This window comes from Bradyrhizobium sp. SZCCT0153, assembly GCF_018129995.1.
Lineage (GTDB): Bacteria > Pseudomonadota > Alphaproteobacteria > Rhizobiales > Xanthobacteraceae > Bradyrhizobium > Bradyrhizobium japonicum_G.
Genome location: NZ_JAFCKS010000005.1, coordinates 560023 through 615210 on the forward strand (window position 1 = coordinate 560023; position 55188 = coordinate 615210).

The following is a 55188-nucleotide window of genomic DNA, read 5'->3' on the forward strand; positions in this document are numbered from 1 at the left end:
GATTTCGCCCGCGGCTTCATTTGCGGCAAGGACGAGGTGAAGATCGTCGGCGCAAGCGGCCGCGCCGTCGAGCTGGCAACGATGCGCTGAGCTCTCGGCGCTAAGCCCTCGCCGTGGCCCGCCGATAGCGCGCCAGAAGCCGCTCGCCCTTCGCGGCGATCCGCCGCGCCGCCGCCACCGTCGTCGGAACGGGCTCGCCCCAGGCATGCGCCGACAACGCGTGCCGGGTCGGCCGTCCGTTTGCGTCCACGAGCGGCGGCAATTTCGCGCGGCCATAGAAGCGCACCGCCCAGCTTCCCTTCCGCCGCATCTCCTGCGGTGTCATCTCGGACTGTTTCTTGGTGACGCCCGGTCGCAGGCGGGCACCCTGATTGCGCGCAAAGGCCTTGCGGCCTGCCGCTGTCAGACCTCCGCGCGGATCCTTTTCGCGCGCCGAGGTGCTACGCTTGCGCGCGCTCTTCGCTGTCTTCTTCGCGGTGCGCCTGCGAGCCTTTTTCGCCGATGTCTTCCCGGCTGATGTCTTGGCTGATGTCTTCTTGGCTGACTTTTTCGCCTTCGAGGTCTTCTTCGCTGCCATGCGCATGTTGTCAACGAGGTTGGGATAGCGGCGCCCGGCGCGGCGCGCGCCTGCCTTCGCGGCCGATTTCTGCGCGGGGCTGAGATGCCTGGATGCCTTGCCGGCGCGCTTGCGCGGGTTCTGGCGTTTCCAGGGGGCACGGGGTGATCTTGCCATGCAGCCTCAACGCCCGACGATGGCGGGAGTTGCGTTCGGCCGGATGGATCAGGGACCGGGCAGCTTTCCCGTGATCGGCGCCATCAGCATCGCCTCGAGCAGCCGTTCGGGCGTCGTGCCCTCGGGCAGGCGCCCCAGAATATCCTCCAGCCGCCCGTCGAGCAGCAGCATGGTGAAACCGTGCACCATCGACCAGGCGCGCGCGATGGCGGCGCCCTGGTTCAGCGTCAGCGCATCGCCACTGATCTGCTCCTGCCGCATCATGCCGATGGCATTGGCGAGCCCGGCGAAGGAGGCTTCGGCCGCCTCGTGCAGCGACGGCCTGGAATAGTCGAGGCGCTCGGTGCGGAACATGATGCCGTACATGCCGGGGTGGGCTTGCGCATAGGCGACATAGGCTTTCGGCCGCGCCAGCGCGCGCGCGAGCGGCGTGGTGGCAGCATCGCAGGACGACGCCATCGCCGCGTTGAACTGGCGAAACCCGACGGCCGCAAGCTCGCTGAGCAGACCGGTGAGATCACCGAAATGATGGGTCGGCGCTGCATGCGAAACGCCCGCCTCACGCGCCACCGCGCGCAATGTCAGGCCGGAAAGCCCGTCTCGCTCCAGCACCCTTTCGGCGGCCTGGAGCAGCGCCTCGCGCAGGGCGCCGTGATGGTAGGGCGTCTCGGTCTTCGCACTCGTCGCGCGAGGCGCCGGACGCGATGCCGCGGTCGAAGTCGTTTTTCTGGGTGCACGCGAGCTTCGCGCCGTTTCGCCGTTGGTGTCGGTCTTGGCCATTTGCAAGCTATATGACGCAATATTGACAGTGTAAAGATTTCACTTGACGCTCGCAGCGATCGGCCCTAATTCATCTTTACGATGTAAAGATAAGGGAGGGAATGCGCCGTGCACCAGGACGCCGTCACTGAGCGCCGCAACAACATCGCGCCGATTCCCTTCGAGGCCGACGCGCCCTTCCTGAAGATCGTCGGCGAATTGCCGCGCGACCTGAACGGCACGCTCTACCGCAACGGCCCCAATCCGCAGTTCGAGGCGCCGGGCGCGCACTGGTTCGTCGGCGACGGCATGCTGCACGCCTTCCAGCTCGAGAACGGCCGCGCCAGCTATCGCAACCGCTGGGTCCGCACGCCGAAATGGCTGGCCGAGCACGATGCCGGCCGCGCCCTGTTCGGCGGCTTCGGCCGCAAGCTGCCGGATGCGCCCGCAAACCTCACCGACGGCGGCGTCGCCAACACCAACATCATCTTCCACGCCGGCAAGCTGCTGGCACTCGAAGAAGCGCATCTGCCGACCGAGATCGAGCCGGGCACGCTGGCAACGCGCGGCTATCACAATTACCAGGGCCGCGTCGCCGGCAGTTTCACCGCGCATCCGAAGCTCGATCCCGTCAGCGGCGAGCTGGTGTTCTTCGGCAACAACGCCGCAGGTCCGCTGACCTCCGCCCTCTCCTACGGGTCGATCGATGCCTCCGGCAAGGCGACGCGCTTCGAACGCTTCGAGGCACCCTATGCCAGCATGGTGCACGACTTCATCGTCACCAAGAACCATGTGCTGTTTCCGATCCTGCCCATCACGGGCAGCATGGAGCGCGCGATGAACGGACGGCCGCCCTATGCCTGGGAGCCGGACAAGGGCGCCTATGTCGGCGTGATGAAGCGCAGCGGCACTGCGAAGGACATGGTCTGGTTTCGATCTGATGCCTGCTACGTCTTCCACGTCATGAACGCGTGGGAGGACGGCAACCGCATCATCGCCGATGTCATGCAGTTCGAGGAAGCGCCGCTGTTTCCGCATCCCGACGGACGACCGACGGATCCGGAAAAGTCGCGCGCCCGCCACTGCCGCTGGACGTTCGATCTCTCCGGCAATACCGACCGCTTCCAGCAGACTTATCTGGACGATCTCACCGGCGAATTCCCACGCATCGACGATCGCCGCGCGGGGCTGAAAAACCGACACGGCTGGTACGCCTGTGCCAATCCGCGGCTGCCGATGTTCGGTGCGCTCTCAGGCATCGTCCATGTCGACGGCACGGGAAAGCGGCTCGGCCATTATCTGCTGCCGGCCGGCGACACCATTTCCGAGCCGGTGTTCGTCGAGCGATCGAGCGATGCAGCCGAAGGCGATGGCTGGCTGCTCGCGGTGGTCTGGCGTGCGCGGGAGAACCGCAGCGATCTCGCCGTGTTCAACGCCACCGACATCGAGGCCGGTCCCGTCGCGCTGGTGCAGCTCGGCCACCGTGTGCCGGACGGCTTTCACGGCAATTGGGTCGGGGCACAGTAGTTCTCGTCATTCCGGGCCGCAACGAAGTCGCGTCGCTCCGGAATGACCTCGTGGACACAGGGAGGTCTCGCATGCACATGCCCTCGATCATCACCGGCTGCCTCGCCGTCCTCGCCTGCGCCGTGCTCGCCGCCCAGATGACCCGGCTGCGGCGGAACAGCCATGCCATCTTCAACGGCGGCATCTTGCTCTTCATCGGCCTCCTGATCGCTTCCGCGATGCCGATCCTGTCGCGCCTGCCCTGGGCCGAATTCGCCGACGAGACAGCCGACCAAGCCATTGCGGCACTTCATTTTTTGGAGATCACTTACGTCATTTTGACACTGTAAAGATTTTGCTTGACCCGAGATCGTCGCTGCACTACTTATCTTTACACCGTAAAGATCGGCCTGACCGAGGCGCCCATGACGATTTTCCTGATCCTTGCGCCCTACGGCGCTTACACGCTCCTGATGCTGGTGACATCGGCCACGATGAGCGTGTTCGTGGCCTCGGCGATCTGTCTCGCCACCGTCGCGCTCGACGTCGTGCGCGGCCGCTCGGTGAAGACCCTGGCCGCGGGCTCGGCGATCGTGTTCGCCGCAATCGGCCTCTACCTCGCGCTGCGCGATCCGGCGCTCGGCCCGCTCGGCGTCAAGCTGTCGGTCGACATCGGCATCTTCGTCATCTCGCTCGGCTCGATGCTGGTCCGCCGTCCTTTCACGCTGCAATATGCGGTTGAATCGGTGCCGCCCGAGACCGCGGCGATGCCCGGCTTTCTCCATGCCAATTACGTCATCACCGGCGCATGGACCGCGGCCGCGCTGTTGATGGCGGCCGCCAATCTCGTGCTGCTCTATGTTCCCGGCCTGCCGCTCTGGTCGAGCCTTGCGGTCGCCTTCGCCGCCCGCAACAGCGCCATCTACTTCACAAAATGGTATCCCGAGTATCGGCAGATCAAGTACGGTGCGCCGGCCAGCGCAATGCCCAACGCCCGCTGAACAGGATCGACGATGAAAGACGTGTTCGCCCGCCTCGCCTCCGACTTCCTCTCCGCCATCGTCTTCCTGGTCGTCTACCTCATTACCGACAGCGTCGTCCTGGCAACGTCGGTCGCGATTGCCGGCGCGATCGCGCAGGTGATCTACGCGCAGGTCAAGGGGCAGCAGCTCAATTACATGACCTATGCGAGCCTCGCGCTCGTCGTCGTACTGGGCACGGTCACGCTGCTGACCAATGATCCTCGCTTCATGCTGGCAAAGCCCTCGATCGCGCATTTCGCGATCGGCGCCATCATGCTCAAGCGCGGCTGGATGCTGCGCTACATGCCGCCGATCGTCGTCGAGACCGTTCCGGAATATGTGACGGCTGCGGGCTATGCCTGGGCTGCGCTGATGTTCGTGATCGGCGCCGGCATGATCGCCGTCGCCGCCACGGGCGATCTGAAACTGTGGGCATTCTATATTACGGTGGTCGCGGGCGGCGCCAAGATCATCGCCTTTGCCGTGCAGTACGTCGTGCTTCGCCTCATCGTCACCAGCCGCCGGCGCGCCGCCGCCCGCGCCTAAATGCCTCCAAGGCAGCGTTAGGCAGGCGCGCCGAGTTGCGCTATAGGCTCGGCCCGGGACTGGCCGCGGATTGTCGCGGTCCGCCGGCATTTTTGGGAGACGCGAATGGCCGTCGACGGCAACTGGACTCTGACCCTGACGACGCCCATGGGCGAACGCAAGGCCACGCTGAGCCTGACCGCCGCAGGCGGCACGCTCACGGGCACGCAGGGTGCGGAAGGCGATACTGCCGAGATCTTCGACGGCGCCATCAGCGGTGACGCCGTCAACTGGAAAGTCTCGATCGACAAGCCAATGCCGTTGACGCTCGAGTTCATCGGAAAGGTCTCCGGCGACAGCATGAGCGGCGAAATGGGCATCGGCCCGATGGGCAGCTTCCCGTTCACGGGCACGCGAGCGTAAGGCCGCGCTGCACCCATGCGCGCGCTCCGTCTCATCGCGGCAACGATCCTGTGTGTCGCGACACAAGCGGCGCGCGCCGACGACACCGAACCGGCGTGGCGCGCAAGCGCGCTTGCCATGGTGCCGGCGGGCTATGTCGCCGGCACAGCCTACCGCACCGAAGCCGTGAGGGGATATCTCGCCGTCTATCCGGCGGCCTCGAACGATCCGAAGACACCGGCAAGCGTGTTCGCTGCGCGTCAGGTCCTCGTCGTCGCACTGACGGCGGATGCAGCGCGCGCGGTCTCAGCCGAATTGAAGCCGCGCACCGGACCGGATCCCGACAACGACGACACCGACTTCGCAAAGCTGCACGCCGATCTCGCCGCCAGGCGCGCGGCGCTCCCTGCGGGCACCGAGCCCTGCGATCTCGGTGCGTGGTCGATCGACAAGGACCCTGAGGGCCTCAACGCGCGCGCCGAGCCATCGGTGAAGGCGCGCGTGCTCGGCACATTGCCACCACCCTACCGACTGAAGCTCGGCGGCGCCGAGAACACACCGGACGGCGGCTGGCTCACCGAATTCCGCATCATCGGCTTCAAGGACGGCTGGTTTCTGATCGAGGGCGCCAAGCCGCCGGGCAAGGATTACGAGGACGAGAAACGATATCCGCGCAGCGCGCCAAAACCCTATGCGGGGCGCGGCTGGGTTGCGTCCAACAAGATCGGCACGGCCTATGCCAATGGCGGCACGCGCATGGGCGGACTGTTCCAGGCCCCCTTCGTCGATGCCAAATGGATGCCGGCCCAGCGCGAGCTAGGCCGCGCGATCGACACCGACGGCGGCCCCAAGCGCCTGCTCGCTTGCAGCGGTCTCTGGGGCCTCGTCGAGAGCCATGACGGCGTTCGCGGCTGGTGGCGCGGACTGTGTTCCAACCAGGTCACGAATTGTAGTTAGCCTGCGGCCCATCCTTCGAGACGCCCGCCTTTGGCGGGCCCTCAGGATGAGGTCGTGTTTCGCGGCGAGATATCAGACCCTCATGGTGAGGAGCCCGCCAAAGCGGGCGTCTCGAACCATGCAGGCCAGTTCTTCGGAACTCCAGGCGAGGTGAAGAGCTAGCCCAGATTCAACTCCTTGAAGAAGTCATTGCCCTTGTCGTCGATGATGATGAAGGCCGGGAAGTCGACGACTTCGATGCGCCAGATCGCTTCCATGCCGAGCTCGGGATATTCGAGCACCTCGACCTTCTTGATGCAGTGCTCGGCGAGGTTCGCCGCAGCACCGCCGATCGAGCCGAGATAGAAACCGCCGTACTTCTTGCAGGCCTCGCGCACCGCAGGCGCGCGGTTGCCCTTGGCGACCATCACCATCGAGCCGCCGGCGGCCTGGAACTGGTCGACGAAGGAATCCATGCGGCCCGCCGTGGTCGGGCCGAACGCGCCGGAGGCATAGCCTTCGGGGGTCTTGGCCGGGCCGGCATAATAGACCGGGTGGTTCTTGAAATAGTCCGGCAGCGGCTCGCCCTTCTCCAGCCGCTCGCGCAGCTTGGCATGCGCGGAGTCCCGCGCCACGATCATGGTGCCGGTCATCGAAACCCGCGTCTTGGTCGGGTATTTCGAGAACGTCGCCAGAATGTCCTTCATCGGCTGGTTGAGGTCGATCTTGACGACCTCGCCGCCGAGCGACTGCTCGACCTGCGGCAGGTACTGCGCCGGATTGTGCTCGAGCTCCTCGAGATAGACGCCGTCCTTGGTGATCTTGCCGAGCACCTGGCGGTCGGCCGAGCACGACACGCCGAGCCCGATCGGCAGCGAAGCGCCGTGACGCGGCATGCGGATCACGCGCACGTCGTGGCAGAAATATTTGCCGCCGAACTGCGCGCCCACTCCCAGGCTTTGCGTCATCTTGTGGATTTCCTGCTCCATCTCGATGTCGCGGAAGGCGTTGCCGTCTGGCGAGCCGTGGGTGGGGAGCGCATCGAGATAACGCGCGGAGGCGAGCTTCACTGTCTTCATGCAGAGCTCGGCCGAGGTGCCGCCGATCACGATGGCGAGGTGATAGGGCGGGCACGCCGCGGTGCCGAGCGTGAGGATTTTTTCCTTGAGGAAGGCGAGCAGCCGGTCCTTGGTCAGCACCGAGGGCGTGGCCTGGAACAGAAAGCTCTTGTTGGCGGAACCGCCACCCTTCGCCATGAACATGAACTTGTAGGCGTCATCACCCTCGGCGTAGATCTCGCACTGCGCCGGCATGTTGTTGGCGGTGTTCTTCTCCTCGTACATCGAGAGCGGGGCGACCTGCGAGTAGCGCAGATTGCGGCGCAGGTAAGCATCGCGCGCGCCTTCCGACAGCGCAGCCTCGTCGTCACCGTCGGTGATGACGTTGCAGCCCTTCTTGCCCATGATGATCGCGGTGCCGGTGTCCTGGCACATCGGCAGCACGCCGCCGGCCGCGATGTTGGCGTTCTTCAAAAAGTCGAGCGCGACGAACTTGTCGTTGGGGCTCGCCTCGCCGTCCTCCAGGATCGCGCGGAGCTGCTTCAGATGGCCGGGCCGCAGATAGTGGTTGATGTCGCCGAAAGCCGCCTCCGACAGCGCCCGCAGCGCCGCACGCGACACCACCAGCATGTCCTTGCCCAAAACCTTCTCGACCCGGACGCCCTCCGACGAAATCTTCTTATAGGGCGTCTCGTCCTTGCCCAGCGGGAACAGCGGGGTGTGCTTGTACGGCGGAACGGGTTTTGCGGGGTCGGGGAAGGCGGTGGGAGCGTTCATGGGCGGATCTCGGGGTTTTGCAGCCCTGCCGGGCCTCTCAGCATGGAAGCGTTCTAAGCTTTTTTGCCACAAAGGGAAGGGAGCGAATCGCCCGGCACTGGTGCCGGCTGCGCATAAGGGACGCCTCGATCGGCGGGACCTAAGCGTCCCGTTCCTGTGCGCCGTGAAAGACCGCGGCTATCACAACCCGACGGTGCAATTCATCGACTAGGTGGACCACGATATAAGGCAATCGCGGCACGACCCACTCATAGGTGCCAACGCTATGGCCCACATGCCCCATGAATGGAAAGGAAGTCAGTAACTGGATGCTCTCGAATAATCGATCCGTGACTTTCCTTGCGGCAGCGGGACTATCCTTCGCGATCCAATTGAAAATGCCTTCGAGATCAGCGATAGCCTGAACATCGAAGACAAGTTCCACGGGCGTTCACGAACCAAAGCCGTCGACGCGAGCCCGTGCCTCGTCGAGGGAGAGCAGCTTACGATTAGGATCAGCGATCCGGCGGCGCACTTCGGCAATCTGCTCATCCGTCAACCGGATCTTATGCATGTGCTCGACGTAGTCGAGTAACGCCCCGGCCGCGGCGTCCTGCTCGCCTTCGGGAAGCTGCTCGACCCGGCGAATGGCCTCTTCTAGGAGCTTTGTCATGAGCGGCAGCATAGCACGCCGAACGGGATGGGACAGCCGCCCTACTCGTGGAAATGCCGCCACCCACCCTTGCGCTTCGCCTCCACCGACGCTTGAATGCGCCATCCAAGGGGCTTTTCATCATGATTTTCAAACTGCACGTCCGCGACGCGATTCTGGTCGCCGCCGCCATCACCGGCCTTGTGACCCTCACCTCGCCCGCGCGCGCAGACCGCTGCGACGACAGCGCCAAGGAGCTGGCGAACCAGGTCGATCGCCTCAAGGTGAATTTCCGGGCCGCCAACGTCGTCTACCTGACGCACCCTGCGGCCAAGGAGCTGTCCGTGGCTTGCCGCGGCGACAAATATTCCATCGAGCTCTATGCCAAGGGCGATCGCAAGCCGACGCCGGAGTTCTTTGCGCTGGTCGGGTCGATGGCGGCGATCGTCTTCACCGTGACGAAGGACGACACCACGACGGGCGCGACACGCTGCCTGAAGCGGATGGGACTTCTGCGCGGCGACAAGATCAGCATGCGCTACCGACGCCTCAACATGGAATGCACCCGCACCAAGACGGACGCCTCCATCGCGATCACGCGCGGCAAGGACGAATAGGCAGCGCCCGCGCGATGTGCGTCTGTCAGCACACCGCCCACCACACACTCCGTCATTGCGAGGAGAGGTCTGTCCGCTTGCGGAAACAGCGCTTGTGGCGGCACGAAGGAGGCCTCCCTTACCGCACCGGATCCCTCGCATTTTAACGATTGCCTTGAAGGAAATTTCGCTCCTCGCGGCGCAGGGTCAATTGTTTCCATGTGTGAGGATTTGTGGATGAGCGTTTCTACCGTTGCGCCGCCGCCAATCGCGATCGTGGTGCCGAGCTACGACACGACCAGGCAGCAGGACGACCAGACCAAGACCAAGGACAACGACCCGACCTACAAGCCGCCGCCGCCCGCGCCGCTGCCGCCGGGTCAGGGCACGCGGATCGATCAGCTCGCCTGATCCGCCGCGTCGAAGATGAAATGCCCGATCCGGTCGATCGGGCTTTTCGCGTGTCCGGCCTCATCTTCGCCGGATAGCGAGACCAACATCGTGCGCAACTGCTCCGGAACCTGCGCATGATCGTCAAGCTGCTCCTGCAGAACACGATCACCACCGTCGCGATGGGCGCGCTGCTGTTCGCCTGCGCCGGGACCTTGCACTGGCCTTCGGCCTGGGTCTTCCTCGCCACCTGCGCCCTGCTCGGCCCGCTCTGCGGCTGGTGGCTCTATCGGGTGGATCCCGCACTGCTCGCCGAACGTCTGCGGCCGGTCCTGCAAAAGAACCAGCCCACCGCCGACAAGGTCTTCATGACCGTGTTCATCGCCGCGATGCTGGCCTGGCTTGGCGCGATGGGGATCGACCGGCGCATGCTCTCGTCCAACATGCCCGTTGCAATCCAGCTCCTGGGCCTCGTGCTGTACCTCGCTTCGACGCTGTTCATCCTCTGGGTATTCCGCGAGAACTCGTTCGCCGCGCCCGTGGTGAAGCTGCAGGCCGAGCGCGCGCAGCGCGTCATCTCGACCGGGCCTTACGCCCATGTGCGCCATCCCATGTATAGCGGCATGATCCTGTTCTTCGCCGGCGTGCCGCTGCTGCTGGGCTCGTGGTGGGGGCTTGGGATGGTGCCGGTCATCCTCGCATTGCTTGCGATCCGCATCGGCATCGAGGAGCGCACGCTGCGCGAGGGCCTGCCTGGCTATTCAGATTATGCGACGCGCGTGCGTTATCGGCTGCTGCCCGGTGTGTGGTGAGGGCGCATCACTCTGCTGTGCACGGAAAAACGTTTCCTCTCCTCCGATCGACTGACGTCGCGGGAAGCGAACCTCGCTAGAGGAAACCGCACCCGCGGGAGACGCGCACGATGTTCTGCAAGCCCCCCTGCCCCGACGAGCATGACCTGTCTCCGGCATCCGAGTCTGAAGACGATCGACTGGCCTCGAAGTCTGCACGAGCACTCGGAAGTCACGACGATTTCGGGCGATTGATCGTGCCCGAAACGGCCGGTCCGGAGCGGGGGCTGCCGCCAGCCGCCGTCCGGACCGGCTAATAATCAAGTTCCTTGTAGCGGCGAAAGATACCCTGCTCGTTGAAGGGAATGCGGCGCTCGCTCGCCAGGTAAGCCTTGATGTTCGGCCGCCCGGCAATTCGGTCGTGCAGGCCGACGAGGCCCGGGATATTTTTCTCGAATGCCTTCATCCGCCTGGGGAACGCATAGCGCAGCCCCGCGACGATCTGGAACAGCGATAGATCGACATAGGTCAGCCTGCGGCCGGTGACGTAGCTGCCGCCATTGCCGGCGAGAAGCCCTTCGAAATAGCCGAGATATTTCGGCACGCGCTCGTCCCAGAAGTCGGCGGTGCGCTTCTTCGCCGGCGACTTCTGGTCCTCGTAATAGAGCGAGGGCCCGAGCGGATGATGGGTGTCGTGGATCTCGATCACGAGGTCGGTGATGGTGAGCTGAAGCTGGTGCACCGAGAGCTTGCCGGCTTCCGTCTTCGGCGCAAGGCCGTGGCGGGCGCCGAGATAGAGCAGGATGTTCGCGGTCTGGCCGATGACGAGTTTGCCGGCTTTGAGGAACGGCGGCGCAAAGGGCGGCGTGCCCTGATGCGCGCCCATCATCTTCATCATCGCGGCGGTGCCGCGCGGGCCACGTGCGACGTCGGCGTAAGTCGCGCCCGCCTCCTCCAGCGCTAGCCGCACATATTCGCCGCGGCCCTGGATTTCAGGCCAATAGTAGAGTTCGTATTTCATGGGAGGGTCCGTGCGCATTGAGGCGACGGGATTAATGTAGCACGCCGGCCAAGGTTCCGTCAGTGAAGGGAAGACGCTCAGCAGACTCCGTCGTTGCAAGCGCAGCGAAGCGATGACGCGGGGAGAGAGCGGCGCGCCAAACGAAAAGGGCGCCGTGCAAGAAGCACGACGCCCTCTTCTTCAGATCAGTTCGCGATCAGTTGGTCTGCTGGATCGCCGACAATTCCCAACTGCCGTTCGGACGGCGGGCGAAGGTCCAGACTTCGGTGGCCTCACCCGGCTGTTCGCTGCCGGCGACAACCGCGCCGGTAGTGCGGTCGAGCGTCTTGTCGGTGAGCGCAAAGCGCAGTGCCACCGTGGCGTAGTCGGTCTCGCCTTCACGCCAGGCTTCCGCGAGGTCGCCCTGCAGCAGCTTCACGTCGGTGACCTTGTTGACGACGTTGCGCGAGCGGTTCTGGCCGAGATCCTGCTCGAAATAGGAGACCATCTCCGGCGTCGCCAGCGTGTGCAGCTTGGCCACGTCCTCGTTCGACCAGGCGGCCTGGACATCGCCTAGCAGACGCTCGAACGCCTCATAGTCGCCGGGCTTGATCTCGAGCGGCGCGTTGTTGGCGGCGCCGAAGCCGAAGCCACCTAGTCCGCCGCCACCGAGGCCGCTGCGATAGTTCGGCTGCGGTCCCGGACCGGTACCGGCATCAGCGTTGGCATAGGCCGCCTGCGGCGTGTGGCGGCGCTGCCACCACGACATCGCCAGCCGCACCACGACCACCACCAGCACGATCTGAATGATCAGGCCGAGGATCGACGACAGGCCGCCGAGACCGCCGAACAGGCCGCCACCGAACAGCATGCCGAGCAGGCCTGCACCGAGGAAGCCGGCCGCAAGGCCGCCCAGGAAACCGCCGCCGCGGCCGAACAGGCCGCCGCGTGCGGGCGCGGTCGCAGCCGAGTTCATGCCTGCACCCGGCTGGGTGTAGGTGCGGTTGAACTGCGAGGTCGAGCCCGGCGCGGTCGTGGTCGACGGGGGCGCCGAATAGGTGCGCGAGCCGCGCGAACCCGACGACATGCCGCCACCGACGCGCGCGTCAGCAGACGAGATCGCCAGCGCAGTCGGCAGCGCAAGCGCCAGCACGACGGCAATCGTCTTGAAGAGACTGCGGGAGCGTTGCGAGAAATTCATGTTCGTTTCCCAAATCCCCGGCATGGGGACGTGTCCTTAACATGGGCAGACTTCCCGAAAAAGGAAGACGGTTTCGGAACCTATGGCTGCGGCCCTCAGTCGCGGGGATGTGGCAAAAGCCCATATTTGACGGGGGGTTGGCCGGGTGTCTCGGGGAACCACGGTCGCGGGGTACCGGCGGGTATTAGGGCCGATTTTCCGCGTTTTGCTCGTCGTTGCGAGGAGCCATTGCAATGACGGAGAACGTGGAGAGCACGCGCCCTCACCCCACCTTCGCCATCGTCTCCTTCACCGCCGCCACGAGCTGGCTCAGCGTGAACGGTTTTGGCAGGAAGTCGAACTGCTGGCCTTCGGGCAGGCTCTTCTCGAACGCGTCCTCGGCGTAGCCGGAGACGAAGATGAACTTGATGTCGGGATTCTTCTCGCGCATCGCCTTGAGCAGCGTCGGGCCGTCCATCTCCGGCATCACGACGTCGGAGACGACGAGATCGATTCCGCCGCTCTGCTCTTCCAGCATCTCCATGGCCTCGACGCCGTTCTCGGCCTCGACCACGGTGTAGCCGCGCGAGCGCAGGCCGCGTGCGTTGAGGGCGCGAAGACCCTCTTCGTCCTCGACCAGCAGGATGGTGCCCTGTCCGGTGAGATCGGTGCGGGGCTTGGCTTCCGCAGGCGCGGTTTCCTTCGCGGCACCATTGCCGGCACTGGCGACAGCGGCGGGCTGCTCGACCTGCACGTCAGGCTCGGCGTGATGGCGCGGCAGGAAGATGTGGAACGAGGTGCCCTGCCCGGGCTCTGAATCGACGTAGATGAAGCCGCCGGTCTGCTTGACGATGCCGTAGACGGTCGAGAGCCCGAGGCCGGTGCCCTTGCCGACTTCCTTGGTCGAGAAGAACGGCTCGAATATCTTGTCGCGGATGTCGGCGGGGATGCCGGTGCCGGTGTCGGCGACCTCGATCCGCACGTAGTCGGCGGCCGGCATGCCCTTGTAGGCGAGCCTGGCGGCTTCTTCGGCGGTGACGTTGGCGGTGCGGATGATCAGCTTGCCGCCGTCGGGCATGGCGTCGCGCGCGTTGACCGCGAGGTTGACGATCACCTGCTCGAACTGGGAGACGTCGACCTTCACCGGCCAGAGATCGCGGCCATGGATGGTCTCGTGCTTGACTTTCTCGCCGATCAGCCGGCGCAGCAGCATGGCGAGATCGGACAGCGCGTCGCCGAGGTCGAGCACCTGCGGCCGCAGCGTCTGCCGCCGCGAGAACGCGAGCAGCTGCCGCACCAGCGTGGCGGCGCGCGTCGCGTTCTGCTTGATCTGCATGATGTCCTGGAAGGACGGATCGGTCGGCTTGTGCGCGTTCAGCAGGAAGTCGTTCGCCATCATGATGGCGGAGAGCACGTTGTTGAAGTCGTGAGCGATGCCGCCGGCGAGCTGACCGACCGTCTCCATCTTCTGCGACTGGTTGATCTGGTTCTCCAGCGCGCGCCGCTCGGTGGTCTCGAGCATGTGCACGATGGCGGCTTCCGCCTCGTTCTCTGCCGCATCGACCGGCGTGACGAAGAATTGGCCCCAGCGCTCCTTGGTCCCTTCGAGCGCCACTTCGACCGGCGCGACGTCGGCCTGGCCCTCGGCGGCCTGGTTGATCGCCGCGATCAAGAGATGCCGGTCGCGCGAGCTGACCGCGCGGAAGATGGACTTGCCGGCGCTGTCGAGGCCCAGCGCCTGTCCGAGCTTGGCGTAGCGCGCATTGGCGCGCACGACATTGCCGCCGCGGTCGACGGTCGCGATCGCCATCGGCGTGTGGTCGAAGAAGCGCATGAAGCGCACTTCGGCAGCGCGGTCCGGATCGCTGCGCTCGTCGCGGGCACGGCTGATGACGAGCGTGCGCGACGGCCCCGGCGCGCCGTCGGCGCCGAAGGCGAGCTTGTGATAGAGCCGCACCGGCATGGTCTTGCCGGTGCGCATGCGCAAGTCGATGTCGAAGACCTCGGTCTTTACCTCGCCCGGCACCGCCACGATCGAGGTGAGCAGCGAGGCGCCGTCGCCGGAGACGATGTCGGTGAGCTTGAGCCCGCCCGAGCCGATCTCGGCGAGGTCGTAGTCGAGCCAGTTCGCCAGCGTCGCGTTGACATAGGCGAGCTCCCCGGCCGGATTGACCGAGAAGAAACCGCAAGGCGCGTGATCGAGATATTCGATCGCGTGCTGGAGCTCCTGGAACACGTCCTCCTGGCGCTCGCGGTCGCGGGTGATGTCGGCGATCGACCACACCGCGTATTTCGCCTCGCGCTTGCCGGTGCCGAGCGGGCGCACGCGCATGCGCAGCCAGCGGCCCTGGCTGCCGTCCTGGCCTGAGATGCGCACCTCTTCCTGCTGCCGCTTGCCTTCGCGCGCAGCTTTCAGCAGGCGAAACACCGCTTCGGAGACGTCGGGATTGCCGATGAAGACGCGCTCCACGGGGCGCACGTCCTGCGGGCCCGTGGCGCCGGTCAGCGTCAGATAGGCCGCATTGGAATAGACCACATGGCCGCGCGGATCGGTCACGGCCAGGCCGTCGAAGGCGTGGTCGGCGATGCGCCCCATCACGGGATCGTCGAGATTGCGGTCGACGAAGCGGATGATGCCGGCGGCGAAGGCGAACAGGTTGAACAGGCCGACCATCGCGAGCACGGCGAGGATGCCCAGGATGTAGGGCTGCGCCTGCGCGCGCCCGAGCGTCATCAGCCCGACGGCGACGGCGACGAGGCCGGCGGCCACCAGCAGCACCAGCGCAATGCTGCCCGAGCGCGGCGACGGCTCGTGCGCCGCAACGGGGTCTCGCGTGAGGTCGTGGTCGGTCTCGGCAGTCATCTCAAGCTGGCGCAGCCTGTCGGCAGAGAATCAACGCGCTACGGCGCGCGCAGGGTCCTCCCTGCCTCAATCGGACCCGCAGGCGCAAGGGCAGCAGGGGCGAAACGTACGCTGATTCCCAGATTACGGCCATTTCCGGTATTTTTCGTGGGTTTTATTGTCGGCCAGCCCCGAATCCGCGCTTCAGACGCATGACGTAGCCGATGACTTCGGCAACCGCATGGTAGTGCTCGGTCGGAATTTCCTGGTCGATCTCGACGGTGGCGTAGAGCGCGCGGGCCAGCGGCACGTTCTCGACGATGGGGATGTCGTGCGCGCGCGCGATCTCCCGGATCTTGAAGGCGAGATTGTCGACGCCCTTGGCGACGCAGATCGGCGCCGACATGCCGCGCTCGTAGGACAGCGCAATCGAATAGTGGGTCGGGTTGGTGATGATCACGGCGGCCTTGGGAACCGCCGCCATCATGCGCTTCTTGGAGCGCTGCTGGCGGAGTTGCCTGAGCTTGCCCTTGATGTGGGGGTCGCCTTCGGACTGCTTGAACTCTTCCTTGATCTCCTGGAGCGACATCTTCTGCCGCTGGAACCAGCTGCGATACTGGAAGAAATAGTCGCCAATGGCGATGATCGCGAGCGCCGCGACCACGGCGCCGAGCAGGTGGATGGTCAAGCTGGTGCTGGCGCCGAGCATGGCGGCCGGATCGAGCTTGACCATCGCCTCCATGCGATGCCGCTCCGGCCACAGGATCGTGGTCATGACCGCGCCGAGCACGATCAGCTTGCCGAGACCCTTGAGGAAGTTCGCCGCCGCCTGCTTGCCGAAGATGCGCTTGAGGCCTTCGGCTGGCGACAGCTTGCTGAATTTGGGCTTCAGGGATTCGGCCGACCAGACCAGGCGGTGCTGGAGCAAGTTGCCGGCAATGGCCGCCAGCACCAGCATCAAGAGGGGCACGCCGACCGCCGCGAGCACGGCGACTTCGATCTGCTGCATCAGCGCGAGCAGGGCCCGGCCGTCGGTCTTGATCATCCAGGAATTGGCAAGCAGGTTGCGCATCGGCGTCACCAGCCCGCTGCCGACCGATCCCGAGAAGCTCGAGACCACGAGCGTGCCGCCGGCGATCATGAACCAGGTGTTGATCTCCTGGCTCTTGGCGACGTCACCGCGTTCGAGCGCGTCTTCGAGACGTTTTTGCGTCGGGTCTTCTGTTTGACTCTCGGGATCGTTGTCTTCCGCCATCGATCACCTTGTCACTTGAGCGGCATCATCTGGTGCATGACACCGATGAAATAGTCGAGATACGTGCCCATCATCGCTGTGAGCACCACCGCGAGCACCACGAAGCCCACGAAGATCGACAGCGGCACGCCGACGAAATAGACCTGCATTTGCGGCATCAGCCGCGCCAGCACGCCGAGCCCGATGTTGAAGACGAGACCGAACACCAGGAACGGTCCGGACAGCTGCAAGCCCAGGCTGAAGGCGGCGGCGAAGGCGCGCGTCGCAAGCGAAGCGACGTCGGCGCTCGAGACGGTCTCGCCCGGCGAGAAGATCGCATAGCTGTCGTTCAGCGCCGCGATCACCAGATGATGGCTGTCGGTGGCGAACAGCAGCGTCACCCCCAGCATGGTCAGGAAGTTGCCGACCAGCACGCCCTGCTGTCCCTGCGTCGGATCGACCGAGGTGACGAAGCCGAGCCCCATCTGCTGCGCGATCACGGCACCTGCCACCTGGAGCGCCGAGAGCGTTACGCGCGCGGTCGCCCCCAGCACGATGCCGATCACGATCTCGTGCAGCATCATGACCAGCAGCGCCGCGATCGAGCCCATGTCGACATGATAGGCATTGCGATGCAGCGGTAGGATGATCAGCGTGAGCATCAGCGCGATCGACAGCTTGACCCGCGTCGGGATGTTGGTTTCGCCCAGGCCCGGCAGCAGCATCACCATCGCGCCGACCCGGGCGAAGGCGAGCATGAAGGAGGCGGCGAGCGCCGGAAGCAGCGAGACGTCGATGCGCATGGTGAGCGCATAGTGCCTCAGCCGCCGATGATTCGCGACGATATCCGCAGCATGTGGGCGTGGAGCGCATCGGCCATGAACGGCAAGGCCAACAGCATCGTGGCAAAGATGGCCAGAATCTTCGGCACGTAGATCAGCGTCTGCTCCTGGATCTGCGTCAGCGCCTGGAACAGCGACACGATCACGCCGACCACGAGGCCGACCACCATCAGGGGCGACGACACGATCACAATGGTCCAGATCGCATCGCGCGCGACGTCGAGGGTTTCAGGTCCGGTCATCTGCAGAATTCCTTATTCAACTTTCGTCCCCGCCACCTCGACGAGGGACAAACGCTTGCTGCCCCGTCATTGCGAGCGTAGCGAAGCAATCCAGACCGGTGCGTGCGAAAAGACTCTGGATTGCTTCGCTGCGCTCGCAATGACGATCGGGGCGAGCGCGAAAAATCAGATCGGCATCTTCATGATGTCTTCATAGGCGGCGATCACGCGGTCGCGGACCGAGACCAGCGTGGACACCGCGACGTCGGTGTCCGCGACCGCGGTCACCACGTCCATCACGTTGGCCTTGCCGGCGGCCATCGCCACCGTCTGCGCATCGGATTTGCGGCCGGACTCCATGACGCTGCCGACGGCGTCCTTCAGGAGCGAGGCGAAGGACTGCCCGTTCGGCTCGCTGCCCTTGCCGGCGCCGCTGTTCTCCAGCACGCGGGCGAGATTGGCATAGGCATTGGCGGCAATTGACGGTGATGCCATGGCTTAATTGTCCTGTTCAGCTCTTGAGGATGTCGAGGGTGCGCTGGATCATCCGGCGCGTCGCGCTGATGATGTTGAGATTGGCCTCGTAGGACCGTTGCGCGTCGCGCATGTCGGTCATCTCGACCACCGAGTTCACGTTCGGATATTTGACGTTGCCGGTCGCATCCGCGGCCGGATTGTTCGGCTCGTACTTGATTCGGAAACTGGACTGGTCGGGCTTGATCCTGCCGAGCGTGACGACCTGGGCGTCGAGCGTGCGGTCGAGCGCGGAAGAGAAGGTCGGCACCTTGCGGCGGTAGGGATCGCCGCCGGCGGTCTGCGACGTCGAATCCGCGTTCGCGATGTTCTCCGAGATCACCCGCATGCGCCCGGCCTGCGCCCGCAGACCGGAGGTCGCGATCGCCATCGAGCGGGCAAAGTCGCTGCTGTCATTCGCCATGATCTATCTCCAGCTCTAGCCCTTGCCGATCGCGGTCTTGAGCAGATGCAGGCTCTTCGAATAGAGCGAGGTCGCCGCCGCGTAGTCCATCTGGTTGCTCGCGGCCTTCATCATCTCCTCTTCGAGATTGACGGCGTTGCCCGCGGGGCGGGTTTCGAAGCCCGCATTCTTGTTCTGGTCGAATCCGGAGGCCGCGCCGGACGGTGTCATGTGGGAACCGCTGGTGAGGGTCAGCGCCAGGGGACCCATCGAACCCGTGACGGCGCCGGCCTTGTCCAGCTTCGGCTCGACGAGGTCGCGGGGCCGGAATTTGGGCGTGTCGGAATTGGAGACGTTCTCGGACAGGACGCGCTGGCGCTCCTGGTGCCACTGCATCTTGGTGCGTAGCGCGGACAGCACCGGAAGGTCGTTGATGGACATCGTTGCGGCTCCTTCGCCCTCTCGGACCATGTCCGAAGCTAGGCAGAATTTGCCGCGTGTATGGTTAACAGCTGGTTAAGGATGCTACAGGCACATGTCCCCCGCCGGGACAAGAATGCGCGCCCCGTGATTCTACGCCTTCAAAAGTGGCATTAACCCAACCGCTTGGGGGCACGTGCACAGGCCAAGAAGTCGTTTTGGATCGAGCGATTCATGGGTTATTAAGAGTTGGGGACGGCAAAACTTGCCGTGGGACGTTAAGAGATCGCAGTTTTGGGGCATCGTATGCCGGTGGTTGGGACGCCCGACCATAGGCACGAGAAAAGCGCCATTTGTCGGGGACAAGTATGCAAGGCAGCCCTATCACCTTCATCGTCGCATTCATCGTCGTTCTGGCGTTGATCGGCGTCGCTGCATGGCTGGTTCGCCGATTCGCCACCAGCCGGCTCGGCGCCAACACCCAGCGCGGCAGGATGCCCCGGCTCGCCGTGATCGATGCCGCCGCGGTCGACGGCCGGCGCCGCCTGGTGCTGGTCCGGCGTGACAATGTCGAGCATCTCCTGATGATCGGCGGCCCCACCGACATCGTCGTCGAGCCGAACATCGTGCGCGCAGCGCCCGGCCGCGACCAGCTCCCGCAGCGTTCCAATGCCGCCGAACCGCCGCGCCTCGCCCCCATGCCCGACGCCGGCGGTTGGGCCGACGAAGCGCCGCGTCCCGAGCTGCTCGATCATCCCGAGCCGCAAATGCCGGAGCCGCCCCAACGGCCCGCGCGCCCGTCGTTCGCCGAAGAAGTGCGCCGGCCCGCTCCCGCTTTGGCCGAACGTCGCAGCGAGCCGCCATTCGCCGGCTTTCCGCCCGATCCGATCGCACCGCGCCCCGAGCGCGAGCTGCGTCCCGAACCAATTCCGCCGCGCGTCGCCCGCAGCGAGCCGCCGCTGATGCCGCGCCCGCCACGCCAGAGCGAGCCGGTGAAAGTACCGCCGGTGCGCGCCGAGCGCGCAGCCGCGCCACCTCCTCCGCCGCCCGTGCCACAGGCTCCGCCCGTTCCGCCCCCGGCGCCCGCTCAGGCACCGTCGAGCGCCGAGCAGAATCTCGCCGAGATGGCGCAGCGGCTCGAAGCTGCGCTGCGCCGCCCCGCCAGCGAGACGGTTGCCCCTCCGGTCGCGCCGGAGCCGCCAGCCGGCCCTCCGCGCGTGGCCCGCAGCGAGCCGCCGGCACCGCCGGCGCCGCCCGCAAAGCCGGCCGCGGAAAAGACCAGCTTTGAAAATCTCGAAGACGAGATGGCCTCGCTGCTCGGCCGTCCGAAGCCGTCTTCGTGAGGCTGCCGGCCCTCCCGCGTAGAGTACTTTTTCTTTCTGTCCTGATCGGCGCGGCTTCGCTCGCGATGCCGGCGCATGCGCAGGACATCAGCATCAATCTCGGCGGTCAGGGCGGCGGCGGCGTCACCGAGCGCGCGATCCAGCTGATCGCGCTGCTCACGGTGCTGTCGATCGCGCCGTCGATCCTGATCATGATGACGTCGTTCACGCGCATCGTGGTCGTGCTGTCGCTGCTGCGCACCGCGATGGGCACGGCGACCGCCCCGCCGAATTCGGTGATCATCGCGCTGGCGATGTTCCTCACCTTCTTCGTGATGGGACCGGTCCTGCAAAAATCCTACGACGAAGGCATCCGTCCGCTCGTCGCCAACCAGCTTGGCGTCGAGGACGCGCTCCAGCGCGCTTCCGTCCCCTTGCGCGGCTTCATGCAGAAGAACGTGCGCGAGAAGGACCTCAAGCTGTTCCTGGATCTGTCCGGCGACCCGCCTCCCGCGACCCCGGACGAGCTCGCACTTCGCATCCTCGTTCCCGCCTTCATGATCTCCGAACTGAAACGCGCCTTCGAGATCGGCTTTCTCCTGTTCCTCCCCTTCCTCATCATCGACCTCGTCGTCGCTTCGGTGCTGATGTCGATGGGCATGATGATGCTGCCACCGGCAACGATCTCGCTGCCGTTCAAGCTGATTTTCTTCGTGCTGGTCGACGGCTGGTCGCTGGTGGCGGGGAGTCTGGTGCAGAGTTACGGGGGGTAGCACTCTCCCCATCATTGCGAGGCGCTGGCGACGAAGCACTCCAGACTGCCGCCGCCGAAGCACTCTGGGGGGCCCAGAGGCAGCAGGATTCCTATCGAGTCATCTTGATCTGCCGCACGACGGGGATCGTGGGCAGCGAGCCGGTGTGGTCGGCTTCGTCCTTGGCCTGCGGCGAGGCCGGCGCGCGGGCGCTGGCGTCGGGGAAACGCTGCTTCATCTCGCGCAGGAAGCCGTCGAGCGTGTCGACGCTGGCAGCCAGCTTGGCGATATCGGCGAATTCGGCGCTGGAGGCTCCGGTCGGCTTGCTCGCGATGTCGAAGGCGAGCCGATCGGCGCTCTCGCTCATCAGCGGCGCGTATTTCTCGCGGAAGCGCGACAGGCCGATCGAGTCGTCGGCCAGCGCATAGCCGACGGCGGCGCGGATGATGTCGCTCTTCTCCACCGCGTTGAGCGGCTTGAAATCGCGGAAACGGTCGCCGTAATAGAGCTCGATCTGCTCGGCGGATTCGCGCCAGCGCCGCGCCGCCCAGAAGATGTCGGAACGCAGGCGCAGCACCTCGCGCCCCGAGACGTTGGAGACGATGTCGAGCGCCAGATCGTGGCGGCCGACGTCGCTCTGCGCGCGGGCTTCCAGAAGCAGGCGCTGCTGCCTGAGCTCGCCGGAGAGGTCGCTGATGCGGCTCGCGCGCAGCGCCGTGATCGCCATGTCGGGTCTGCGGTTGGCGAGATAGATCATGGAGAGGCGCGCAGCCACCTGCGCCCGGGCTGCGCCTTCGAGGCGGTGGTCGACCTGGTACTGCAGGAGCTCGGCGGCCTGGTCGAGCAGGTCGATCGAGGCGAGACGGTCGGCGAGACGGCGGATCAGCTCGTCGCCGCGGCGGCCGATCGGCGTCAACTCGCGAAACTCGTAGAACATGCCGAGCGCTTCGACCGGCGGTAGTTCGTCGCCCTTGGGCCCCAGGAATATCTGGGCGAACAGGTCGGAGGCGAGGTCCTGTGCCTGGCGCGAGGCCTCGGCGTTCGGCTGCAGCCTTGTCGCGGTACGCGCCGCGGCGAGCGCGTCGCGGTAGCGCCCGTTCTCGGCATACATCTGCGACAGCATCTGGAGCGTCTTGACCTCGATCGAGTCGCCGCGCCAGGTCATCGACAGCGTCTCGAGCTCGCGCAGCGCGTCTTCCTTGCTGATTTCGTCGCGCTTCTGCCGCAGTGCGACCTCCAGCTGCTTGGCCTCGGCCGCAGCCGGCCGGTCGCTCGAGGCGACCGCGAACTTGTAGTCGTCGAGCGCGTCCTTGTCGTGGCCGAGCGCCTCGGCAAGCCTGCCACGCAGCACGGCGAAGCCGGGCCCGGCCTCGGGCGAGACGCCGACCACCTCGAGCTCGCTGCGGCGCTTGGAGGCGCCGGCGTAGTCCTTCACCTCGAGCGAAGCGCGCATCGCCTCCATCGTCACGATGCGCTGGATGTCGAGCGGCAGCGAGGCGATGGCGAATTCGACGTTCTTGAACTTCTCGCGCGCGTCCGCCCATTTGCCCTGGCGCGCATAGGCGAGTGCCTTCCAGAGCTGGGAATCGTGGCTGTTGCCGATCACGGGATTGGCGAGGTCCTTCAGGCCCTGCGCCGGCCGGCCGACCAGGATGCTCGCGATCGCATGCATGATCAGCGCACTGCTCTCCTCCTTGTTGAGGGGATCGCTCAGCATCAGTTCGGTCACGGCCTTGGCCTCGTGGTACATGGCGCGCGACATGTAGAATTGCGCAAGGTCGAGCCGCGGCAGCGAACGCAGCCCCGGCTCGACGTTGGAAATTGCCGTGATCAGCTCGCTCTGGCGCGCGATGAAGTTTTCCGACTGGCCCTTGCGCCAGCCTTCGGGGCTGAAGATCGGCCGCACTGCGGTCGGGGCGCGCTCGGCCGAGATGTCGACCGGCGACAGCGTCAGCCCGCCCTTCTTGCCCAGGATCACCTTGTCGGCACCGACCTCGACACCGATTTCGTCGGAGTTCGGCCGGATCGCGATGCCATGCGCGGATTCCAGCAGCGCGAGATCGACGAGGTCCTGCCGCTTGATGAAGCCGCGGACCGGCCGCTGCCCTGTGACGACATAGAGCGTGTCGCCGGCGTCGGGATCGGTGAGCTTGTGCAGAAGGCCCGGATTGGCGAAGGGGATCGCGATGTTGGCGAGCGCTGGGTCGGTGATGTTGCGCGACATCATCAGCGGCAGCGGCGTCGCCTGGATCTTGTCGGCGAGCGTGAGGAGCCAGTTGGTCTCCTTGCCGACCTCCTCGCTCGTCAACGAGTAGACCAGCGGCCGGGTGAGACGGATGCGCACCGCCTGTCCCTTGTCGAGCGGGATGCGGCCGACCTCGCCGATCATTGCCCCGCCCTTGGTGCGGATCGCCTCGACGTCGATCGGCTTCGGCGAGTCGAACACCAGCCAGATGGTATCGCCGCGGCGGAACGCCGCCGCAGGGGTTGAGACCTGAAGCGGGAACGTCACGCGCAGGCCGTCGCTGTCGCGGCGCGCATCGACGCTGGCCACGATCGGCTTCGGCATGGCCGGAGCCTCGGCTGGCGCCTTGGTGGCTTCCTTGGTGGCTTCCTTGACCGGTTCCGGCGTGGCTTCCTTCGCGGCCTCTTTGGGGGCTTCGACCACGGCAGGATTCATCGGCTTGACGGGAGCCATCGGCGCGGCGGCCTCTGCAGGCTTCGCGGCTTCCTTCAGGACTTCCTTGGGCGCTTCCGCAGCGGGCGCGGCCTCGGCCGCCGGAGCGGGCGCCGGCTTCGGCGCTTCAACGGACGGCATCGCAGCGGGCGCTTCCGGCTTTATCTCGGGCTTCGCTTCGACCTTGGCTTCACGCGCGATCGTCTCCGACGTCGGCGGCACGATCTCGCGATGGGCGTCCTTCGGCTTCTCGGCCGCCGGCTTTTCAGGCGCAGGCGCCGGTCCGTGGACGGCAGGCTTGGCCTGCGCGATCACCGCCTCGGGCGTCGCGGCCATTTTGCCCTTGTCCGGCTGGAAGGCGACATCGACGACGTAGTTCTTCTCGTCGCGGAAGGAGTGCACGTCGGAATCGCCGATCAGCGCGATCTCGACACTGGTCTGGTCGATGTCCGCCTTCTGCTTGATCGAGGCGACATTCGGCGGCGCCGCGACGACGGCGTCGGCCAGGTCGAAATTGAGATTGGCGTTGAAGGCGAGCGTGAGCTTCTGCTCGTTGAGCACGGAGGAGACGCCGACGCCGTCGGGCATCTCGAACACGAAGCGGACGAAGGTCGGCTGCACCGAGGCGCGCACGCGGATCTGCGGACGTTTCTTGCTCTCGGCCGCGGCGCGCTGGGCGCGCAGCGCGCGTTCGGCGACACGCGCGCGCTCGGCAAGTTCCTTGACCACGTCCATGGGCAGGCTCGGCGGCGACCCCTTCCAGCCCTCCGGCAAGAGGTCGATGAAGGTGCGCTCGCCGGCATTCATGGTGTTGACGGTGACGCGCCGCGCCAGCGACAGGCGGATGGCGCCCCCGTCGGGATCGCGGCGGGCGGAGTTGACGTAATCGGGCGCACCTTCCGGAACGCGGTCGACGGGAACATCGACCGGCCGGTCGAAGCGGATGATGAGGATGGAGCCGGCCGTCGTCACCTCGGAAGGCACATCCTCGCCGAGCTTGATCACCAGCCGGGCAAAGCCGCCGCTGGCCGAGAAACTCGCCTCACCCCGGATGGAATCGGCTGCCCGGGCAGGCGCACCGAAGCCGATCAGCAGGCAGGCCGCAAGCAGCGGCGCGCTCCGGACATGACGCGACAGCCCCCGCGCCAGGGCGCGGGCTCGCGACACAAATCCAGCGGCAGCCTCTTGCGCCATTGGCGGCATTTCTTCCGGTTCGACGGTCCATGCCGGCACTGACGCCGGCCCGTGCCGTCGATTGTAGGTTTTGCCAATTAAGGGCTTCTTAAGTATGAGCCCTCAATTCGGCTTTTGGGTCGGCTTGCCGTCGATCTTGGGCAGGTCGCTGGCCGAGGCGGACTGGTCGCCGCCATTGGCCCGGCGGGCCATTTCGACCGTCAGCCGCTCGGCAGCCTCCGGCGACATCAGCCCCATGATGTCCGACATCTTTCGCGGCGCGATCTGCGAGGCGATCTCGATCAGCACGCCCATCTCCAGACGGTCGAACACCCGCGCGGCATCCTTGGGCTTCATGCCCTCATACATGGTCACGAGGCCCTTCATGCGCTGGGCCTCGGCGGCCTTCTGCTCGGCCTGGGTCGCGGAGATGCGGGTTTCCACCGCCTTCATCTCCTCGACCTTGTTTTCGATGCGCTTCTCGGCGGATTTCAACAAGCTCTCGCGGATGTCGATCTCGCGCTGGCGGGCCTCGATCTCCTGGCGGCGCGACTGCAGGCGTTCCAGGATGGCGCGCTCGGAGGCCGAGACCTGCGGCTGGGCTTCCTCCACCTTGACCACGGTGCCTTCGGGCTTGGATTCGGGTGCGGCCGGCTTCGGCGCCTCCTTCGGCGCGCCATGGGTCGAGCCCGTGATATCGGGATCTTCGTGCCCGGTCGGGAAGTTCAGGTTTTCCTGCGCCCAGGATTTCTTGATCTGGCTCGGCTTGTAGTCGAAAACATAGCCGCCATTGATCACGAGGCCCGCGACCTTCAGCGTGGCAAGGCCCGCGACGGCAACCAGCACGACCGGAATGACACGAATGTTACGAAAGGACTTCATACCCTGACTTTATGCGGCAAGACCGTTGGATCGTCGGCGCTCGGAGAAGGCTTCGGCCGCAGCCGCCACCGCCTTCGCCGACGAAGGCTTGGCCGCGGGCGCGGCGACCGCTTCCGGGTCCGTCGCGGGGCGCGCGGCGATCGCGATCTTGGACAGGCGCCGCACCACGTTGTCGGCTTCGCCGAGCTGCTTGTAGAGCTGGTCGGACATCTGCGTCGCCGCCGCGAGCTGGCTGCCGAGGTTCTCGTTGACGTCGCGCACGGCGAGCTTCAGCCCGCCGATCGCGCGCTCGGCGATCTCGGTCGCGGTGATCAGCTCGCCGATGACGGCCTTCAGCGAATGCTCGTCCGCCTTCAGCCGCGTCAGCCGCTTGTTGAGCATGACGCAGTAGAAGATCGTCAGCATCAGCAGGATAGCCACCAGCGTCTCGATCGCCATTCCCAGGGAGTGGTTCATGGGGCCTCCATCATCTTGTTCTGCTCGTCCACCTTCTCGAACATCGCAAGTGTCGTACTTGGCTTGCGCAAGGGTTTCGTCACGCGGATGGCGACGCGGTCGCCGACCCGGCCCATCCGTCCCTCGGTCAGCGTGACGTCGCCGCAGCGCACGGTCACGTTGGCGTCCGCGCGCATGTCGAGCGGCAGCGTGTCGCCGACCTTGAGCCGCATCAGCTGCTTGAGCGGGATCTCGGCCTCGTAGAGCACGGCATCGACCGCGATCTCGGCCTGGTTGATCTCGGTGGCGAAATGGCCCTCCCAGATCGTGTCGCGGCCGAATTTTTCGCCCATGAACATCTGGAGCAGGACGCCCCGGATCGGCTCGATGGTCGCGTAAGGCAGCAGCAGCTCGATATTGCCGCCGCGATCTTCCATGTCGATGCGCAGGCGCACCAAGATCGCGGCGTTGGCAGGACGGCTGATCGCGGCGAAACGCGGGTTGGTCTCGAGCCGGTCGATCGTGAAGGTCACCGGCGAGAGCGGCCGGAACGCCTGCTCGGCGTCGGCCAGAACGACCTCGACCAGCCGCTTGACCAGCTCGGTCTCGATCGTGGTGTAGGGCCGGCCCTCGATGCGAAGCTGGCTCGCGCCGCGGCGCCCGCCGAGCAGCACGTCGATCATCGAGTAGATCAGGCTGGAATCGACCACCGCCATGCCGAAGTTTTCCCACTCCTCGGCCTTGAACACCGAGAGCACGGCCGGTAGCGGGATCGAGTTCATGTAGTCGCCGAAGCGCACCGAGGTGATGCGGTCGAGCGAGACTTCGACGTTGTCGGAGGTGAAATTGCGCAAGCTGGTCGTCAGCAACCGCACCAGGCGGTCGAAGACGATTTCGAGCATCGGCAGACGCTCGTAGGAGACCATCGCCGAATCGATGATGGCGCGAATGCCGGAATGGTCGTCCAGCGTGACGTCGCCGACCGTGAAGCCGAGGAGATTGTCGATCTCCTCCTGCGACAGCACCCGTTCGCCGGAATTCTTGCCGGCGCCGAGATCGCGGCTGCCGTCCTCGACCATGGCCGCCCATTGCAGGGCCATGGTCTCGGAGAGTTCGTTTTCGGCAGCAGCCTTCGCGGCCTCGGCGGGATCCTCGGAATCGAGCGAGGCCTCCCACTGGGCGGCAATTGCATCCTGGTCTGGTTGGTCGGTGCCTGCCATGATCCCTAGCCCGTCATGCTCACTGGATCACGACTTCCTTGAACAGCACCGCGCTGACCTGGACCGGCGCCACCGCCGCGTTGACGCGCTTGGTCAGCTCTTCCTTGAGGCGGAAGACGCCGGCGGAGCCGTTGAGGTCGGAGGAGCGCAGCTCGCGCACATAGGTCTGGAAGATGTCGGTGATGCGCGGCATCGTCGGCTTGATCGCCTCGATCTGCTTCTCTTCCTTCAGCTCCAGCACGATCTTGAGCTTGAGATATTGCACGCGCTCGCCCGGCGCGCCGGCGAGGTTGACCATGATGTCGGGAACGTCGACGAAGGCCGGCGGCTTCGGCGGAGGCGCCGCTTCGGCGTGATGCTCGTCGTCGCCGTGACGGAAGAAGAAGAACCAGGTCGCGGCACCGCCGCCGAGGACGGCGAGCAGACCGACGGCCATGATGATGAGCTTGAGCTTGTTCTTCGGCGGAGCGGCTTCCGCGCCTTCGGCGCCTGCGCCGCCTTCCGCTTCATTCTCTGCCATGGTCGCCGCGCTCGTTCATTTCTCAAAGGGATCGAAAGAGCGAAGCCTCCTGGCAGACAATGACGCGATACAAATGCCCCAGCGCAGTGCGCTCCTCTTGCCTGCAAACGCTACGGTAATAATGGTTAACGGAACCTTTCGATTGGGCCTCCGCTAGGAAAAATCTGCCGGGCAAACATGGCTAACAGACCCTTTCTGCCGCCTGCTTTCGTCCTCGAAAAATCAACAAGACATTGAAATAACGTAACTTTCCAGACTGGCACGACTTTCGCTGAGAAAGGGCCGAGACCCAAGGTTTGGGAGAACCCGAGGTCTCGTTCACGGGGTCCGCCAAGGCGCTTGGGAGAGCGAGGCGGCAGATCCCACTCAGGGGAGATTTCCGATGCAGAACGCGCTTCTGATCGGCCTGTCACGGCAGATGACGTTGGAGCGGCAGATGGATGTCATCGCCAACAACGTCGCCAATGCCAATACCAATGGCTTCAAGGCCGACCATTCGCTGTTCGAGGAGTACCTCAACTCGAACGCGCACGAGGACAATTTCGTCGGCTCCGACCGCCGGGTCTCCTATGTGCAGGACCGCGGCACCTTCCGCGACGTCGGCCAGGGACCGATGGAGCCGACCAAGAATCCGCTCGACATGGCGATCAGCGGCGACGCCTATTTCGCGGTGCAGGCCAATGGCGGCGAGCGCTACACCCGCGACGGCAAATTCTCGCTCAACAGCACCGGCCAGCTCGTCACCTCCGACGGCAACCTCGTGCTCGGCACCGCCGGCCCGATCACCTTCCAGCCGACCGACCACGACATCAACGTCGCTCCGGACGGCTCCGTCACGGTGCTCGAAGGCACGGCCAAGACCGACTCGATCCGCGGCAAGATCCGCATGGTGTCGTTCGACGATCCGGCCAGGCTGACCAAGCTCGGCGCCAATCTCTATGCCGCCGGCTCCGCGACCCAGCAGACCGACACCAAGTCCACCGTGCAGCAGGGCTACGTCGAGAAGTCGAACGTGAACTCGGTCGGCGAGATGAGCCGCATGGTCGAAGTCATGCGCAGCTACACCGCCATCGCCAACCTGCTCCAGCAGCAGAGTGACCTCCACAAATCGGCGATCGAGAAACTCGCCGATGTTCCGGCCTGATTGAGGGAGAACTGACATGCAGGCGCTTCACACCGCAGCGACCGGAATGGCGGCACAGGAACTCAACGTTCAGGTGATCTCCAACAACATCGCCAACCTGCGCACCACCGGCTTCAAGAAGCAGACCGCCTCGTTCCAGGACCTGATCTACGAACACGTGCGCCGCGTCGGCGCCCAGTCGTCCGACCAGGGCACCATCCTGCCGGTCGGCGTCGACATCGGCGGCGGCGTCAAGACCGTCGGCACGCCGCGCAGCATGACGCAAGGCACGCTGTCGCAGACCGGCAACGATCTCGACCTCGCGGTCTCGGGCGAAGGCTTCTTCAAGATCCTGATGCCCGACGGCAGCTACCAGTACACCCGCGACGGCACCTTCCAGATGGACAATCAGGGCCGCGTCGTCACCGCGCAGGGCAACCCGGTGCAGCCGACGATCACGATCCCGAACAACGCTTCGGGCCTGACCGTCAACGTGCAGGGCCAGGTCTCGGTGACGCTGCCGGGCTCGTCGACCTCGACCATCCAGGGCCAGATCGGCCTGACCCGCTTCATCAACAAGGCCGGCCTGCAGCCGGTCGGCAACAATCAATTCACCGAGACGCCCTCCTCCGGCCCGCCCCAGGACGGCACCGCGACCGCCGAAGGTTACGGCAACATCACCCAGGGCAGCCTCGAGCAGGCCAATGTCGACGTCGTCTCGGAGATGAGCGACCTGATCGCGGCCCAGCGCGCCTACGAGATGAACGCCAAGGTGATCAGCGCCGCCGACCAGATGATGCAATCGACCACGGCGCTGTTCCGCTGAGGTGATGGCAATGATCCGCACCACCCTCGCCACGATCTCGGCCCTGCTCGCGCTGGCACTGCCCGCACGGGCCGCCGACGATTTCATCGCAACGCCGACGCTGCGCGCGAGCATCACCGTGACCTCGGACGTGGTTCGGGTCGGCGATCTCATCGACAATGCCGGCTCCGCCGCCCTGATCCCGGTCTACCGCTCGCCCGATCTCGGCACCACCGGTGCGCTGTCGGTCGCCCAGGTCCTGAGCGTGCTCCGTGCCAAGCAGGTGATCGGCGTGATGACCGGCGACATCAAGGAGGTCCAGGTCACCCGTCTCGCCCGCACGCTCGCCAACAAGGACCTCGAAAACGCGGTCGCTTCGGCGCTCGAGCACCGCTTCGGCTTCGGCAGTGCCGCCAACATCACGGTCACGTTCGACCGCGGCATTGCCGACATACGGCTGGACGCCTCCAACACCGGCGCGCTCCTGCCGGTCGCAACCCGCTATGACGCCCGCAGCGGCCGTTTCGACATCGCCTTCGAGATCAACAACGACAACAATCAGGCGGCGACCAAGCTGCGCTTCAGCGGCACCGCCATCGAGACGGTGGAAGTGGCCGTGCTGACGCGCGACATCGACCGCGCCGATCTCCTGAAGTCCTCCGACGTTGCCGTGGAGCGCCGGCCGAAGGCCGAGGTCACCGGCGAGGCCGCCTCGCGCGATCGCACGCTCGGCATGCAGCTCCGCCGGCCGATGCGGGCGGGCACGCCGATCCGCGTCGCCGACATCGTCAAGCCCGACTTCGTGCAGCGCGACCAGAGCGTCACCGTGATCTACCAGGTCCCCGGGATCTATCTCACGACCCGCGGCAAGGCGCTAGAGAGCGGCGCCGAGGGCGACACCATCAGCGTGCTCAACCTGCAGACCAAGCGCACCTTAAGCGGCACCGTCACCGCCCGCGGCCAGATCACGGTCCAGGGGGCCAGCCAGTCCGCGCCGATGCCGGCTGCGGTCGAGCAGACTTCCTCGCTCAAGCGCGACGAAGCGCCCGCCCCCATCGACACTGCGGCCCTCGTCCGGAACCTGGTCCAGGCCCCCGCGTCTGCGGCCCAGATCGCCCAAGCCCAGATCCCGCAAGTTCGCGTCTCGCAAGCTCCAGCCAAGTCAGAGTAAGTCATGTCCAGTTTCAGTTCGGCTTTTCGTCCTCGCCGCATCGCGATCTCTGCCCTGCTCCTGGCAATTTGCGCGCTGGCGAGCGGCTGTTCCTCGATCGACCGCCTGTCGCAGATCGGTGAGCAACCGAAGCTGTCGTCGATCGACAATCCGACGGCGCAGCCCGGCTACAAGCCGGTGCAGATGCCGATGCCGAAGCCGGAAGTCGCCTCCTACAATCCGAACTCGTTGTGGCGCAACGGCAGCCGCGCCTTCTTCAAGGACCAGCGCGCCCACCAGATCGGCGATCTCCTCACCGTGACCGTGAACATCACCGACAAGGCCAACCTCTCCAACGAGACCCAGCGCAGCCGCACCAATTCGGAAGATTCCGGCATCACCGACTTCATCGGCGCCAAGACCCTCGGCGCGCAGGCGCAGAAGGTGCTGCCCGGCCGTATCCTCACCGCCGACTCCACCGCCTCCAGCGACGGCAAGGGCTCGGTCAACCGCCAGGAAGCGTTGCAGACCAACGTCGCCGCGGTCGTCACCCAGGTGCTGCCGAACGGCAACCTCGTGGTCGAAGGCAAGCAGGAGATCCGCGTCAACTACGAGATCCGCGAACTCGTCGTCGCCGGCATCGTCCGCCCCGAAGACATCCAGAGCGACAACACCATCGATTCCACCAAGATCGCGCAGGCCCGCATCGCCTATGGCGGCCGCGGCCAGATCATGGACGTGCAGCAACCGCGCTACGGCCAGCAAGTCATGGACGTGCTGCTGCCCTTCTAGCCTTCTCCCGAGCTCCCACATCGTGTTCGCGAACCTAGGCGCGGACGACGATGTACGACGCGGCCCTCGCTAGCTCCCCTGGCGAGGGCCGCATGTATTTTCTGGCACGCGTTGCGCTCGCAAAGACGACGGAGAGAGCTCACGTGAACTCCGCCTCCACCACGCCCAGCCCGTCCAGCTCCATCCGGACGTTGTCGCCTGCCTTCAGCCACAGCGTCTTGACCAGGCTTCCAGTGAGCACGAGCTGGCCCGCGTGAAGACCCTTGCCTTCGGCGGCGAGGTGGTTGGCGAGCCAGGCGAGGGCGTTGTGGGGATGGCCGAGCACGTCGGCGCCGGTGCCGTGGCTGACCTCCTCGCCGTTGACGATGGCGCGGCCCTTGACCGATTTCAGGTCCGGCACCGACGAGCGCTGTACGGACGGCCCCAGCACGCAGCCGGCGGCGAAGAAGTCGTCGGCGATCAGCGTCGGCGCGCCCATCGTCTCCCATTTCACGTAGCGGTCGTCGACGATCTCGATCGCGGGATGATAGGCCTCGACCGCCTCGCCGACCCATTCGGCCGTGAACGGCGCCTCGCCGGCGGCGAGGTCGCGCTTGAGCCGCACCCCGATCTCGCATTCGACGCCGACGCGGACGTAGTTGGAGGCGGCGAGCTTGACGCCGCTGTCGTGCACGCCCTTTTGGAACACGCCGCCGCCGCAGGGGTGCGGGATGCCGATATAGTCCTGCATCACCCGGCTGGTGCAGCCGATCTTGTAGCCGACCAGCGGGCCGAAATTCTTCAGCAAGAGATCATGCAGCGCGCGCTGGACCTGGTAGCCCTCGGCTTCGTCGGCGGGCGGACGGTCCAGCGCTGCAAGCGGCGCATGGTTGCGGCGCGCCAGCGCGATCGCCTTTGCGGCTTCGAGAATGTTGTCCATCGGCGCCGCCTCCCACGCATCACAATCGAGGGAGGCACTTCAGCATCCCCGCCGGGGCGTGACAAGCGCGGCCGGCGTGTGCGCTCACGCCTTGACGAGGCCGAGCCGGATCAGGCTCTCGGCCGTCGCGAGGATGGCCGCGTCGTTGGAACGGGCCTGCCAGCCCAGCAGCGACCTCGCCTTGGCACTGGTGGAGCGGCGCACCCTGCCGAGCATGGGCACGACCGCCCGCAACAGCGCAATCCGGTTCGCAGCCAGCCGCACCAGCCAGTCCGGCGCCTGGAGCCGCGGAACCCGGCGTGCGGCCGGCCCGAGTTCCCGCCGCAACACCCTGGCGATGTCGAGGATCGACATCGTCTCGCCGGAGACCGCGATGAACCGCTCGCCCTTCGCCTGCGGCGCCGTCATCGCCCGCAAATGGAGGTCGGCGACGTCGCGCACGTCGACGACGCCGAAATAGACCCGCGGCACCGCCGGCATGGCGCCGTCGAGCAGCGATTTGACGATCTCGATCGAGCCGGAGAAGTCCGGCCCGAGCACGGGACCGAAAATGCCGGCGGGATTGACGACCGACAGCTCGAGGCCTGCGCCCTCGCGCGCGACGAAATCCCAGGCCGCCTGCTCGGCCAGCGTCTTGGATTTGACGTAGGGCTGCACGTCGGCGCCGTCGAGATTGGTCCAGTCGGTCTCGTCGAACGGTTTTTCGCGCGATGGATGGCCATAGCCGATCGCGCCCAGCGACGAGGTGATGACGACCCGCCTCACGCCGGCCTCGCGCGCGGCGCGCAGCACCCGCAGCGTGCCGTCGCGGGCGGGGATGATCATCTCGTTCTCGTCCTTGGGGACACTGGTCGACAGCGGCGAGGCGACGTGGAGCACGTAGTCACAGCCGGCGACCGCCTCGCGCCAGCCCTCGTCCGCCGTGAGGTCGGCGGTGAAGAAGGACAGGCCGTCGGGCGCGACCGCCCCGCCTTCGCGCAGCATCGCCAGCACATCGGCTTGCCGGTCCGGCCGACGCACAGTCGTCCGCACATCATGGCCGGCGGCGAGAAGCTGCAGGACGACATGGACGCCGACGAAGCCGGATCCGCCGGTGACCAGAACGGTGCTCATTGCCAATTCCTCTCTTGGGCCGGCCGGCGATTGGTTCTGCCCCTGCTCAAGGCCGCATCTGGCCACTATTTCCCGAGGGAACAAGTAGAATGGATTTCGAGACCGGTATGGAAAACCTGACCAGCACTTGCGAGGGCGACTGTGATTGCAGCCCCGACCCTGCCCTGCTCGCCGACTTCAAGCGGGCCATCCGTGCCCTCGGCGGCAAATGGAAGCTGGAGATCCTGTTCGCGCTGATGAACGGCGCGGTCCGGTTCGGTGCCTTGCGCCGATCGATCGGCGGCATCACCCAGCACATGCTGACCACACAACTGCGCGAGCTCGAGCAGGATGGATTGGTGTCGCGAACCGCCTTCGCGGAGAAGCCGTTGCGGGTTGAGTACGAGCTGACGGATGCGGCTTACGGCCTGCTGCCGGCGTTTAAGGAAATATTGAGCTGGTCTAGGCTTTATGGGGATGCACGCCTTGCAGCGTCGCATGAAGCCTGATTGCAGCGACGTGTGAAGCCGCTGCATCAGTGTGTCAGCATCCGGGACGATCTCGTTGATGCGACTCGCAAAACCTCCCGCACCTGAAGTGAAGGCTGTTTCTCATCCGAACTCACGTGAGCTCGGAGGAGTTGAGTCTAGCCCATTGATCACGATTCACTTTTCGCGATTGCTGCCGCGCGTCGAAGCGCGCGGCGGCAAGCGACAGGCAACATGCTGGTCACGGCGCGAAGCGGCACCTTGGGTCCAAAAACAAAGAGCCGCATCGCTGCGGCCCGGACTCTATTCGTCGCGATAGACCTTCTCGCGTTTCTCGTGGCGCTCCTGCGCTTCCACCGAGAGCGTCGCGATGGGCCGGGCCTCGAGCCGCTTCAAAGAGATCGGCTCGCCGGTGTCCTCGCAATAGCCGTAGGTGTTGTCCTCGATGCGCTGGAGCGCGGCGTCGATCTTGGCGATCAACTTGCGCTGGCGGTCGCGGGCGCGGAGTTCGATCGCGCGGTCGGTTTCGGACGATGCCCGATCGGCGAGATCGGGGTGGTTCACGTTCTCCTCCTGCAAGGCTTGCAGGGTGAGCTTGGACTCTTTGAGGATCTCATCCTTCCAGGCAAGGAGCTTCAAACGGAAGTACTCCTTCTGCCGGTCGTTCATGAAAGGCTCTTTTTCGGTCGGTCGGTAGTTTTTCAACTTTTCCAAGGGCGGCCTATCTGTCTAAGCAACGACTCGCACACGGACCGGGGTCCGCTGAGCGGGGCCTTATATAGCGGCCTCCTGTGACAGACAATATTTCCTTAATCGCTCGGTTACCGCCCCCAAACCCTTGCACAGGAAGGTTTATCCGCAAGGGCCCGGGAGCGGCCGAGAACTCAGTAGCCGACCGTGAAACGCTGCCTCAAATGGGCCGGCCGCTCGATCTCGTCGGCAAGGGCAATGGCGTAGTCGGCGAAGCTGATCCAGCTCTTCCCGCTCGCATCTGCGAGAAGCTGGTCAGTCCCGAGCCGGAACTTGCCGGTCCGTTCCCCCTCGACGAACAAGGCGGATGGCGAGATGAAGGTCCAGTTCAGGCCCTTTTCCTGCCGCAACAGATCGAGAAAGGCCGAACCGGCCTCGGCCTCAGCCTTGTATTGGGTGGGAAAACCGGGAGTTGTGACCAACTTTACCCCCGGAGCGACCTCGAGGCTGCCAGCCCCACCGACGACGAGGTAGCGACCGATCCTGGACTCCTTCGCCGCACCGATCAGCTTGAGCGCGTCGCTGGCGAGGAAGTGCACGGAACTCACGGCGACGTCATGCCCGGCCCACAGCTTCGCGAGGCCGGCCTGATCGAGTACATCCCCCTTGGTGGGAGTGACATTCGGCAGCGCCGCGATCTTCTCGGGGTTGCGCGCGATAGCCGTGACCGCATGGCCGCGGCTGGACAGTTCCTTGGTGATCTCCGACCCGGCCCGGCCCGATGCGCCGGCGATTGCGATTTTCATGGAAGGCTCCTTTGCTTCTGTGGTAACTGTCGGTGACTAGATATCGCAAAGAATGCTGGTGTTAAGAGAGCACTTTGTGCTTACCTGATTACGCAGGAGTGACCGGCGGCGACAAAGGATCGTGAGGACCCGACGATGAAGCCAGACGTCTACGCAGCGAATTGCCCGACCCGACAGATCCTCGACCGCGTCGGCGACAAATGGGCGGTGCTGATCTTGCTGCTGCTGCGCGAGGAGCCGATGCGGTTCAATCAGTTGCGGCGCACGATTGAAGGCATTTCGCAGAAGATGCTGAGCCAGGTTCTCAAGTCGCTCGAACGCGACGGATTGATCAAGCGCCACGCCATCGCGACCGTGCCAGTGACGGTGGAATATTCGATCACGCAGCTTGGCATAACGCTCGCCGCCGCGGTCGATCCGCTGCGCGATTGGGCCGAGCGGAACCTGAAGGACGTGCTCGCCGCCCAGCGCCGCTACGACGGGCAGCAGAAGGATGAAGCAGCTTAGGCTGCGCGGAGCGACGGATAACGATTAGGCCTGACCGGCCTTCGCCAGCTCGACCTCGACGCGCAGCTCGATCTCGGACAGCACGGAATCGAGACCGGGGTCTCCGGAGGACGATTTCAGGTTCGCCGCAGCGTCACGCAGCCGCATCACGGTCGACCCATCCAGCTTGCCGGAAAGCAGGCTCATCTTGAGATCGTCGAGCACGTCGAGCGCGGTCTTGCCGCGCGCGACCGAACGCTTGCGACGCTCGACCGGATCTTCCTCGATGCCTTGCAGCGCGAGCAGCCCGTCGATGTTGGCGGCGGCCTTCGGCGCGGCAGCGCCCCGCGTCTCCTGCGCCGAGGCGGCGTCGGGCAGCACGAAGGTGCCGGAGCTCGTCCGCCTGGCCTGGCTGGCCGGCGTTCCAAGCGTGGTGCCGTTCGGTCCGTAGATGCGCATCGCAGCAATCCGGGTGATCGATGCGCCACATTCGCCGTCTTATGGTTAACGGCCCGTAAACAGCCCGGCAAAATCTGCCGACAGGCGGCAGTTTCGCTCCTCACGGCGAACGTCTGCTGACACCGGTCGAAACAGATTTATTCAACCTATTCAACCGCCTAACTCCCCTGCCCCGCGTTGGCACAGCCCTCGCAAGGAAAGCGTCGGACCAGCTCGTCATGGGAGTGTCGGGATTGGTCCGAGATTTGAGGAGCCTCGGGGAGCAGAGGATGCCAGGCGTTCGTTGGGTGAGGATTGTTGGGGTGGCCTGCGCCGCGCTGTCAGCGCTGGCGCTGTCGGTCGCGCCCGCGGCTGCGACCTCGCGCATCAAGGATCTCGCCAACATCGAAGGCGTGCGGCAGAACCAGCTCATCGGCTACGGCCTCGTCGTCGGCCTCAACGGCACCGGCGACACCCTCAACAACATCCCCTTCACCAAGCAGTCGCTGCAAGCGATGCTCGAGCGCATGGGCGTCAACATCCGCGGCGCCACCATCCGCACCGGCAACGTCGCCGCCGTGATGGTCACGGGCAATCTGCCGGCCTTCGCCACCCAGGGCACGCGCATGGACGTCACCGTGTCCGCGCTCGGCGACGCCAAGAACCTCCAGGGCGGTACCCTGCTCGTGACCCCGCTGCTTGGCGCCGACGGCAACGTCTACGCGGTGGCGCAGGGCTCACTCGCGATCTCCGGATTTCAGGCCGAAGGCGAGGCAGCCAAGATCGTGCGCGGCGTTCCGACCGTGGGGCGCATCGCCAACGGTGCCATCATCGAGCGCGAGATCGAATTCGCGCTCAACCGGCTGCCGAACGTGCGCCTGGCGCTGCGCAATGCCGACTTCACCACCGCCAAGCGCATCGCGGCGGCGATCAACGACTATCTCGGTGTCAAGAGCGCCGAGCCGATCGATCCCTCGACGGTGCAGCTATCGATCCCGCCGGAGTTCAAGGGCAACGTCGTCGCCTTCCTCACCGAGATCGAGCAGCTCCAGGTCGATCCCGATCTCGCCGCCAAGATCATCATCGACGAACGGAGCGGCATCATCGTGATGGGCCGCGACGTCCGCGTCGCGACCGTCGCGGTCGCGCAAGGAAACCTCACCGTCACGATCTCCGAGAGCCCCCAGGTCAGCCAGCCCAACCCGCTGTCGCGGGGCCGCACCGTGGTCGCGCCGCGCAGCAGCGTCACCGTCACCGAGGACGGCAAGAAGCTGGCCTTGGTCAAGGACGGCGTCTCGCTCCAGCAGCTCGTCGACGGCCTCAACGGGCTCGGCATCGGCCCGCGCGACCTCATCAGCATCCTCCAGGCGATCAAGGCCGCCGGCGCGATCGAAGCCGACATCGAGGTGATGTGATGCAGACAGGCATGATCAACACCCCGCACGTCGTCAGCTCGGCCTTCTCGGTGGAGAGCCGCAACGGCCGCCCCGACTTCGAGCTCGCCGCCGCACTCCAAAAGGTCTCGCCGAAGCAGCAGGCCAAGGCGCAGAAGACCGCCACCGATTTCGAGGCGATGTTCCTCAACAGCATGTTCTCGCAGATGACCTCGGGCCTGAAGGGCGAAGGCCCGTTCGGCGACACGCCGGGCACCGGCGTGTGGCGCTCGATGCTGACCGAGCAATATTCCAAGAACTTCGCCAACGCCGGCGGCGTCGGCATCGCCACCGAAGTCTATCGCACCCTCATCACGCAGCAGGCGAAAACGATCCGCACGGCATAAGGTCAAACGAAATGAACCATTTCAGCGCCTCGCGTCAGCCGATGCCAGCCCATCGCCCGAACACCGCGCCCGGCAGCGCCGAGGCGCGCAAGCTCGCCGAAGACCTGATGGACGCGATGAACGCCCTGCTCGGCCTGATCGAGCGCGAGACCGAGCTCGTGCGCGCCGGCAAGGTCCGCGAGGCGATGGCCTTCGAGAGCAAGAAGCAGGAGATGTCGCGCAACTATGTCGGCGCCGTCAGCCAGCTGAAGGCGAACCAGCCCCAGCTTGCGAAATCCGCGCCCGAACTGCTCGCGACGCTGCATAGGCACCACGATGCGTTCCGCGCGATGCTCCAGGTCAACCTCACCGTGCTCGCAACCGCTCACGCGGTCTCGGAGAGCGTCGTGCGCGGCGTCAATGCCGAGATCCAGAAGCGCAACGTGCCGAACACCTACACGGCTTCAGGGCGCCGCGCCGCTCCGGGCCCGCGCCACATCACGCCGCTCGCGGTCAGCCGCTCGCTCTGAGCGCGCAGGAAAAATCGACAATTTTACGAAAAACCGCGCGGCAATATCGCCGCGCGGTTAGGCACGTTTCCTTACCGGGTCTTCAATCCTGGTGTTCCATGGTTGCGTATTGAGAGGGGTTGGGATTTGACTCACGTGAGGCAACCAGGAGGCTGCCATGAGTACAGATTTCAGCATCAGGCCGGTGGGGATACCGGCCCCCGTGCAGATCGTGACGACGTCGAATGCGGCGGCGAACGAGGCCGTGCAAACTGATTTGCCGGTGAGCCAGACAGTGGCCGCCGGTGAGGCGAGCGCGCCTGCGCGCAATGATTTCCAGCGCAACGAGAACGTCTCACGCCAGGTCGTGTTCGACCAGGCGGCCGCGTCTTTCGTCTTCCAGGTGGTCAACGACAGGACCGACGCGGTGGTCAACCAGTTCCCCGACGAAGCGATGCTGCGCCGGCGGGCCTATTTCCATGCAGAAGATCTGAAGTCGCAGCCCTCGCGTCCGCTCAACACGGACCGCAGCGCCTGACCGTCAGGCGTCGAGCGTCGCGACGGCCGTATCGAGATAGGTCGAGCCGGTCGCGGGATCGGTGACGACGTTCTTGACCTGCGCCTTCCCGATATCCGTCAGCGTGAACTTGGTGTTGCCGAAGCGGAACGAGCCGTCCTTGATCAGCACCTGCTGATACTGCGAGGTATCGGCGCTCTGATAGTGGATCTGCGCGCGAAATCCGTCGACCTGCGAGACGTTGAGGGAAAACGACTTGCCGTCGGGATATTTGCCGCTCCAGCTGCCCTGATAGAGCGTGGAATCCACTGCGACGTATTTCGACGAGCCCGAGGTGCTCGACAGCACGTTCGACTTATACGCGGTCGACAGGATGCTCATGATGTCGGCCATGACGGGCTTCCATCACGGACGGCCGGACAGGCCGGCGGCGATATTGCGGTTGATCTCGATCAGCGGACGGAAGTGATCGAACTGCGGGCTCATCTGCAGCGCGGCGGTCTGGCTCAGCACGAACACGCTGATGTTGGCGATCTTCTGCCGGACGTCGAGCGGCTGCGGATTGTTGTCGCGCATGGCCTCGCTCAGGAAGATCGTCCAGAGCTTGCGATTGAACATCAGGGCCTGCGTGGTCTGCTCGCTGAAGGGGTCGGCGTTGTTCACCGCGTCCTGGAGCTTGTTCGCGGCCTTGAGCAGGGTCTGCGCCTCGATGTCGCGAGGAGATGCGGTGGTCGTTGCAACACGCGCGTAGGCCGAGGCAGCGGAATTCGACATCAATCACACCTTGGAGGTTACCTAGCCCGTTGAACGCGCTTAAGGATTTCTTTCCCGACCCTAGGCAGCACCGCTTAAGATTTGCTTACGTGTGTGCTTGGAAGCACTCCGGATTATTACGGGTTACGGAGTTCTTCTTCGACGCGAAGCTAGATGCGCATGCGCACGCTGTAAACACGTCTCGCGTGACGTACATCAATCTCAGCTAATCCTGCCTTAGCGATCTCAGTAAAAAGAACGGCGGAGCGTTAGCCCCGCCGCGTTGTCTCGAGTAGCGATCTTGCGCCGCGAGATTAGCGGAGCAGCTGCAGCACGCTCTGCTGCGACTGGTTGGCCAGCGACAGCGCTGACACCGCGATCGACTGTCGGGTCGACAGCGCCTGGCTGTTGGCCGCTTCCTCGTTGGTGTCGGCGAGCGTCAGGTTGGACGAGCCGGTCTGCAGAACATTGATCAGGTTCTTGGAGAAATCCTGACGTACCTGCACGATCGAGAGGTTCGAACCGAGCGCCGAACCTTCCGAGCGCAGCGTGCTCGAGGCCGCGTTCAGGCTGGTCAGCACCCTGTTGGTCGCGCCGTTGTCGATGAAGTCGACGCCGTTGACGAGGTTGCTGAGGCCGAGGCCGGCCGCGTTGAACACCACGCCGTTGATGCCGAGCGTGGAGCTGCCGGTTTCGTTGAAGACGAGCTTCAGCGTGTCGCCGTTGAGCAGGTTGACGCCGTTGAAGGACGAGTCCTGCGACGTCGTGTCGATTTGCGCCAGGATGTTGTTGAACTGGTTGACGAGGTTCGAGCGCGCGGTCTGCGCGACCGGATCCTGGACCGGCGGCTGCGCCGTGGTGAAGGCCAGAACACCGGTGATGGTGCCGCCGACCGTGCCGCCGGCGGTCGTCGAACCGAGCGTCGAGGAGGCGTATTCGTTCACGGTGGTCACCGTCAGCACGCCATTGGCGTCGATCGTCGCGGTCAGATGGTTCGCCTGAAGCTGCGCGTTGAGCTGGTCCAGCGTCTTGACGGTGCCGTTGGTGCCGTCGCCGAAGGTGACGTTCACCGGCGTTCCGCCATTGAAGGAGGTGAAGGTCAGTGTCTTGCCGCTGACGCCGCCAACACCGGAGGTGCGCGCCGCGGTGAAGGCTGTCGCCGTTCCCGTGTTGCCGCTGAGGCCGAATGCGTTGAGGGCATTGCCGGTGCCGGTGATCGAGAGATCGGCGTTGACGCCGGTGGAGAGCGCAAGCTGGCCGCTGCTGTTGACCGACGACGGAATCTGGCCGGACGTGGTCGAGAGGGTAGCCGCACCATTGAAGATGCTGGCGGTCTTGACGCCGGTAGCAAGGTCGATCGAGTTGAGCAGGTCCGTGAGCGTCGCGCTCTGGATGTAGACGGTCGAATTGCCGTTGCCGTCGGTGACGATATTGCCGTTGACACCACCCGACGTCACGCTGGCCGCCGACTGGGGCGTCTGGGCGTTCTTGAAGGTGATGGTGTGACCGTCGATGTTCAGCGTCGAGCCGTCCTGAACGAGAGAGCCGAGCGAGCCGGCGGTCGTCGACCGGTTCGCGGTCACGCTCGCATTGCCCGCGCCGGTCGCTGCGGTCAGACCGAGCTTGTTGAGGAAGTCAGCCTTGCCCGTCACGCTCAGATCGGCGCCGGTCGAGCTCTTCAGCGTAACCGCGCCCGCCGTGATGGACGATGCCACCTGAAGCGTGCCGACGGGACCGGCCGCACCGCTGACCGCGATTGTCGCCGCCCCCGCACTGATCGTCGCGGTTTTGACGCCGCTGGCGAGGTCGATCGCGCTGAGGACGTCGTTGACGGTCGCCCCGGGGGCAGCCGCCGTTCCCTCATAGACGATCGAATTGCCGTTGCCGTCGGTGGCGATGTGTCCGCTGGCGTCGAGGCCCCAGCCGGTCGGCTGCGTGGTCGGAGCGATGCCGGTGCGGAAGGTGATGGTCTTGCCGTTGACCGTGATGGTATCGCCGTCCGCGGGCGGCGTGCTGAAGGTGGCCGATGTCGTGGTACCGAGCAGCGTGGCAGTGCCGGACAATGCGGTGGTGCCGTCGGCAGCGGTCACTGCCGTACCGGTAAAGGTGCCTGCATTCGAGCCCAGCGAGGCGCCGAGCGCGGCAGTTCCGGTCACCGGAGTCACGCCACCGGGTGCGCCGGTGTAGAGCACGTTGCTGTTGGCGGTCGCGCTCGCATAGGAGGTCGTGCCGCGCAAATCGGCGGGCGTCGCACCGGGAATCGTGGTGGAGACGTTCGACTTAGTGGAATAGCCGACCGTGGTCTGCAGCGCCTGGTTGGCGATCGATTTCGCGCTGTCGATCAGCTTCTGCAACGAGGTGATGCCGGTGTTGGCGGCCTGGAGCACCTGCACACCGTTGTTGATGCCGTCGAGCAGGTTGCTGATGTCGCTCGCCCGGTTGTCCAGCCCCTGCGCCGTGAAGAAGTTGGTGGGGTTGTCGAGCGCCGTGTTGACCTTTTTGCCGGTCGACAGCCGTTCCTGCGTCGTGGCCAGCAAGTCGGCCGTCGACTGCAGCGACAACAGGTTCTGGCGAACTGACGCCGAGAGAACGATGTTGGACATTGGCGAGTCTTCCTCTTGAACCGGATACGAATCGGCCGCGCGGGTCTGGAAAGCGGGCTTTTGTCCAGTCTTAGAGGCTGTCCTTTAAAGTATGGTTAACGCCGGTTTAAGGGATAGGGTTAATGGCCGGTGAAAGCCCCTGCCCGCCTCCGGACACAAAAAGAGCGGCGGGGCAAATGGCCCCGCCGCTCGGATTTATTCAGTAGTTTCAGCTTCTTATTAGCGGAGCAGCTGAAGCACGCTCTGCTGCGACTGGTTGGCCAGCGACAGCGCGGAGACCGCGATCGACTGCCGGGTCGACAGTGCCTGGCTGTTCGCCGCCTCGACGTTGGTGTCGGCCAGGGTCAGGTTGGACGAACCGGTCTGCAGCACGTTGATCAGGTTCTTGTTGAAGTCCTGACGGATCTGCACCACCGAGAGGTTCGAGCCGAGGCTCGAGGCCTCCGAGCGCAGCGTGCTCGAGGCGGCGTTCAGGTTGGTCAGCACCCTGTTGGCGGCAGCGTTGTCGATGAAGTCGACGCCGACAGTCAGCGAGGCGAGGCCGAGACCCTTGGAGTTGTAGGTGACGCCGGTGATGTTCAGGCTCGACTTGCCGGTCTCGTCGAACACCAGCTTGAGCTGGTCGCCGTTCAAGAGGTTGACGCCGTTGAACGAGGAGTCCTGCGAGGTCGTGTCGATCTGGTTCAGGATGTTGTTGTACTGGGACACCAGGTTCGCGCGGGCCGTCTGCGCAACGCCATCCTGGACGGGGTTGGAAGCCGTCGAGAACGTCAGTGCCGTGGTCAGCGTACCGCCGATCGCACCGCCGGCGGTCGTCGAGCCGAGCGTCGAAGACGCGTAGTCGTTGGACGCGGTGATGGTCAGCAGGCCATTGGCGTCGATCGTTGCAGCCAGGTTGTTGGCCTGAAGCTTGGTGTTGAGCTGATCGAGCGTCTTGATCGTCCCGTTGGTGCCGTCGCCAAAGGTGACGTTGACGGCCGTGCCGCCATTGAAGGAGGAGAAGGTCAAGGTCTTGCCGGCAATGCCGCCGATGCCCGAAGTGCGGGCCGCGGTGAACGCGGTCGCGTTGCCGGTATTGCCCGCGAGGCCGAATACATTCAGCGCATTGCCGGTGCCCGTGATCGACAGATCGGCGTTGATGCCGGTCGAAAGTTTGAGCTGGCCGGACGTGTTGATTGTCGAGTTCGACTGACCGGTGGCGGTCGCAAGCGTCGCAGTGCCGTTGGCGTTGATCGTCGCGGTCTGCACGCCGGTGGCAAGGTCGATCGCCTTCAGCACGTCGGCAACCGTGCCGGCCTGCAGATAGACGGTCGAGTTGCCGTTGCCGTCGGTGAGGACGTTACCGCTTGCACCGTAACCGCTCGGAACGCTCGGAGCACCGGTCGATCCCGGGATCGGCGCGTTCTTGAAGGTTATGACGTGACCGTCGACGTTCAGCGTCGAGCCGTCGGCGATCGTCGCACCCAGCGAGGCCGCGCTCGTGGTCCGTTCGACGTTGACGGTGGCATTGCCTGCCCCCGTGGACGTCGTCAGGGCGAGAGCCTTGAGCAGGTCGGCCTTGCCGGTGACGCTCAGATCCGCACCCGTCGAGCTCTTCAGCGTGACGGCGCCACCAGCAGCGGTCGAGGCGGTCTGGCCGACGCTCGTGGCGATCGTCGCAGCGCCCGCACTGATGGACACCGTCTTGACGCCGCTGGCAAGATCGATTGCGGTCAAGAGATCGTTGACGTTCGCAGCCGGGGTGCCCGCGGTGCCGAGATACACGGTGGTGTTGCCGTTGCCGTCGGTGACGAGGTTGCCGCTGACGCCCGAGCCGGACGCAACTGCGGTCGACGCCGGAGCAGAGCCCGTACGGAAGGTGATGGTCTTGCCGTTGACGGTCAGCGTGTCGCCGTCGGCAGGCTGGGCGTTGCCGAGCAGGCCGGTCGCGGTCGTGCCGTTGGTGGCGATCAGGGTGATGGTGCCGGCCAGGGCGGTGGTGCCGTCACCGGCCGTTGCGCCGGTGCTTGCAAAAGAGCCGATGGTGGCGCCGAGCGTCGTGGTGCCGGTCGCCGCCGTCGTGCCGCCGGCCGTGCCGTTATACAGCACGTTGCTGCTCGCGGTCGCGCTGGCAAAGGAGGTCGTCCCGCGCAGGTCGGCCGCCGTCGCACCCGCGATGGTGGTGGAGACGTTGGACTTGGTGGAATAGCCGACGGTGGTCTGCAGCGCCTGGTTGGCGATCGACTTGGCGCTGTCGATCAGCTTCTGCAGCGAGGTCAGGCCGGTGTTGGCAGCCTGCAGCACCTGCACGCCGTTGGCGATACCGTCGAGCAGATTGTTGATGTCGCTGGCGCGGTTGTCGAGCGACTGTGCGGTGAAGAAGTTGGTGGGATTGTCCAGGGCCGAGTTGACGCTCTTGCCGGTCGACAGACGGTTCTGGGTCGTGGCGAGGAGGTCGGCGGTGGACTGGAGCGAGAGCAGGTTCTGGCGAACCGACGCAGAGAGAACAATACCGGACATGACTTTTACCCTTCTGGCTTACGCGTCTTCGTTCGATCGCTTCGGATCGAGTGACGGGGCCAGCGTGCCGCGACATGGCTAACAAAGGGTGAAACGGCTCTGGTTCGCATAAACGCCGGTTCACCATAAGCCGGTCGGACGCGTCGATTGGCGCCGCAATCAGCCTGAAATCACTCGCGATTTTTTCCGCTTACTCCCCATTAACCATAACCGCTGGTTACTTTTTCGATCCGCCTCCGCTCCCCGAATACCTGCAGGCGGACAAAAAAAGCGGCGGGGCCGAAGCCCCGCCGCCCTATCCTGCTAGCGATGTGCGCCGCTTGTTAGCGGAGCAGCTGGAGCACGCTCTGCTGCGACTGGTTGGCCAGCGACAGCGCGGAGACCGCGATCGACTGACGGGTCGACAGCGCCTGGCTGTTGGCCGCCTCGACGTTGGTGTCGGCCAGGGTCAGGTTGGACGAACCGGTCTGCAGCACGTTGATCAGGTTCTTGTTGAAGTCCTGACGAACCTGCACGATCGTCAGGTTCGAACCGAGGCTCGAGGCTTCCGAACGCAGCGTGCTCGACGCGGTGTTCAAGTTGGTCAGCACCTTGTTGGTGGCGGCGTTGTCGATGAAGTCGACACCGCTGGTCAGCGAGGCGAGGCCGAGACCCTTGGAGTTGTAGGTCACGCCGGTGATGCTGAGGTTCGACTTGCCGGTCTCGTCGAACACCAGCTTGAGCTGGTCGCCGTTCAGCAGGTTGACGCCGTTGAACGAGGAGTCCTGCGAGGTCGAGTCGATCTGGTTCAGGATGTTGTTGTACTGGTTGACCAGGTTCGCACGCGAGGTCTGGGCAACCGTGTCCTGGACGGGGCTGGAAGCCGTCGAGAACGTCAGTGCCGTGGTCAGCGTACCGCCGATCGCACCACCCGCGGCGCTCGAACCGATCGTCGAGGACGCGTAGTCGTTGGTGGTCGAAACCGTCAGCAAGCCGTTGGCGTCGATCGTGGCAGTCAGGTTGTTGGCCTGAAGCGCCGAGTTGAGCTGATCGAGCGTCTTGACCGTGCCGTTGGTGCCGTCGCCGAAGGTGACGTTGACCGCCGTGCCGCCGTTGAAGGCAGAGAAGGTCAAGGTCTTGCCGGTAAGGCCGCCAACGCCCGAGGTACGCGCCGCGGTGAATGCGGTCGAGGTCCCGGTGTTGCCGGCGAAGCCGAGCGCGTTCAGCGCATTGCCGGTGCCGGTGATCGACAGGTCGGCATTGACGCCGGTCGAGATCTTGAGCTGACCGGAGGCGTTGATCGACGAGTTGGTCTGGCCGGTTGCGGTCGCAAGCGTCGCGGTGCCGTTGGCGTTGACCGTCGCGGTCTGCACGCCGGTGGCAAGGTCGATCGCCTTCAGCACGTCGGCAACCGTGCCGGCCTGCAGATAAACGGTCGAGTTGCCGTTGCCGTCGGTGAGAACGTTGCCGCTCGCGCCATAGCCGCTCGGAACGCTCGGAGCACCGGTCGAGCCCGGGATCGGCGCGTTCTTGAAGGTGATGACGTGACCGTCGACGTTCAACGTCGAACCGTCAGCAATCGTCGCACCCAGCGAGGCAGCGCTCGTGGTCCGGTTGACGCTCACGGTGGCATTGCCGCCGCCCACTGCCGAGCTCAGACCGAGAGCCTTGAGCAGGTCGGCCTTGCCGGTGACGCTCAGATCCGCACCCGTCGAGCTCTTCAGCGTGACGGCACCCGCACCAACGCTCGAAGCGGTCTGGCCAACGCTCGTGGCGAGCGTCGCAGCGCCCGCACTGATGGACGCCGTCTTCACGCCGCTGGCGAGATCGACCGCGGTCAACAGATCGTTGACGGTCGCAGCCGGAGTGCCCGCGGTACCGAGATACACGGTGGTGTTTCCGCTGCCATCGGTAACGAGGTTGCCGCTGACGCCCGAACCGGACGCAACCGCGGTCGACGCCGGAGCAGAACCGCTGCGGAACGTGATGGTCTTGCCGTTCACGGTCAGCGTGTCGCCGTCGGCAGGCTGGGCGTTGCCGAGCAGGCCGGTCGCAGTCGTGCCGTTGGTGGCGATCAGGGTGATGGTGCCGCCCAGAGCGGTGGTGCCGTCGCCGGCCGTTCCCGCGGTGCCCGTGAACGTGCCGATGGTGGCGCCGAGCGTCGTGGTGCTGCTCGCCGCCGTGGTGCCGCCGGCCGTGCCGTTATACACAACGTTGCTGCTCGCGGTCGCGCTGGCGAACGAGGTCGTGCCGCGCAGGTCGGCCGCCGTCGCACCCGAGATCGTGGCGGAGACGTTCGACTTGGTGGAATAGCCGACCGTGGTCTGCAGCGCCTGGTTGGCGATCGACTTCGCGCTGTCGATCAGCTTCTGCAGCGAGGTGATGCCGGTGTTGGCGGCCTGCAGCACCTGCACGCCGTTGGCGATGCCGTCGAGCAGGTTGTTGATGTCGCTGGCGCGGTTGTCGAGCGACTGGGCGGTGAAGAAGTTGGTGGGATTGTCCAGGGCGGAGTTGACGCTCTTGCCGGTCGACAGACGGCTCTGGGTCGTGGCGAGCAGATCAGCGGTGGACTGGAGGGAAAGCAGGTTCTGACGAACCGAGGACGAGAGAACGATACCGGACATGACTCTGTTACCTTTCTGGTAAACGACGCTACTGTTACGCGTCTGCTTGGATCGAGATTGACCCAGCGACCGGCGGACCGTGGCTCCGAGAATCTAACGAAGCATGAAATGAAACCGGCAGTTTTGCCGAGTCGGCGCGTGATTCGGCCGATCCAAAGATCCGCGACGCTGCTCCGCCGGGCAATTTCGACGTTGATATGATTGATCTTTTCCGCGCTCGTGGCGAGGATTCACAAGTCGTTAACTAATCTTGATGGAGTATTGCGCCCTGATCCGCCGCAACACACGCTCGGTTACGAAAGCGTTGATGGAGAACAGGCATGGCCCTCAAGGTCGAGCTCAGACCGCACGAACGCATCATCGTTGGCAACTGCGTGATAACCAACACCGACCAGCGCGCCCGCCTTCTGATCGACGGCGACAACGTGCCGATCCTGCGCGAGCGTGACATCCTCACGCCCGAGACCGCCGACACGCCGGCCAAGCTCGTCTATCTGGCGGTGCAGCTCATGTACATCTCGCCGGATCCGCAGACCCAGCACGGCACCTATTTCAACCTGGTGCGCGACATCGTCACCGCCGTGCCGAGCTCCTGGCCGATCATCGAAGGCATCAACAACAACATCCTGAACGGCGACCTCTACCGGGCGCTGAAGGACGCCCGCAAGCTGATCGCCTATGAAGAGAAGCTGCGCGGCCAGTTCGAGGCCACGCATCCCAAGACGGAAGCGGTCAAGGACGACGTCAGCACCGCCGCCTGATCCCGCGCTCTCGCGCGGCCACGCCGCGCGAACGAGCAGGCCCCACGAACGACCAGCTCTTTCGAAAGACCAGCCTTTCGAAAGATAGCGGCCCCGGATCGCCTCCGGGGCCGTTGTCGTTTCAGGCATGCATAGTTGCTAATGCTCTGCGAGCGGTGGTGCCTCGACCTCGACCACTGCGTCGCCGCTCCGTCGTGCGCCGAACTCCAGCACGGCCGCGACCAGCGCGTCGATGTCCGACTCCTCGGTGCGATGATTGACGATCGCGGCCCGGATCGCGAACTCGCCGTTCAGCGTCGTGCTCGACGGCGCCGCGACGCCGGATTCCTGGATGTCTGCAACGATCTCGCGATTGACCTCGTCGGCGGCGCGGTAACGAAAACAGACGATGTTGAGATTGACCGGTGCCAGCAACTCCAGCCGCGGCTCGGCGAGAACGCGCGTCTCCAGATATTTCGCCAGCGCACAGCTACGCGCGATCACCGCACCCAGCCAGTCGGTGCCGAACGTCTTCAGCGTGAACCAGGTCTTCAGCGCACGGAAGCCGCGTGACAGATCGGGCCCAAGATCGCAGGGCCAGACCGCGCCCGCGGCGAGCCCCCTCGCCTCGCGGCGCAGATAGGCCGCCGGCTGCGCAAAGGCATGCCGATGCTGCTCTCCGTCGCGCACCAGCAGGAAGCCCGCATCGTAAGGCACCTGCCCCCATTTGTGGAAGTCGAGCGCGATGGAATCCGCGAGCTCGATGCCGCCGAGCAGCGGCGCGAGCTCGGGCGACAGGATCGCAAGCGCGCCGAACGCGCCGTCGACGTGAAACCAGATTCCCTCTTCGCGGCACAGCTCCGCGATCGCCTTGAGATCGTCGACCGCACCGATGTCGACCGTGCCGGCGGACGCGACGACGAGGAACGGCTTGAAACCGACCTCGCGATCGACAGCGATCTGGGCGCGCAACGCGGCAACGTCGATGCGATGGTCGGCATCGACGCCGATCTTGCGCAGCGCATCGGTGCCGAGCCCGGCAATGTCCATCGCCCGCGAGACGCAGCCATGCGCGGCCTGCGACGTATAGGCGGTGAGCAGCGCACCGTCATTGCCGATGCCGTGCTGCCGCGCCAGCGTGCCGAGCGCGCTGGCACGCGCCACCAGCACGGCCATCAGATTGGCCATCGACGTGCCCGTGACGAAGATGCCGCTCGCGCCGTCGGGAAACGCGAACAATTGCCGCATCCAGCCGACGATCTGGCGCTCGACCTCGATCGGCATGTGGTCGCGGCCGCCGAGATTTGCGTTGAGGCCCGCCGCGAGCATTTCCGCGAGCATGCCGACCGCGGTGCCGCCACCATGCACCCAGCCCATGAAACCCGGATGGACGTTACCTGTCGCATACGGCGCGACATGCTCGGCGAATTCGCGATAGACCTCGGCGAGATCGTTTGCCTCGCGCGGCACGTCGGCCTTGAATGCCGCGCGGGCGCCGTCGGGGATCGGCTGCCACACCGGGCGCGCACGAATGTTGGCAATACCGTCGATAGTTTCGTCCAGCATGCGATGGGCGAGCGCGCGAAATTCACTCCAGTCCTGAGGATCGAGCGAGCTGTGCGTGACCGAGCTATAGGTCTTGCGGACGATCTCGTTCATGCTGCACTCCCCTCGCCCGCTGTTGCATGCCGCGACAGCATCGCCGTGAATGCCGCGAATATCTTGCGCATTTGCGGCGGCTTGTACGGAAACACGATCGGCGGATCCATGTTGTGCACGACGGCGGTGTTGTCGGCCTCGAAGACAAGGAGTTCGCGGTTCTGGTTCTCGGCGCAATCGACGATGAAATAGTCGAGGCCGACGCGCCTGCTCATTTCGTCGAGCGCGACCTTGTGGCGCGCAGCGAAAGCATGATCGAAGTCGAGCATGAAGACGGCCTCCTCCGCCCGCTTCTCCTCGCTGAACGCCATGTAGGCGTTGAGATACCAGATGTCCCAGCGGTCGGCGATCGCCATGTGGCAGGCATAGGGCTTGCCGTCGACCATGGCGAGACGATATTTGCGGTAGAGCCCATCGGGACTCACATAGTCGACGAAACGCGCGACGAAGAAGTCCTGCTCTTGCCGCTCGGCAAGATAGGCCGCGAGCGCCGGCGCATTGTCGAGCTTCGCTAGGCCGACGCCGGCATGCGAGCCGCGCGGCCGCGCGATCATCGGGAAGTGCAGTTCGTCCGCGATGTCCTTGCAGGCCTTTCGTCCCTGCGAAAGATCCGACAATTGCGCGCGCGTCGCGTGGATGGTCGCGGGAATGTCGAGACCCGGGACACCGGCCAGCAATCGATAGAGCTTGTCGCGATCGAGATTGCCGATGAGATCGGGACGATTGAGCAGCGGCCGCGGCCAGCGTGGCGCGGCCTTTTCGATCAACGCGAGCGCATCCCGGCATTCCTCGGAATCGGATGCGATCACGATCGCGACGTCGTGCTCGGGCAGATTCTCCGGCAGACCGACGCCCTTGACCACGTAGAGCGTCAACAGCTCGATGTCGGAGTCTTCCAGCAGGAAGTCGATCGGCGTGTTGCCGCCCATGTCGATATCGGCCGCGAGCGCGAGCACGCGCAGACGGGGTTTCGAAACCGCACAGGGCGTGCGAAACAATTGGTGGAAGGAGAGCACTTCGGTCTGGATCACGAGCCCGGCCTCCTTCTCGCCGAGAAGCTGGGCAATCAACGACAGGTCCAGGCCTTCGCCCGCCTCTGCCGTCCCTTCCGCGATCCGCGCCAGGAGCTGTTCGCGCAACGGATGCAGATCGCCGCCCTCGAAGGCGCGGCGCGTCAGCTGCGCAAAGCCGATGCGGTCGGCATGGTTCGGCACGGTCATGCCGATCGGCGCGGAAACCGGATGTTGCATCTCACACCTCGAACGCGGGCTTGTCCAGCGCGGTTGCGGCCATGCCGCGGTCAAGCAGCAGCTCGATCTTCACCAGGACGTGGGCGATGCGATCGAGAACGTGCTGCACATTGCGTTGCGCCTGCGCCGGGTCCGACGACCATGCCTCGGTCACGAGCCGTGCGCCGACGCAGAGGCGCAACATGGCCTGCGGCGCGTCGTCCTGCCGCTCCAGCCGGACCGGCTGGCCGATCAGACAGCGCTGCGCGGCAACCTGCCGGTCTGAAGCGCTGCCGCCAATCTCCTCGTTCATGCCGCGCGCCAGCGCCCGATGGACGGCACCGGTCTCGGCGATCGAGACCGGTTTGCCGCCGCGCAGCAGCGTGAACGGAAAGATCGTGGCCTGCGCGAATTCCTCGTCGTCCGCGCCGGTGTTCTCGACCGCAACCGGCACGGGGCGAAGCGACGGCGACAGCGCGATCATGCTGTCGACGCCGGCGGCAATTTCGAACAGTGCCTTGGCGCGGAAGGCTTCGGGCACGGCGTAGTAGCTGCCGATCTCGGCCAGCGCCGCCTCCCAGCGCAGCCATTGGCCGAAATTCGGCCGGCGCTCGAAGCGCGAGCGCAGCGCCGTCCAGGCCGTCGGCCAGTCGCTGCGGCCGGCATAGTCGAACAAGCCCGGCGCGATCGCACCCATCCGGTCGAGCGAGCGCGAGCGGCCTTTCGGCACCAGCAGCGCGCCGCTGAAGGCGGGCCCGCCGAAGAATTTCGAGCCGGTGATCAGCACCATGTAGCCGCGGTCGAGATAGGAGCGCAGCCGCCGGCGGCCGAGCCGCGCCTGGCAGGCATCGACGACGACCTGAACCTTGCCGGGCCAGCGTCGCGCGATCTCGTCGAGGCAGGCTGTGGTCGGCGCGCGCCAGCCCAGTTTTGAGCAATCCATGATCTGCAACAAAACGCCTCGACCTTGCGCGAGGCTGGTCTCGATCGCGCGCAGCACTGCGTCATCGGCATCCTGGCGCATCGCGACGCCGGCCGCCATGTCGATCAGCGGCACCGCGATGCTATCGCCGGCGAGCCCCGTCACCGCGCCGTCCTTGCGCACGGCGATGCCGCTTGCCGTCATCGTGCTGAAATGGTGGCCGCGTGCGGTATGGGTGGTTCCGCTTCCGGTCTGGTCGGCGCCGACCACGATCGTCACCGGCGGTGCGCCGAGCACCGCGCGCGCCACGCACAGGGCGTGAAGCTGCGAATCCGTGCCGGACGGCGAGAACACGACATCGATGCGCGGCGAAAGCTGAAGGTGGCCGCGCAGCTCGTCGCGCATGTCCTCGCAGCGCGCGTCGAAGGCGACCTCGACCTCGTCGAACAGGCATTTGTGCATCAGCTCTTCGCGCGCCAGCGCGGCGCGATCGTAGGCCAACTGCGAGATCGTCGATGCTGTCGAGGAGGCGAAATTCCAGAGCTCCGGCTCCGGCGACGGCGCGCAGCCATAGGCGTTGACACGCTCCTTCGGATCGAGCGCCAGTCGCGGATCTCCGCCGGAGGCGAGCAGCGTGTCCAGCGGCGTGAAGAGATCCCGCAGGCGGTAGCGCGAGCCGCCGTCGGACGCGTGCTCGGTGGCCGACAGACGGGATGCGCCGGCGCTCATCCCGAAAGGCTCACGCCGCATCGGCCGCCGCCGCGGGCGCCGCTGTGAATTGCGAAGTGATGTCGCCGTGGAACACCGATGGCCCGACGTGATCGAGCGAGCTCTGGATGTCGGCCCAGATCTCGCCGCCGATGTCGGTCCAGCGCTTGCAGAAGGCGAAGTCCTCGGAGAGATAGGTGCCGGTCGCAGGATCGATCATGCATTCGAACAATGCAAACCGGTTCTGGCTCGCCGCCAACGTATCGTGCGAATGCTCGCGGAAGAATTGCAGCGCCGCGTAGTCCGGATGCCGACACATCGCCTCCAGCACGTGGCGGCGGATCATCAGGAAGCCGGTGCCGGCGTAGCGCACGCGGGTGAAGCCGTTGACCACCACGATGCGGTCGGGGTCCTCGATCTCGAGCACGTAGTCCAGCGAGGCCGCCGGAACGTCGGGGCGGCCGGCTTCGATCGCCCGCTTCGCCTTGTCCCAGTTGACCCGCTTGATCGGATAGCAGCCGGCAACGACATCCGCGCCGCACTCGATCAGCCGGAACACCTGCTCCGGCGTGAAGCCGATGTCGGCATCGATGAACAGGAAATGCGTCGCCTTCGGATCGTCCAGGAACATCGCGGCCAGGTTGGCCCGCGCGCGCGTGATCAGGGCATCGCCGTCGCGCAGGAGCACCTTGAGCTCGAGATTGGCCATGCCGTGCACGGCGCGCTGGAGCGCGAAGATCGAGCTTGCATAGATGCTCGACACCTGCCCACCGAAGCATGGCGTCGCCACCACTAGTTGCATCTTGTCCGACATCGCCCGCTCCGCCCCGCTCCAATCCTCACCAAGAGGTAAAGAGGCATGGTTAACGGCGCCTTAACGCATCCTTACAGGAACTTGACGAGCGAGAGCTGCGACAGGTTCGAGGTCACCTGGTAGGACGCCTGGAGCGCGTTCTGGAGCGCCAGAATCTCGCTCGCGACCTGATCCGGCGAGGCCGATTCCGCCTGGTCGATGATGGTCTGGAGCTGCGCCTTGGCCTGGGTCTGGCGCGTGCCGGCGTCCTTCATCGTGTTCTGGGCCATCGCAAGGTCGGTCTGGATGTCCTCGATGCGCTGCTGGCCGGGCTGCTTCGTCAGGGCCTGCGTCACCCGCAGGCTCAGCGCGGCGACCTGCCCGCCTGAATACTGCCCGGTCGGCGAGGTCGAGAACGTCCCGAACACCGCGATCGCCTGCAACTGCTGGCGGATCGCGTCCTCGTCGGCCTGCGCGCCATATTGCACCGTGACGGAATCGTCGACGCGCGCCACGGCGGTGGAGCGCGGCGAGCCGGGCCCGTCATTGCCCTGGTACCATTTCACGGTCGTGGCCGAGCCGTTGACCAGCGTTGTCGCCGAGCTCGCGGGCGAGGTGCCGACGCGCAGCGGCGGTTGCGTGGCGGTCACGGGCGTCGAGGCGAAACCGAGCGAGCCCAGCGCTCCCGTATTCGAGCTCGTGATGTTCAGGCTCGCAGCGTCGTCGGTGTTGATCGTGATCGCGCCGCCATGAACCGTCGAGGGCTTCGAAGTCCCCGTGATCTGGTCGATCTTGCCGAGCAGGGTCTGGATGCTGTCGCCGACGTTGAGCTGGTTGGCGGTCGCGCCGGAGTTGACGAAGGTGAGCGTGGTGCCGTTGACGGTGATGGTGTCGCCGGCGACGAAGCCCGGTGAAATCGAGTCCGAAGGGCTCGCGCCGGACAGCGTCGTCGCGCCGGTCACGGGCGCCGCCGTCGCCGCCTGATTGTTGACGGGCGTGCCGATCGCGGAACTTGCGGTGTTGAAGAAATTGTCGCCGGCAACGATCGCGGATGCCGCCACGAGCGAGGTGTTGGCAAGCTTCTTGATCGCGGTGTTCAGCGCGGTGTTGAGGTTCGTCGCCGTGTTGGTCGGGTTGACGGGGGTGCTCGCATCGATGGCGAAACTGCCGAGCGGCGTCGGTGTCGCCGTCGACGCGGTCAGGTCGATCTGCTCGGTCGTCCCGTCCGGCAGCGTGAACTGCACGCTCAGCTTGTCGCCGTTGTTCGGATTGACACCGTTGAGATCGACCGAGAACGACACCGGCGAGCCGCTCGGGCCGGTGACCGTCGCCCCCGTCAGCGT

At 65.3% G+C, this 55188-nt stretch carries 57 protein-coding genes (2 of these 57 cut by a window edge); 23 read left to right on the plus strand and 34 right to left on the minus strand.

All coding sequences use genetic code 11. From position 1 onward, the window contains the following. On the plus strand, positions 1-90 hold the 3' end of the coding sequence (locus JQ572_RS24140) for a hypothetical protein (RefSeq protein ID WP_211385391.1). The gene continues 516 nt to the left of window position 1, outside the view; the window shows 90 of its 606 coding nt (coding positions 517-606); its start codon lies off the left edge, out of view; the stop codon is at positions 88-90. 10 nt (positions 91-100) lie between these two features. Here the strand turns inward: JQ572_RS24140 and JQ572_RS24145 are convergent, their stop codons facing one another. Both JQ572_RS24145 and JQ572_RS24150 read right to left on the minus strand, forming a co-directional pair. Next, a complete protein-coding gene (locus tag JQ572_RS24145) occupies positions 101-733 on the minus strand; it encodes a DUF6321 domain-containing protein (RefSeq protein WP_211385305.1) in 633 nt (210 codons plus the stop codon). Positions 734-781: 48 nt separating this feature from the next. Further along, entirely contained in the window at positions 782-1513 is a 732-nt protein-coding gene (locus JQ572_RS24150) for a TetR/AcrR family transcriptional regulator (protein ID WP_211385306.1), read from the minus strand. Positions 1514-1621: 108 nt separating this feature from the next. Here JQ572_RS24150 and JQ572_RS24155 point away from each other — a divergent pair, with 108 nt between their 5' ends. The 6 genes from JQ572_RS24155 (at position 1622) to JQ572_RS24180 (ending at position 5904) form a co-directional block, all read left to right on the plus strand. Next, complete coding sequence (locus tag JQ572_RS24155; RefSeq protein ID WP_211385307.1) at positions 1622-3019, plus strand: carotenoid oxygenase family protein; 1398 nt, start codon at positions 1622-1624, stop codon at positions 3017-3019. Between the two features lie 71 nt (positions 3020-3090). Then, entirely contained in the window at positions 3091-3348 is a 258-nt protein-coding gene (locus JQ572_RS24160; protein WP_211385308.1) for a hypothetical protein, read from the plus strand. Between the two features lie 75 nt (positions 3349-3423). Beyond that, positions 3424-3999 carry a hypothetical protein gene (locus JQ572_RS24165; protein ID WP_211385309.1) on the plus strand — a complete coding sequence of 192 codons (576 nt, stop codon included), beginning with the start codon at positions 3424-3426 and terminating at the stop codon, positions 3997-3999. Positions 4000-4011: 12 nt separating this feature from the next. After that, on the plus strand, positions 4012-4566 hold the full coding sequence (locus JQ572_RS24170) for an inner membrane-spanning protein YciB (RefSeq protein WP_211385310.1): 555 nt from the start codon (positions 4012-4014) through the stop codon (positions 4564-4566). 105 nt (positions 4567-4671) lie between these two features. Beyond that, a complete protein-coding gene (locus JQ572_RS24175; protein WP_211385311.1) occupies positions 4672-4968 on the plus strand; it encodes a hypothetical protein in 297 nt (98 codons plus the stop codon). A gap of 15 nt (positions 4969-4983) precedes the next feature. Further along, the gene (locus JQ572_RS24180) at positions 4984-5904 is read left to right on the plus strand and encodes an SH3 domain-containing protein (RefSeq protein ID WP_211385312.1); all 921 of its coding nucleotides are present in this window, start codon (positions 4984-4986) and stop codon (positions 5902-5904) included. A gap of 158 nt (positions 5905-6062) precedes the next feature. Here the strand turns inward: JQ572_RS24180 and JQ572_RS24185 are convergent, their stop codons facing one another. The 3 genes from JQ572_RS24185 to JQ572_RS24195 all read right to left on the minus strand — a co-directional run bounded on the left by JQ572_RS24185 (position 6063) and on the right by JQ572_RS24195 (position 8370). Then, positions 6063-7718, minus strand: a complete 1656-nt coding sequence (locus tag JQ572_RS24185; protein WP_211385313.1) for a fumarate hydratase — start codon at positions 7716-7718, stop codon at positions 6063-6065. A gap of 139 nt (positions 7719-7857) precedes the next feature. Next, a complete protein-coding gene (locus JQ572_RS24190) occupies positions 7858-8142 on the minus strand; it encodes a type II toxin-antitoxin system RelE/ParE family toxin (RefSeq protein WP_211385314.1) in 285 nt (94 codons plus the stop codon). Positions 8143-8148: 6 nt separating this feature from the next. Then, positions 8149-8370 carry a hypothetical protein gene (locus JQ572_RS24195; RefSeq protein ID WP_211385315.1) on the minus strand — a complete coding sequence of 74 codons (222 nt, stop codon included), beginning with the start codon at positions 8368-8370 and terminating at the stop codon, positions 8149-8151. Positions 8371-8492: 122 nt separating this feature from the next. Here JQ572_RS24195 and JQ572_RS24200 point away from each other — a divergent pair, with 122 nt between their 5' ends. The 3 genes from JQ572_RS24200 to JQ572_RS24210 all read left to right on the plus strand — a co-directional run bounded on the left by JQ572_RS24200 (position 8493) and on the right by JQ572_RS24210 (position 10147). Continuing rightward, positions 8493-8966, plus strand: coding sequence for a hypothetical protein (locus JQ572_RS24200; protein WP_211385316.1), 474 nt, complete (start codon positions 8493-8495; stop codon positions 8964-8966). Between the two features lie 216 nt (positions 8967-9182). Beyond that, positions 9183-9356 (plus strand): hypothetical protein, encoded by a 174-nt coding sequence (locus JQ572_RS24205; protein ID WP_211385317.1) that lies wholly within the window; start codon positions 9183-9185, stop codon positions 9354-9356. 116 nt (positions 9357-9472) lie between these two features. Beyond that, positions 9473-10147, plus strand: coding sequence for a methyltransferase family protein (locus JQ572_RS24210; protein WP_211385318.1), 675 nt, complete (start codon positions 9473-9475; stop codon positions 10145-10147). 292 nt (positions 10148-10439) lie between these two features. Here JQ572_RS24210 and JQ572_RS24215 read toward each other — a convergent pair whose 3' ends face one another. The 9 genes from JQ572_RS24215 to flgB form a co-directional block, all read right to left on the minus strand. Continuing rightward, complete coding sequence (locus JQ572_RS24215) at positions 10440-11147, minus strand: glutathione S-transferase (RefSeq protein WP_211385319.1); 708 nt, start codon at positions 11145-11147, stop codon at positions 10440-10442. 196 nt (positions 11148-11343) lie between these two features. After that, entirely contained in the window at positions 11344-12351 is a 1008-nt protein-coding gene (locus tag JQ572_RS24220) for a Tim44 domain-containing protein (protein WP_211385320.1), read from the minus strand. A 238-nt stretch (positions 12352-12589) separates the two neighbouring features. Continuing rightward, positions 12590-15169, minus strand: coding sequence for a cell cycle histidine kinase CckA (cckA, locus tag JQ572_RS24225; RefSeq protein ID WP_211385321.1), 2580 nt, complete (start codon positions 15167-15169; stop codon positions 12590-12592). A 154-nt stretch (positions 15170-15323) separates the two neighbouring features. Then, positions 15324-16403 carry a flagellar biosynthesis protein FlhB gene (gene flhB, locus JQ572_RS24230; RefSeq protein WP_211385322.1) on the minus strand — a complete coding sequence of 360 codons (1080 nt, stop codon included), beginning with the start codon at positions 16401-16403 and terminating at the stop codon, positions 15324-15326. Positions 16404-16414: 11 nt separating this feature from the next. Further along, entirely contained in the window at positions 16415-17185 is a 771-nt protein-coding gene (gene fliR, locus JQ572_RS24235) for a flagellar biosynthetic protein FliR (RefSeq protein ID WP_211385323.1), read from the minus strand. A gap of 17 nt (positions 17186-17202) precedes the next feature. After that, complete coding sequence (fliQ, locus tag JQ572_RS24240) at positions 17203-17466, minus strand: flagellar biosynthesis protein FliQ (protein WP_018321865.1); 264 nt, start codon at positions 17464-17466, stop codon at positions 17203-17205. Positions 17467-17631: 165 nt separating this feature from the next. Beyond that, positions 17632-17940, minus strand: a complete 309-nt coding sequence (gene fliE / locus JQ572_RS24245) for a flagellar hook-basal body complex protein FliE (RefSeq protein ID WP_211385324.1) — start codon at positions 17938-17940, stop codon at positions 17632-17634. A 16-nt stretch (positions 17941-17956) separates the two neighbouring features. Next, positions 17957-18382: a flagellar basal body rod protein FlgC gene (gene flgC / locus JQ572_RS24250; protein ID WP_211385325.1), complete on the minus strand. Its 426-nt coding sequence runs from the start codon at positions 18380-18382 to the stop codon at positions 17957-17959. Between the two features lie 15 nt (positions 18383-18397). After that, positions 18398-18802: a flagellar basal body rod protein FlgB gene (flgB, locus tag JQ572_RS24255; RefSeq protein WP_211385326.1), complete on the minus strand. Its 405-nt coding sequence runs from the start codon at positions 18800-18802 to the stop codon at positions 18398-18400. A 347-nt stretch (positions 18803-19149) separates the two neighbouring features. Here flgB and JQ572_RS24260 point away from each other — a divergent pair, with 347 nt between their 5' ends. Beyond that, complete coding sequence (locus JQ572_RS24260) at positions 19150-20124, plus strand: flagellar biosynthetic protein FliO (protein WP_211385327.1); 975 nt, start codon at positions 19150-19152, stop codon at positions 20122-20124. Then, the gene (gene fliP, locus JQ572_RS24265) at positions 20121-20876 is read left to right on the plus strand and encodes a flagellar type III secretion system pore protein FliP (RefSeq protein WP_211385328.1); all 756 of its coding nucleotides are present in this window, start codon (positions 20121-20123) and stop codon (positions 20874-20876) included. Before JQ572_RS24260 ends, fliP begins: the two co-directional genes overlap by 4 nt. A 91-nt stretch (positions 20877-20967) precedes the next feature. On the opposite strand, the gene JQ572_RS24270 is transcribed toward fliP, so the two are convergent. The 5 genes from JQ572_RS24270 to fliL all read right to left on the minus strand — a co-directional run bounded on the left by JQ572_RS24270 (position 20968) and on the right by fliL (position 27762). Beyond that, positions 20968-24726, minus strand: a complete 3759-nt coding sequence (locus tag JQ572_RS24270) for a tetratricopeptide repeat protein (RefSeq protein ID WP_211385329.1) — start codon at positions 24724-24726, stop codon at positions 20968-20970. A gap of 102 nt (positions 24727-24828) precedes the next feature. Next, positions 24829-25587, minus strand: a complete 759-nt coding sequence (locus tag JQ572_RS24275) for a MotE family protein (protein ID WP_211385330.1) — start codon at positions 25585-25587, stop codon at positions 24829-24831. Positions 25588-25596: 9 nt separating this feature from the next. Then, positions 25597-26043, minus strand: coding sequence for a DUF6468 domain-containing protein (locus JQ572_RS24280; RefSeq protein WP_211385331.1), 447 nt, complete (start codon positions 26041-26043; stop codon positions 25597-25599). Continuing rightward, positions 26040-27242 carry a flagellar motor switch protein FliM gene (gene fliM / locus JQ572_RS24285; RefSeq protein WP_211385332.1) on the minus strand — a complete coding sequence of 401 codons (1203 nt, stop codon included), beginning with the start codon at positions 27240-27242 and terminating at the stop codon, positions 26040-26042. Before fliM ends, JQ572_RS24280 begins: the two co-directional genes overlap by 4 nt. Positions 27243-27261: 19 nt before the next feature. Further along, positions 27262-27762: a flagellar basal body-associated protein FliL gene (gene fliL / locus JQ572_RS24290; protein ID WP_211385333.1), complete on the minus strand. Its 501-nt coding sequence runs from the start codon at positions 27760-27762 to the stop codon at positions 27262-27264. 382 nt (positions 27763-28144) lie between these two features. Here fliL and flgF point away from each other — a divergent pair, with 382 nt between their 5' ends. The 4 genes from flgF to flgH are packed head-to-tail and all read left to right on the plus strand — an operon-like array spanning position 28145 to position 31632. Then, a complete protein-coding gene (gene flgF, locus JQ572_RS24295) occupies positions 28145-28906 on the plus strand; it encodes a flagellar basal-body rod protein FlgF (protein WP_211385334.1) in 762 nt (253 codons plus the stop codon). A 16-nt stretch (positions 28907-28922) separates the two neighbouring features. After that, positions 28923-29711: a flagellar basal-body rod protein FlgG gene (gene flgG / locus JQ572_RS24300; protein WP_211385335.1), complete on the plus strand. Its 789-nt coding sequence runs from the start codon at positions 28923-28925 to the stop codon at positions 29709-29711. 10 nt (positions 29712-29721) lie between these two features. Further along, positions 29722-30861: a flagellar basal body P-ring formation chaperone FlgA gene (gene flgA / locus JQ572_RS24305; RefSeq protein WP_211385336.1), complete on the plus strand. Its 1140-nt coding sequence runs from the start codon at positions 29722-29724 to the stop codon at positions 30859-30861. A gap of 3 nt (positions 30862-30864) precedes the next feature. Continuing rightward, positions 30865-31632, plus strand: a complete 768-nt coding sequence (gene flgH, locus JQ572_RS24310; protein ID WP_211385337.1) for a flagellar basal body L-ring protein FlgH — start codon at positions 30865-30867, stop codon at positions 31630-31632. Between the two features lie 139 nt (positions 31633-31771). Here flgH and JQ572_RS24315 read toward each other — a convergent pair whose 3' ends face one another. Both JQ572_RS24315 and JQ572_RS24320 read right to left on the minus strand, forming a co-directional pair. Beyond that, complete coding sequence (locus JQ572_RS24315) at positions 31772-32551, minus strand: 2-keto-4-pentenoate hydratase (protein WP_211385338.1); 780 nt, start codon at positions 32549-32551, stop codon at positions 31772-31774. 84 nt (positions 32552-32635) lie between these two features. Further along, complete coding sequence (locus JQ572_RS24320) at positions 32636-33664, minus strand: SDR family oxidoreductase (RefSeq protein ID WP_211385339.1); 1029 nt, start codon at positions 33662-33664, stop codon at positions 32636-32638. A gap of 89 nt (positions 33665-33753) precedes the next feature. On the opposite strand from JQ572_RS24320, the gene JQ572_RS24325 reads away from it, so the two are divergent. Next, positions 33754-34152 carry a winged helix-turn-helix transcriptional regulator gene (locus JQ572_RS24325; RefSeq protein WP_211385340.1) on the plus strand — a complete coding sequence of 133 codons (399 nt, stop codon included), beginning with the start codon at positions 33754-33756 and terminating at the stop codon, positions 34150-34152. A gap of 282 nt (positions 34153-34434) precedes the next feature. Here the strand turns inward: JQ572_RS24325 and dksA are convergent, their stop codons facing one another. Both dksA and JQ572_RS24335 read right to left on the minus strand, forming a co-directional pair. Further along, positions 34435-34800, minus strand: a complete 366-nt coding sequence (gene dksA, locus JQ572_RS24330) for an RNA polymerase-binding protein DksA (RefSeq protein WP_008554760.1) — start codon at positions 34798-34800, stop codon at positions 34435-34437. A 215-nt stretch (positions 34801-35015) separates the two neighbouring features. Further along, positions 35016-35627, minus strand: a complete 612-nt coding sequence (locus JQ572_RS24335) for an NAD(P)-dependent oxidoreductase (protein WP_211385341.1) — start codon at positions 35625-35627, stop codon at positions 35016-35018. 135 nt (positions 35628-35762) lie between these two features. Between JQ572_RS24335 and JQ572_RS24340 the strand changes: the two genes are divergently transcribed. Next, a complete protein-coding gene (locus JQ572_RS24340; RefSeq protein ID WP_211385342.1) occupies positions 35763-36134 on the plus strand; it encodes a winged helix-turn-helix transcriptional regulator in 372 nt (123 codons plus the stop codon). Between the two features lie 24 nt (positions 36135-36158). Here JQ572_RS24340 and JQ572_RS24345 read toward each other — a convergent pair whose 3' ends face one another. After that, positions 36159-36572: a flagellar assembly protein FliX gene (locus tag JQ572_RS24345; RefSeq protein ID WP_211385343.1), complete on the minus strand. Its 414-nt coding sequence runs from the start codon at positions 36570-36572 to the stop codon at positions 36159-36161. Between the two features lie 269 nt (positions 36573-36841). Here JQ572_RS24345 and JQ572_RS24350 point away from each other — a divergent pair, with 269 nt between their 5' ends. The 4 genes from JQ572_RS24350 to JQ572_RS24365 all read left to right on the plus strand — a co-directional run bounded on the left by JQ572_RS24350 (position 36842) and on the right by JQ572_RS24365 (position 39357). After that, positions 36842-37966 carry a flagellar basal body P-ring protein FlgI gene (locus JQ572_RS24350; protein WP_211385344.1) on the plus strand — a complete coding sequence of 375 codons (1125 nt, stop codon included), beginning with the start codon at positions 36842-36844 and terminating at the stop codon, positions 37964-37966. Beyond that, positions 37966-38331: a flagellar assembly peptidoglycan hydrolase FlgJ gene (gene flgJ, locus JQ572_RS24355; protein WP_211385345.1), complete on the plus strand. Its 366-nt coding sequence runs from the start codon at positions 37966-37968 to the stop codon at positions 38329-38331. Before JQ572_RS24350 ends, flgJ begins: the two co-directional genes overlap by 1 nt. Before the next feature lie 11 nt (positions 38332-38342). After that, positions 38343-38840, plus strand: coding sequence for a hypothetical protein (locus tag JQ572_RS24360; RefSeq protein ID WP_211385346.1), 498 nt, complete (start codon positions 38343-38345; stop codon positions 38838-38840). 157 nt (positions 38841-38997) lie between these two features. Beyond that, the gene (locus JQ572_RS24365; protein WP_211385347.1) at positions 38998-39357 is read left to right on the plus strand and encodes a hypothetical protein; all 360 of its coding nucleotides are present in this window, start codon (positions 38998-39000) and stop codon (positions 39355-39357) included. 3 nt (positions 39358-39360) lie between these two features. Here JQ572_RS24365 and JQ572_RS24370 read toward each other — a convergent pair whose 3' ends face one another. The 5 genes from JQ572_RS24370 to JQ572_RS24390 form a co-directional block, all read right to left on the minus strand. Then, complete coding sequence (locus tag JQ572_RS24370; RefSeq protein WP_211385348.1) at positions 39361-39729, minus strand: hypothetical protein; 369 nt, start codon at positions 39727-39729, stop codon at positions 39361-39363. Positions 39730-39741: 12 nt separating this feature from the next. Beyond that, complete coding sequence (gene flaF / locus JQ572_RS24375; RefSeq protein ID WP_194481793.1) at positions 39742-40110, minus strand: flagellar biosynthesis regulator FlaF; 369 nt, start codon at positions 40108-40110, stop codon at positions 39742-39744. 293 nt (positions 40111-40403) lie between these two features. Further along, on the minus strand, positions 40404-42692 hold the full coding sequence (locus tag JQ572_RS24380) for a DUF1522 domain-containing protein (protein WP_211385349.1): 2289 nt from the start codon (positions 42690-42692) through the stop codon (positions 40404-40406). A 219-nt stretch (positions 42693-42911) separates the two neighbouring features. Further along, complete coding sequence (locus tag JQ572_RS24385; protein WP_211385350.1) at positions 42912-45191, minus strand: DUF1522 domain-containing protein; 2280 nt, start codon at positions 45189-45191, stop codon at positions 42912-42914. 323 nt (positions 45192-45514) lie between these two features. Then, on the minus strand, positions 45515-47794 hold the full coding sequence (locus JQ572_RS24390) for a DUF1522 domain-containing protein (protein WP_211385351.1): 2280 nt from the start codon (positions 47792-47794) through the stop codon (positions 45515-45517). Between the two features lie 320 nt (positions 47795-48114). On the opposite strand from JQ572_RS24390, the gene flbT reads away from it, so the two are divergent. Next, positions 48115-48555, plus strand: coding sequence for a flagellar biosynthesis repressor FlbT (gene flbT / locus JQ572_RS24395; protein ID WP_211385352.1), 441 nt, complete (start codon positions 48115-48117; stop codon positions 48553-48555). A gap of 138 nt (positions 48556-48693) precedes the next feature. On the opposite strand, the gene JQ572_RS24400 is transcribed toward flbT, so the two are convergent. The 5 genes from JQ572_RS24400 to JQ572_RS24420 form a co-directional block, all read right to left on the minus strand. After that, positions 48694-50193, minus strand: coding sequence for a pyridoxal phosphate-dependent decarboxylase family protein (locus tag JQ572_RS24400; RefSeq protein WP_211385353.1), 1500 nt, complete (start codon positions 50191-50193; stop codon positions 48694-48696). Further along, positions 50190-51443 (minus strand): ATP-grasp domain-containing protein, encoded by a 1254-nt coding sequence (locus tag JQ572_RS24405; protein ID WP_211385354.1) that lies wholly within the window; start codon positions 51441-51443, stop codon positions 50190-50192. The genes JQ572_RS24400 and JQ572_RS24405 overlap by 4 nt, the downstream gene beginning before the upstream one ends. 1 nt (position 51444) lies before the next feature. Continuing rightward, complete coding sequence (locus JQ572_RS24410) at positions 51445-53094, minus strand: hypothetical protein (protein ID WP_211385355.1); 1650 nt, start codon at positions 53092-53094, stop codon at positions 51445-51447. Further along, positions 53084-53866 carry a hypothetical protein gene (locus tag JQ572_RS24415; protein ID WP_211385356.1) on the minus strand — a complete coding sequence of 261 codons (783 nt, stop codon included), beginning with the start codon at positions 53864-53866 and terminating at the stop codon, positions 53084-53086. Before JQ572_RS24415 ends, JQ572_RS24410 begins: the two co-directional genes overlap by 11 nt. A 71-nt stretch (positions 53867-53937) precedes the next feature. Continuing rightward, positions 53938-55188, minus strand: partial view of a flagellar protein gene (locus JQ572_RS24420; protein ID WP_211385357.1) — the 3' portion only. 633 nt of this gene lie beyond the right edge of the window; the window shows 1251 of its 1884 coding nt (coding positions 634-1884); its start codon lies off the right edge, out of view; it ends in the stop codon at positions 53938-53940.

Excerpts from the sequence above, each read along its gene's own strand:
- JQ572_RS24145 (WP_211385305.1), bottom strand. The coding sequence starts at position 733 with ATGGCAAGATCACCCCGTGCCCCCTGGAAACGCCAGAACCCGCGCAAG.
- JQ572_RS24150 (WP_211385306.1), bottom strand. The coding sequence starts at position 1,513 with ATGGCCAAGACCGACACCAACGGCGAAACGGCGCGAAGCTCGCGTGCA.
- JQ572_RS24160 (WP_211385308.1), top strand. The coding sequence starts at position 3,091 with ATGCACATGCCCTCGATCATCACCGGCTGCCTCGCCGTCCTCGCCTGC.
- JQ572_RS24165 (WP_211385309.1), top strand. The coding sequence starts at position 3,424 with ATGACGATTTTCCTGATCCTTGCGCCCTACGGCGCTTACACGCTCCTG.
- JQ572_RS24170 (WP_211385310.1), top strand. The coding sequence starts at position 4,012 with ATGAAAGACGTGTTCGCCCGCCTCGCCTCCGACTTCCTCTCCGCCATC.
- JQ572_RS24175 (WP_211385311.1), top strand. The coding sequence starts at position 4,672 with ATGGCCGTCGACGGCAACTGGACTCTGACCCTGACGACGCCCATGGGC.
- JQ572_RS24180 (WP_211385312.1), top strand. The coding sequence starts at position 4,984 with ATGCGCGCGCTCCGTCTCATCGCGGCAACGATCCTGTGTGTCGCGACA.
- JQ572_RS24185 (WP_211385313.1), bottom strand. The coding sequence starts at position 7,718 with ATGAACGCTCCCACCGCCTTCCCCGACCCCGCAAAACCCGTTCCGCCG.
- JQ572_RS24195 (WP_211385315.1), bottom strand. The coding sequence starts at position 8,370 with ATGACAAAGCTCCTAGAAGAGGCCATTCGCCGGGTCGAGCAGCTTCCC.
- JQ572_RS24200 (WP_211385316.1), top strand. The coding sequence starts at position 8,493 with ATGATTTTCAAACTGCACGTCCGCGACGCGATTCTGGTCGCCGCCGCC.
- JQ572_RS24205 (WP_211385317.1), top strand. The coding sequence starts at position 9,183 with ATGAGCGTTTCTACCGTTGCGCCGCCGCCAATCGCGATCGTGGTGCCG.
- JQ572_RS24210 (WP_211385318.1), top strand. The coding sequence starts at position 9,473 with ATGATCGTCAAGCTGCTCCTGCAGAACACGATCACCACCGTCGCGATG.
- JQ572_RS24215 (WP_211385319.1), bottom strand. The coding sequence starts at position 11,147 with ATGAAATACGAACTCTACTATTGGCCTGAAATCCAGGGCCGCGGCGAA.
- JQ572_RS24220 (WP_211385320.1), bottom strand. The coding sequence starts at position 12,351 with ATGCCGGGGATTTGGGAAACGAACATGAATTTCTCGCAACGCTCCCGC.
- cckA (WP_211385321.1), bottom strand. The coding sequence starts at position 15,169 with ATGACTGCCGAGACCGACCACGACCTCACGCGAGACCCCGTTGCGGCG.
- flhB (WP_211385322.1), bottom strand. The coding sequence starts at position 16,403 with ATGGCGGAAGACAACGATCCCGAGAGTCAAACAGAAGACCCGACGCAA.
- fliR (WP_211385323.1), bottom strand. The coding sequence starts at position 17,185 with ATGCGCATCGACGTCTCGCTGCTTCCGGCGCTCGCCGCCTCCTTCATG.
- fliQ (WP_018321865.1), bottom strand. The coding sequence starts at position 17,466 with ATGACCGGACCTGAAACCCTCGACGTCGCGCGCGATGCGATCTGGACC.
- fliE (WP_211385324.1), bottom strand. The coding sequence starts at position 17,940 with ATGGCATCACCGTCAATTGCCGCCAATGCCTATGCCAATCTCGCCCGC.
- flgC (WP_211385325.1), bottom strand. The coding sequence starts at position 18,382 with ATGGCGAATGACAGCAGCGACTTTGCCCGCTCGATGGCGATCGCGACC.
- flgB (WP_211385326.1), bottom strand. The coding sequence starts at position 18,802 with ATGTCCATCAACGACCTTCCGGTGCTGTCCGCGCTACGCACCAAGATG.
- JQ572_RS24260 (WP_211385327.1), top strand. The coding sequence starts at position 19,150 with ATGCAAGGCAGCCCTATCACCTTCATCGTCGCATTCATCGTCGTTCTG.
- JQ572_RS24270 (WP_211385329.1), bottom strand. The coding sequence starts at position 24,726 with ATGGCGCAAGAGGCTGCCGCTGGATTTGTGTCGCGAGCCCGCGCCCTG.
- JQ572_RS24275 (WP_211385330.1), bottom strand. The coding sequence starts at position 25,587 with ATGAAGTCCTTTCGTAACATTCGTGTCATTCCGGTCGTGCTGGTTGCC.
- JQ572_RS24280 (WP_211385331.1), bottom strand. The coding sequence starts at position 26,043 with ATGAACCACTCCCTGGGAATGGCGATCGAGACGCTGGTGGCTATCCTG.
- fliM (WP_211385332.1), bottom strand. The coding sequence starts at position 27,242 with ATGGCAGGCACCGACCAACCAGACCAGGATGCAATTGCCGCCCAGTGG.
- fliL (WP_211385333.1), bottom strand. The coding sequence starts at position 27,762 with ATGGCAGAGAATGAAGCGGAAGGCGGCGCAGGCGCCGAAGGCGCGGAA.
- flgF (WP_211385334.1), top strand. The coding sequence starts at position 28,145 with ATGCAGAACGCGCTTCTGATCGGCCTGTCACGGCAGATGACGTTGGAG.
- flgG (WP_211385335.1), top strand. The coding sequence starts at position 28,923 with ATGCAGGCGCTTCACACCGCAGCGACCGGAATGGCGGCACAGGAACTC.
- flgA (WP_211385336.1), top strand. The coding sequence starts at position 29,722 with ATGATCCGCACCACCCTCGCCACGATCTCGGCCCTGCTCGCGCTGGCA.
- flgH (WP_211385337.1), top strand. The coding sequence starts at position 30,865 with ATGTCCAGTTTCAGTTCGGCTTTTCGTCCTCGCCGCATCGCGATCTCT.
- JQ572_RS24315 (WP_211385338.1), bottom strand. The coding sequence starts at position 32,551 with ATGGACAACATTCTCGAAGCCGCAAAGGCGATCGCGCTGGCGCGCCGC.
- JQ572_RS24320 (WP_211385339.1), bottom strand. The coding sequence starts at position 33,664 with ATGAGCACCGTTCTGGTCACCGGCGGATCCGGCTTCGTCGGCGTCCAT.
- JQ572_RS24325 (WP_211385340.1), top strand. The coding sequence starts at position 33,754 with ATGGATTTCGAGACCGGTATGGAAAACCTGACCAGCACTTGCGAGGGC.
- dksA (WP_008554760.1), bottom strand. The coding sequence starts at position 34,800 with ATGAACGACCGGCAGAAGGAGTACTTCCGTTTGAAGCTCCTTGCCTGG.
- JQ572_RS24335 (WP_211385341.1), bottom strand. The coding sequence starts at position 35,627 with ATGAAAATCGCAATCGCCGGCGCATCGGGCCGGGCCGGGTCGGAGATC.
- JQ572_RS24340 (WP_211385342.1), top strand. The coding sequence starts at position 35,763 with ATGAAGCCAGACGTCTACGCAGCGAATTGCCCGACCCGACAGATCCTC.
- JQ572_RS24345 (WP_211385343.1), bottom strand. The coding sequence starts at position 36,572 with ATGCGCATCTACGGACCGAACGGCACCACGCTTGGAACGCCGGCCAGC.
- JQ572_RS24350 (WP_211385344.1), top strand. The coding sequence starts at position 36,842 with ATGCCAGGCGTTCGTTGGGTGAGGATTGTTGGGGTGGCCTGCGCCGCG.
- flgJ (WP_211385345.1), top strand. The coding sequence starts at position 37,966 with ATGCAGACAGGCATGATCAACACCCCGCACGTCGTCAGCTCGGCCTTC.
- JQ572_RS24360 (WP_211385346.1), top strand. The coding sequence starts at position 38,343 with ATGAACCATTTCAGCGCCTCGCGTCAGCCGATGCCAGCCCATCGCCCG.
- JQ572_RS24365 (WP_211385347.1), top strand. The coding sequence starts at position 38,998 with ATGAGTACAGATTTCAGCATCAGGCCGGTGGGGATACCGGCCCCCGTG.
- JQ572_RS24370 (WP_211385348.1), bottom strand. The coding sequence starts at position 39,729 with ATGGCCGACATCATGAGCATCCTGTCGACCGCGTATAAGTCGAACGTG.
- flaF (WP_194481793.1), bottom strand. The coding sequence starts at position 40,110 with ATGTCGAATTCCGCTGCCTCGGCCTACGCGCGTGTTGCAACGACCACC.
- JQ572_RS24380 (WP_211385349.1), bottom strand. The coding sequence starts at position 42,692 with ATGTCCAACATCGTTCTCTCGGCGTCAGTTCGCCAGAACCTGTTGTCG.
- JQ572_RS24385 (WP_211385350.1), bottom strand. The coding sequence starts at position 45,191 with ATGTCCGGTATTGTTCTCTCTGCGTCGGTTCGCCAGAACCTGCTCTCG.
- JQ572_RS24390 (WP_211385351.1), bottom strand. The coding sequence starts at position 47,794 with ATGTCCGGTATCGTTCTCTCGTCCTCGGTTCGTCAGAACCTGCTTTCC.
- flbT (WP_211385352.1), top strand. The coding sequence starts at position 48,115 with ATGGCCCTCAAGGTCGAGCTCAGACCGCACGAACGCATCATCGTTGGC.
- JQ572_RS24400 (WP_211385353.1), bottom strand. The coding sequence starts at position 50,193 with ATGAACGAGATCGTCCGCAAGACCTATAGCTCGGTCACGCACAGCTCG.
- JQ572_RS24405 (WP_211385354.1), bottom strand. The coding sequence starts at position 51,443 with ATGCAACATCCGGTTTCCGCGCCGATCGGCATGACCGTGCCGAACCAT.
- JQ572_RS24410 (WP_211385355.1), bottom strand. The coding sequence starts at position 53,094 with ATGCGGCGTGAGCCTTTCGGGATGAGCGCCGGCGCATCCCGTCTGTCG.
- JQ572_RS24415 (WP_211385356.1), bottom strand. The coding sequence starts at position 53,866 with ATGTCGGACAAGATGCAACTAGTGGTGGCGACGCCATGCTTCGGTGGG.